The organism is Brasilonema octagenarum UFV-OR1 (assembly GCF_963888615.1).
GTDB lineage: Bacteria > Cyanobacteriota > Cyanobacteriia > Cyanobacteriales > Nostocaceae > Brasilonema > Brasilonema sennae.
Window position 1 is genome coordinate 1 of sequence record NZ_CAWPKW010000225.1, and the last position, 57,209, is coordinate 57,209.

The following is a 57,209-nucleotide window of genomic DNA, read 5'->3' on the forward strand; positions in this document are numbered from 1 at the left end:
AATCTTTCCCTCTCCTTACTAAGGAGAGGGATGCCCGACAGGGCAGGGTGAGGTTTACGATCGCTGTTCGACTTTAGCCACCTCCAACATGGTTTTTAAAACCGAATCCGGATTGAGACTCATAGAGTCAATCCCCTGTTCAACTAAGAACTGGGCAAACTCCGGGTAATCGCTGGGTGCTTGTCCACAAATGCCGATTTTACGATTGTGCTTTTTGGCAGCGGCGATCGCCAACTTCACCATCCGCTTAACACTCTCACTGCGTTCATCAAATAACCGCGCCACTAACCCGGAATCTCTATCTAACCCAAGTGTCAATTGAGTTAAGTCATTGGAACCAATTGAGAACCCGTCAAAAACTTCTGCAAACTCATCAGCCAGCATGACGTTGCTGGGTAACTCGCACATCACATAAACTTGCAAGTCATTCACACCCTGCTGCAAACCATTTTTTGCCATTTCTGCCAAAACCAGACGCCCTTCATCGGGAGTGCGACAAAACGGAATCATTACGATCACATTTGTCAACCCCATTTCATCCCTGACTCGCTTAAGCGCTTGACATTCTAAAGCAAAAGCTTCTTTGTAACCTTGATCATAGTAACGCGCTGCGCCTCGCCACCCCAGCATCGGATTTTCTTCTTCAGGTTCAAACTGTCTACCACCCAACAAGTTCGCGTACTCGTTACTCTTGAAATCGGACATCCTGACGACAACTGGTTTGGGATAAAACGCCGCAGCAATTCTACCAATACCTTGAGCTAATTTTTCAACAAAATACTGGGGTTTGTCGTCATAAAGTGCAGTGATTTCAGAAATTTTAGCTTTGACATATTGATCATTTATTTCGTCATGATGAATCAGCGCCATTGGATGAGTTTGGATATGATTGGCGATGATAAACTCAGTTCTCGCCAAACCAACCCCGTCATTGGGGATCGCAGACAAACTGAATGCTTCTGAAGGGTTACCCACATTCATCAGAATCTGGGTACGAGTGCGGGGTAAGTCTCCCAGTGGAACTTCTTCGACTTCAAACGGCAATAACCCTGCATAAACTCGTCCTTCTTCGCCTTCCGCGCAAGAAATCGTGATTTCTTGACCATTTTTCAGAATTTTCGTAGCGTTACCACATCCCACAATTGCAGGTACACCCAATTCTCGCGCAATAATCGCCGCATGACAGGTGCGTCCACCTTGGTTGGTGATAATCGCACTTGCTCTTTTCATTATCGGTTCCCAGTCGGGGTCAGTTCTATCTGTGACCAAGATTTCCCCTGCTTTGAACTGTTCGATTTTATGCACATCTGTAATCAGGTGCGCTTTACCTTGACTGATGGCTTCCCCAATCGCACGTCCGGTGAGTAGAATATCGGGTGATGAGGAGGATTTTGCTTTCTCATCTGCCTGATCTGTCTTTAAGAAGCGATAAGTCCGCAATACATTCTCCGTCTTCTGAGACTGCACAGTTTCTGGACGGGCTTGCACAACAAACAATTCGTCGGTAATACCATCTTTCGCCCATTCGATGTCCATTGGGGTGTAAGTGTCGTTGACTGTGGAATAATGCTCTTCAATCAAACACGCCCAACGAGCTAGTTGTAAAATCTCATCATCAGTCAGAGCGAATTTGCCTCTTTCACTTTCAGGAACTAGGACGTTTTTCGTAAATTTCGAGCCGTCATCATAAATCATTCTTAATTCTTTACTACCCAATTTTTTATCGACAATTGGGCGAAAATTTTCTTTAAGAGTTGGTTTAAAAACGTAGTATTCGTCTGGGTTGACAGATCCTTGGACAACGTTTTCTCCTAAACCGTATGCCGCGCTAATCAGTGCAGCATCCTTGAAACCTGTTTCTGTTTCAATGGAGAACATGACTCCAGAAGATGCTAAATCGGAACGTACCATTTTTTGCACGCCAACAGCGAGGGCTACACTGAAGTGGTCAAATCCCTTGGTGTGGCGGTAGGAAATTGCCCTGTCTGTAAATATGGAAGCAAAGCATTTGTGACAAGCGCCCAAAACACTTTCTATACCAGTCACGTTGAGGTAACTTTCTTGCTGTCCGGCAAAACTGGCGTCGGGGAGGTCTTCTGCGGTAGCACTTGAGCGCACTGCTACGTCTGTGTCTGGGTTGTATCGCTCACACAAAGTTTGGTATCCTTTAACAATCGCCTCCCTTAGCTCTTTTGGAAAGGGTGTGTGTAACAGGAGCGATCGCGCCTTTTTCGCACGTTCTCGTAAATTTTTTACATCTTCTACATCCAAGTCAGAAAACAGTTTGCGCAGTTTTTCTTCTAGCCCAGCACCTTCAATAAAATAGCGATAAGCGTAAGCTGTAGTCGCAAACCCAATCGGAACATTAATGCCTTTTGGTGTTAATTGTTGAATCATCTCACCTAAAGATGCATTCTTTCCACCAACTATCGGTATATCGGTAATGCCCACCTCATCAAACAACAGGACGAGCGATCGCTCTTTGGAGGATGAGTGCAATAAAGTCTCTTTTGCTACTGTATCCATCTGTATTGACCTCCTGATTTTGATGCCCTGATTGTTCGACGACGATTGCTTGCCTCTACGTAAGGTATATCACATTCAATCGTAGACGATTTTATAGTTTCTTTAGATTTTGCAAAACAGATTTGCGTTTATATCTATCAGCTAACGCAATTAAGATGTGGTAGAAGTTCACACAGGCGATAAAGTCCGCAGAGCAGTAACTTGATATAAGATAAGAATGCGTTTTACTCGCTTTAGTTCGTCAACTCAAAATTGACGGGTTGAGGCTGACACGGGGACACGGTGAGACAAGGACGCGGAGAATGTTAACTCAGCAGGCGTTACCTTGACAGACTACTACAAGAGTAAAAATATAAATTTTGCAAAGGTTAAATCTACATTGGCGGTTGAGATATAGTAGTTCTGATTTAGCGTTTGAGTACACCTCATAAAAACCCTTTTTTTGAAAATAGAACAACAGGAGACTCACTGATTGCTAAACTACCCATTGATACTAGATTTGTGTTATCACTAGCGAACCATTTTAGGAAGGAGCAGTCGTGGGCAAGTACGACAAGTTTTTTAACTCAAAAAAAACATTACAAGAATCAATCAGTCCAGAAGAAGCAGTTGCGGCGATCGCGGTTGTCACAGCTGCTGCTGATTCTTCATTAGAAGAACTAGATCCAGATCTTTTGGCGGATATCCTCTGGGGACTTGAGATTTTTGAGGAATACTCAGATGATGAATTATTAGAAACGCTGGATAAAGTCGTAGCCATTGCAGAAGAAAGTCAGATAGGAGCACTATTTAACAGTGCAAAAGGTTCTCTGACAGGCGAGTTAGTACTAGATGCTTATGCTGCGGGAGTCAGCGTACTTGTAGACGAAGAGGAAGTGCGTATACCCAAAGGAAAAACGACTTTGCTCAAAAAGCTCCAAGAAGCTTTAGGAATTAACGATAAAGATGCGAAAGAAGTGATAGATGAGGTGATCGCCGCCTTTGAAGAGATAGAAGATGAAGACTTGCTAGAAGACGAGGATGAGACAGGATTTGACGAAGACTTAAACCCAAACGTCTATGAATCACCCTCAGGTAATTTTATCGTTCTAATTCCTGTAAATTCTGAACAAGGTGGTAGAGTTGAAACTCAAGAAAGCTCAGTCAGCTTTTCTGATGATTCTGGCAGATTGTTAAGAATCGATTACTTTCCTATCTCCTCAAAACAGACTGAGGAAATGGATTCTGTGGGACACCAAGAATATCTGCGTTCATTTCTCCTGAGTAAGTATGTGCCTCAAACAATTGTTGCTAATTTACCAGATTCTCAGGTAAAGCATACTGAATATCTGGAAGACATCTTAGAAGGGGCTTACTTCGTATTAGTTGATATGCCCCAAGGTTCAACAGTTACGAAAACAGGAAACAACGGTACTGCAACTAAGTTGAATGCATACCGTGGTGTTTTAGCATTTAGCTATGGTGATCTTTTGTATATCGTCAGCAGTCAGCACAGCTTTTTTGACAAAGAAAAACCAAGTTCTCTTGAACAAGAAGCTGAGGATATCAAGCAGAATGTTTTAGGTTTCGTTGATACTATTGAGTTTCTTTAAGCTTAACGAGCTTTTACCAATTTTCACTACAGGGGTAGACGCGTGATGGTTTCTACCCCTGTTGTTTATTCAGCCAAGCAATTAAATCTTCTGCGGTGGAGAAATCCAACAACACCTCAGCTAAATCTTCTAATTGATTGAGCGATAGCTGACGAATACGTTCTTGTAACTCAGGCTCAACTGTACCAATTCGCCGGTTGAGTAGGCGCATAATGACTGCCAGTTCTCCTTCCTGTCTACCTTCCTGTCTACCTTCCTGTCTACCTTCCTGTCTACCTTCCTGCCTACCTTCCTGTCTACCTTCCTGTCTACCTTCCTGTCTACCTTCTTGCCTTCCTTCCTGTCTACCTTGTTGTCTTCCTCGTCGTATCCCTTCTTCCATCCAGCCAGTGACAATTTCCATAACAACCTCCTGTTGAACTGGTTCAAACTTCGCAATCTCTGTTTTAAAAATCTCTTCCTCTTGAGCATTTAGCTTTAGGTAAGTATCAATAAATCCAGAAATCATTTTTGTCCGTGCAGGATCAAGTCGCAAAGTAGCTAACAGCCGCAAACATTCCGACTTAACTCTAGGGCGTTCTTCTGGGGCTATGTTCATTTTAGCCATAAGCGCACTGGCTACGGGATTTTCTTGTCGCAAGAAATTTCGCCAATTTAAACGATTTAACTGTAATACTGCGTAATTAAGTTCTAAAACGACTTTGTCGGGAAATTCCACTCTATATACACTTGGTTGAGGCGTACGTGGAGAATCAAAGGAAAAAATGACAATTGGGTACACAGGAAGCGCAAATTTTTCAAACAATCGAGCAAAATAACGAAACATTCGTCGCCCAAAATCTGCTTGTGAATAAGCTTGGTTTTCTATACGGGGGTCTTACACGTAAAAAAATTGGGCAGCCTTATTACAACGAGTACGCGTCTTGCCCCACAGATCAACAGACAAAGGCTGCCCAATTTTTTAGGGGCGGCAGCTTTCGGGTAAGAAGCTTCTTACCCGAAACGTGCCTTGACAATGCGTCATGAATCAGAAAAAATGACTCTTGCTCTCTAAATCGAGCCTTAACGACTAAATCAGCTTCATACTGCTCACCTGCAGTGATATCAGTAAAAATTTCCTTGTCCAAAAATTCTAAACAATCAGATTCTAAATAAGCAATAACTTCGGGGAAAAATAGCTCTAAAAATTCCACAAAAAATGTGGTCAGCAGTTCCTTAAACAAGCGATCATGATCAATCATGTCAAAATCGCTCCACCCATTAACCGCTCATACCGATACTTCAACTCTTCCTTCATCAAATACCAACGTTCCAAAGTTGCATCTATCTCTATCACCTTCTCCGCTGCTTGTCGTGCCAAAATTAACACTTCTTCATCTTCCACCAAGCTCGCTAATGTAAAATCTGGTATACCTGATTGACGAGTCCCCAAAACTTGCCCAGGACCACGAAAGCGCATATCCATTTCCGAGATGAAAAAGCCATCCTGAGATTGTTCCAAAACCCTCAGCCGTTGCTGTGCATCTGAACTTTTGGAACTACTCAGTAAAAGACAATAGGACTTAGCCGCACCTCGACCAACACGTCCCCGGAGTTGGTGCAACTGAGATAAGCCAAACCGCTCTGCATTTTCAATGAGCATAACTGTTGCATTCGGCACATCGACTCCAACCTCTACAACAGTCGTAGAAACCAAAATTTGAGTTTCGTTATCGCGGAACTTCGTAATAGCTTCGTCCTTTTCCGCTGAACTCATCCGACCATGAAGCAGCCCCACCTGAAACTCTGGAAAGATGCTTTCCTGTAACTTTTTATGCTCTTCTACTGCCGATCGCAAATCCAACTTTTCTGATTCTTCCACCAACGGCAAAACCACATAAGTTTGTCGTCCTTGGGCAATTTCCCGGCGAATAAGCTCATAAGCATGGCTACGTTGCTGATTTATGAGCACAGTCGTCTGAATCGTTTGCCTTCCTGGTGGTAATTCATCAATCTGACTCACATCCAAATCCCCGTGTATTGTCAGCGCTAAAGTTCGAGGAATCGGAGTTGCCGTCATAGTTAATACATGAGGTTGCTCGCCTTTTTGTTGCAAACGCGCCCGTTGTTCCACCCCAAAACGGTGTTGCTCATCTATCACAACTAAACCCAATCGCATAAAGTTGACAGGGTCTTGAATTAAGGCATGAGTTCCCACTAAAAGCGGCAATTCACCCGTTTCTAACTGGGCGTGAATTTGTCGTCTTTTGGCAATCTTAGTAGAACCTGTCAGTAATTCCACTGGTAAATGCAGGAGGTTAAACCAACTCACTAACTTGCGATAATGCTGTTCTGCCAAAACCTCTGTGGGAGCCATCAGTGCTGCTTGATACCCAGATTGAAGAGCAGCAAGGATAGCAATTACAGCAACAACAGTTTTACCAGAACCCACATCCCCTTGCACCAAACGATTCATCGGTGCAGGTTTTTGCAAGTCGTTGAGAATTTCGTTAATGACTCGTTGCTGTGCGTTAGTCAGTTTAAACGGCAGTATTTCGGAGAATTTTTCCAGTAATTGACCTTTTGGGGCAAGAATCGCACTGGTTTGAGTTTCCTTGGCTTTCTGTTGACGTTGGAGTAACCCAAGTTGCAGGTAGAAAAATTCATCGAAAACGAGGCGGCGACGGGCAGCTTGCAAACTATCGCTGTCTGGAGGAAAGTGGATATTATGAATTGCTTCCTTCAATTCCATCAAATTATACTTATCTCGCAGACCGCTAGGCAGTGGATCTTTGAGATGGACAGTGGCAGGTAAAGCAGCAATAACTGCTTGTCGTACCAAATCCGCCCCCACTCCCTCTGTCAGTGGATAAATAGGGACTATCCTACCAATTATTAAAGACTCAATTGTATCTCCTGCATGTCCCAAAACCTCCAATTCTGGGTCTTCCAACGTGAGACCATATTTACTTTCTTTCACCAACCCGCATGCTGCTACAATACTGCCATTCGGGTAGCGACGCTTAAAACTTTCCTGCCAAGCACGACTGCTATAGCGTGTACCAGCAAAAAATCGGCTGATTTTGAGCTGACCCGTCTGATCACGCAGCAGCACTTCTAAAATCGTCAATTTGTTGTTTTTGGGAGTTGTAAAGCAGTTACAGCGCTTTACTGTTGCGACTATTGTCACCGTCTCCCCCGCCACCAACTCTTGAATATTCACCTGACGAGCATAGTCAATATGGTCACGAGGATAATAGTAAAGTAAGTCGCGTACAGTGTATAAACCAAGACGTGCTAAATTAGCAGATTTTCTAATGCCTATTTCTGGTAAGTCACTCAGCTTTTGGTCTAGATTGGGAGCAAGGTTCCGACTGACTTCACCAACAATTGGAGATTTTGAGAGTGGGGAATATCCAGAAGAATTTTCTTTTGCTCTCCAACTCCCCTGCTGTTCTGCTTCCCTGGCTTTCCCTGCTTCCCCTTCTCCTTCAACCACTTGCTGAACTTGGTACAGATATCTACGAGTTTCTGCGACTAAGTGTTGTCTATCTTCCAGTTCCAGATTGGGATAATTAGCAAATTCAGCTGCCAATTCTTGCCAGCGACGACGTTCAATACCAGGTAAGTCTATGGGGAATTTGCCAAAAGTCAGGGTAAGAAACTCACTGAAGCGGTATTGTTTACCCAGTAAATCAGCAAAGCCTTTTTCTGCTTCTATTGCCAAAGCTTTCTGTAATCGTATCCAATCTGGTTTGTCAGTAGTCATTACTCATTAGTCAGTAGTCATTAGTCATTTGTCATTTGACTTCGGACAAAGAACAGATCATTAATCCTCAGACCAAATAGCACGCCATGCTGCTTCAGCTTGGGCAACTGAACGTTCCCGCTGTTTTTTGTGATACTCCTGTCCTCGTCTACGAAGCTGAAGTAAGACACTGTGAATCTGCTTGCGATAAGACGAGAGTGTCGGATCAGCAAACTCAATTTCCCCAAGCCGCAGATTAAGAGCCATGATTTGTGTCAAATTAGAGTCTTCTGATTGCGGTTCATTGTCAATTTCAACAACCAAGTTTAGTAGATTGGGTGGCCCTGGCATCACTTCACCAGAAGCTTCTGATGCAGCTGCTGTAGCTGCTTCTAAAATCGGTTCTGGTAATTTTTTAGGTAAAATCCCTGCTTTTTGTAAGCGAAGATTAGCCTCACGAGAAACTCTTTTGAGCTTTTCTTGTGTGAGTCTCTCTATATTCTGTTGCCATTTTACTAGTTCTACAGGGTTAGAGGTGTTTGGAAAAGACGACACGCTTTGCAGCGAGGATAAAGAGAACAAAGTTGAGGGGGTTAGGGAAGTTGGGGGAGTTGAGGAGGTTAGGGAAGTTGGGGGAGTTAGGGAAGTTGGGGGAGTTGGGGAAGTTGGTGAAGTGGTTAGGGGAGTTAGGGAAGTGGGAGAAGTGGGTAGAGTTACGGGAGTATAAGACGAGGGTTGATCTGTTTGCTTATCCTCATCAATTTCCTCGTCTTCGTTGTGTTGTTCCTCTTGTTCCGTCTTGAGAAGGGCTTGCAACTGCTGGGCTGTTTGTTGACCCAACTTACGAATAGCTTGTTGCAATTGTTGTCGCTGATTCAATGACAAACTCAAAAAAGTTTCAGGATACCCTTGGGTACACAAATGATAAGTCGCCAGAATCAACTGCCTCTGTACAGTTTGACCCAAGGCAGCGAGATAATTTATGTAGGCGCTTCGGAGTTCTTTTGCGATCGCCTGTATTGCTTCCTCTAATGCTAATATCTCTCGTTCAATTTGCTCGATTGCTTTCGCCATATCTTCTTGCTATCATGCATCTGAACCTTATTATGGTACAAATGTATTTATAATTTTTCAAAAATCACCCAAAGAACTTTGGAATTTTGGGTTTTTGGATATGAATTTTGGATTGAGACTAAGATACACACTTTAATCTATAGTAACGTTGACTCAATGTGTTGAAAACCTGATATTTCGTTGAGTTTGAATGAAAAACAGGTCAGCTAAACTTGCTTGACCTGTTAAGTTAAATAGTCTTGTGTCACCTATCTTTTGCCGATAACTAATGATAAATGACTCAATTATTTGCTGCCCATTTGTGCTGCTACTTCTTCTGCAAAGTTACTTTCTTGCTTTTCAATGCCTTCCCCGAGGATATAGCGAATGAAGCGACGAACTTGAACACTATCGCCTAGTTTTGACGCGTTTTGCTTAATCAATTCTTCTACCGTGATACTCTGATCGCGAATATAAGGTTGATCTAGCAAACTCATTTCTTGTAGACGTTTTTCAATTCGTCCTTGAACAATCTTTTCTTTGATGTTCTGTGGCTTGTTTGCCAAGTCATCCCGCCCCATTTCAATATCCTTTTCTTTTTGGGCAACCTCAGCGGGAATTTCGTCTACGTTCACGTACTCAACGTTTGGGCAAGCCGCAACTTGCATGGCTACACTCCGCGTGAGAGTTTGAAACTCGCTACGATCGCTCACTGAATCGTTTTGATTGTTTAGTTCGACTAACACACCAACCCGACCACCAGTGTGGATGTAGCTGTCTACTATCCCTTTTGTGCCTGTGGAGAGTGCATATTTGGCGAAGCGACGCAGTTGGATATTTTCACCAAGTTGACCACTCATTTGCTTGATGAAATCTTCTACGTTAACACTTTCATCTTCAATGTAAGGTTGAGCAAGCATTGCCTCAACATTTTCAGCAGTCGTTGCTTGCTTCGCCAGATTTTGAACCAGGGCTTTGAAAGCTTCGTTACGGGCAACAAAATCAGTTTGGCAGTTGACTTCTATGAGTACACCAACCTCACCTCCGGGTTGAATGTATGTATCCACCAAACCTTCTGCCGCAATACGTCCTGCGCCCTTATCGGCTTTAGCGATGCCCTTTTGTCGCAGCCACTCAATGGCTTTTTGTATGTCACCGTCAGTTTCTTTTAGTGCCTTCTTGCAGTCCATCATACCAGCACCGGTTGTCTGACGTAGCTCTTGGACGAGTTTTGCAGATATTTCCGCCATGTTGCCTTAATTCCTACTTCATTGACAGTTTTAATTATTCTCAAATAAAATCTTGAGTTCTGAATTTTAACAAAGTCCTGAGCCATGAGTTGTGAGTACTCAATCAAAAGAACTCACCCTCCGGGTGTGCGCAGAGCGCACGCCTTACGGCGAACGGCAGTTTGCTTATGCCGGGGAACCCTAGTCGAGCAACTGCCTCACAATTTAGCACTAACTTAGGATTATACCTACAGCTAGAAACTCATAAATAGAAAGTACCACTAAGTACCGAGTACTATTATTTTACTCGGCACTCGGCACTCACACTCAAAACTCAGCAGGCAATTATTCTTCTTCTTCGTCGTTGGGAATTCCCAAGCCAGAGTAATCGCCTTCACCTTCCTCGTAGTCGTAGTCTTCCTCTGCGCCGTCGTAATCTTCGTAATCTTCTGAATCCAATTGACCGTGACGACCTTCATCAATGGCGTCCGCCAATTTGCCTACAATCAACTTAATTGACCGGATGGCGTCATCATTTGCTGGGATGGGAATATCAACCACATCTGGGTCACAATTAGTATCCAGCATGGACACAATCGGAATTGACAACTTTTGGCATTCTTGGACTGCGTTATACTCCCGCCGTTGGTCTACAATCACGACCACATCGGGTACTTTCCGCATAGCTTTAATTCCACCCAGGTATTTCTGAAGCTTCGTCATTTCCCGACGTAACATTGAGGCTTCTTTTTTTGGCAGCAAATCGAGAGCGCCATTTTCTTCCCGACGTTCCAAATCTTTGAGGCGATCTACGCGGGTTTTGATAGTTGCCCAGTTAGTGAGCATTCCACCCAACCAACGCTGGTTAATGTAGTGAGAACCACAACGGGCTGCTTCTTGGGCAACGATTCCTGCTGCTTGGCGCTTGGTACCAACAAACAAGAATTTCTTGCCAGCCTCAGCTTGTGACCTCATGTACGCATAAGCTTCTTCCATCAACTGGGCAGTCTGCACCAAGTCGATGATGTGTACTCCATTACGAGCAGTGTAAATGTATGGAGACATTTTCGGGTTCCATCTGCGGGTTTGATGCCCAAAGTGAACCCCAGACTCCATCATTTGAGCCAATGAAACAACAGCCATCTTTTTTACTCCTATTCGGGTTAAACCTCCATTCAGGCGTATTTCCAAAACCAGGAAACACCCGACGTACTCCTGAATGTGCGAGATTAATTAACCATACTAAGGTAACATAGTTGTGCCAGCTATTGGAAAATTAAAAAAGTTGAGAAAATACGACATTTAAAAGAGGAAATTACTACATCTGTACAAGCACAAAGCCGATGTCCCAGAGTTTCTTTTCAAGTTGCCTTTTGCATTTGGGAATAAGCTTGATAAACACCCTTGACGTTGTACCAGTTAAGAAAAATTCGAGCAGCTTCTAAAGCTAACTGTGGTTTTCCTAAATCAATTAGCCATTGCAAAAATGGTGCCATTGTACGTTCGTTGAGGATGCCATTCAATGATAAAATTCCCCAAAGTAAGCGATGTAACCAAGTCATTTGAATCATCATTCGCACTTCCCAAGTAGGATGCTTTTGATAAAACAACACTCCCATGCGTCCACGCTGAATTTCTTTGTCAATCAAGTTGGGCACTTGTTGTAAGTTAAAGGGTGGATGCCAGTGATAGCCAACAGCATCTGGACATTTGATAAGTTTTAACCCAAGACTTTTGAGTCTAACACCCAGCTCTAAATCTTCCCAACCATAAAGTTGAAAACCAGTGTCAAAAAGTCCAGCTTTCTCTAACCAATGCTTGGGGATGGCTACATTTCCTGTGGCAAAAAAAGCTGCGGAAAAATCTGTTATTTTGTACGGTTCAGAAGTGGGGTTGTCAAAATTACAAGTATTAATGACTGCACCATAGGTAAAGAAGCGATCGCTCCCCAATTTCTCCTTTCCTTCCACCAGTGCCGATTCATGGGCTTGCAGGAAATTCTTCGTAACAACTAAATCACTATCAACAAAAATAATAGTGTCCCCTAATGCCTTTTCTACTCCCAAATTTCGGGCGGCTGCTGGTCCTGCGTGGTTTTGATGAAACGTTTTCACATGGGGAAATTCGCCTTTGTGCGCTTTCAACCACTCTAACGTGCCATCATCAGATCCATCGTCCACCAAGACAATTTCGTAACCAGTCATTGAACTTGACGCACTCAGTTGCTGCGTCTCCAAAGCCCTAAGACACTTTTCCAAAATTGGCTTACGATTGTAAGTCGGAATAACAACACTAAAAAACACAGTCTCACCCACAACAGTAAATAATTCAAAATCACCGAAGTTCAGATCGCCGGAAGCCGGCGCTCTGACTTCTCTCAAAGTTCAAAGTTCAAAATAAGAAAACGAGCGTGCTCGTCTACCTCCAGGATAGGACAATAACGACTACAGCACTGTTCCCTAAAGCGAAACCACCTCAGTCCTTCTCGGTTTTGAGGTGGTTTCAATGAATTTTATGGTGCTACAACTTGGAGCTTTTTTAGTTGAAAGTCTTTTTACGATGGTGTTTGCGCAACAAAAAACCTGCTCCAAGTACACCCAAGCCGATTAGTGCTGGAGTGGCTGTTGGTTCTGGAACCGCCCGAGGAGTCCGCAAGGAGAATTTCAGGATAGCGTTACCAATAGAAGGAACCCCTGGGGGAGCAAGTGCGTCCTCCTCAGTAAAATCTATTTTGCCTGTAGCGTTTTGGAATATGCCCGTTCCATTGGTAATAGTTATAGTACCACTACCTTTAATTGTGCCTGCGATCGGGTTAATTTCAGCGCTGTCATTCGCTAGTCCAAATAACTTATTGGCACCATCACCGTAGTATATGTCGCCAAGTGTTTTGCCTTCTATGCCAAATACGGTTGGATCTGAATTGAATCTGGTAAATGTGTTGGCTCCACGAGACTCAGATTGTCCATAAGTATTGCTAATAAATTTAGTCAATCCGTAAGGAGCATCAGCATTTTCCCCTGTGATGGTTGCCCTGAGAATGTTCTGTTCTGGTAGGAACGGGTTAATCTCGACTGATGTCTTATAGTTAGTAGTAAATTCATAGGTATTATAGGTAGCCTGTGCGCTCGCCCTTTGCACATTTAACCCGAAACCACTGAAAGCTAAAGCTACTGGTATAAACCATTTGATGTGTGAACGGAGCATAATTTACCGTATATTCTATGTTAATAGGACACTGAGTATAAACAAATAATTTGTCTTAATTCATAGTACGTAATAATTAGGAAAGTCGTAATAAATTTGTTATAAAGCAGTCGTAAAGTCATTGTGAAATTGAGTTAAACAAAAAATGTGCTATTTAATACACCACAGGAAACGTACTGCAATACAAAACGTCAGTTGTTTAATCATGCCCACGGTAAGCTAATTTGTGGATATTATTAATGCTAAAAATCTCATTTACATGGAGTTATTTGGGTCATGCTTTTAGAGCAAGATTGCAACTGTAGGTGTTTAGATAATTCGGTCAAAACAAATCAAAACAGTCGAAAAACTCAGCTTTTATCAATCACTGTTTGTTTACTTGCTGGGTTTTTTGTTGCTGAGTGGAGTGTCGGTTTGTGGAGTGGAAGTTTATCTCTACGGGCAGATGCAGAACATATTCTTTGTGACATAGCGGCTTTGGGAATATCGCTGTTTGCCAGTTGGTTAGTACAGCAACCTGCAGCTGCGAGGGCAACATTTGGACATCGCCGTATTGAAATTATGGCGGCTTTGGTAAATGGGTTAAGTTTGCTTGTGATTGCTATTTTCATTTGTTGGGAAGCAATTCACCGCTTTCAAAGTCCACAAGAAATTTCAGGCTTGCCCATGTTAGCGGTAGCCATGTTAGGTTTAATCATCAATTTGCTCAATATAACTTTGCTGCATCCCCACTCTCACGATGATCTCAATCTACGGGGTGCTGTGCTTCATATTATCGCTGATACTGCGAGTTCTGTGGGTGTGATGGTTGCTGCTATTGTGATTCACTTCTGGAATTGGTTATGGGCAGATACAGCTATTAGCTTAGTAGTTGCAGGCTTTATGATCTTAAGTGCTTTGCCACTTGTCCAAGAAAGTCTCTCAATTCTTTTGGAGTATGCACCAAAATCTATTAACCCTGCGGATGTAGAAGTTTTTCTGAAATCTTTTCCTGATGTTTTGCAGGTGGAAAAACTCTATATTTGGAGAATAAGCAGAGAACAGATCATGCTTTGTGCTCATCTGAGTGTGGATTGTGCGACGGTTGAACAACGCGATCGCCTACTTGGGCAACTACAAACTCATCTAGAGCAAACTTTTGGCATCAATCAGATAACTTTACAACTCACTCACCCCAAGTCTTTAGCAGTAATGCCAATTCATCCTTTGTTCAAGCAAGATTTAATTTCAATGCTATCCGTAGAAAAGAAATAATGACAATAAATGATTTGGATCACATCACAGATTGATCTAAATTATTGAAAATATAGACACATTATGATAATGTCATTTAGTTGAAAAATAAACGTAAATAGGTTAGATAGTAATGACTCATTGTTGAGTTTTGCTATTGGAGAGACAAATGGGTCGCGCGAAAAAAGTTGTTTTGGCTTATTCTGGTGGTGTAGATACCTCTGTGTGCATTCCTTACCTCAAGCATGAATGGGGTGTGGAAGAAGTGATCACCTTAGCAGCAGATTTAGGACAGGGGGATGAATTAGAACCTGTCAGAGAAAAAGCCCTGAAATCGGGTGCCAGTGAATCGCTGGTGGTGGATGTTAAAGAAGACTTTGTGAAAGACTACGCTTTTCGCGCAATTCAAGCAAACGCTCTTTATGAAAATCGCTATCCTTTAAGTACTGCCCTTGCTCGTCCGTTGATTACCAAAGCATTAGTCGAAGCGGCAGAAAAATATGGTGCTGATGCGATCGCCCACGGATGCACTGGTAAGGGAAATGACCAAGTACGTTTTGATGTCTCAGCTGCCGCGCTTAACCCCAATCTCAAAATTCTTGCCCCAGCGCGAGAATGGGGAATGAGTCGCGAGGAAACTATCGCCTACGGGGAACGGTATGGCATTCCCTCGCCAGTGAAGAAAAAGTCTCCCTACAGCATTGATCGTAACTTGCTCGGTCGGAGTATTGAAGCAGGTCCTCTGGAAGACCCGAATGTGGAACCACCAGAAGAAATTTATTTGATGACGAAGGCGATCGCCGACACTCCCGACAAACCAGAGTATGTTGAAATTGGATTTTCCAGAGGAGTTCCTACCACTCTGAATGGCGAATTCATCAACCCAGTTGATTTGATTCAACAACTCAACCAGGTAGTTGGGAATCACGGTGTTGGACGCATCGACATGGTAGAAAACCGCTTGGTAGGTATCAAATCGCGGGAAATTTATGAAACTCCCGCTTTGCTCGTGTTAATTCAGGCACACCGTGATTTAGAAAGCCTGACTTTGACAGCAGATATTAGCCACTATAAGCGTGGAATTGAGGAGACTTACAGCCAATTAATTTACAACGGTCTGTGGTACAGTCCCTTAAAAGGTGCACTCGATGCCTTTATTCAAAAGACACAAGAGCAAGTGTCTGGAACTGTGCGGGTGAAACTATTCAAAGGCAACGCTACCATAGTTGGGCGTATTTCAGAAAATTCCCTCTACACCCCTGACTTGGCAACCTACGGTGCTGAAGATACATTTGACCATAAGGCAGCAGAAGGTTTTATTTACGTTTGGGGATTACCAACACGCATTTGGTCACAGCAGCAAAACGCTAAATAAATTAGGCTTTGTAGGGGCTGTATGCCCATTAAACCTGTAAAAATCTGGGCGAGAGTTGAACTCTCGCCCAGATTTTTCTAGATTTGACCGAACCCCCAAAGTGGAGTGCAAGTTGCGTGCAAGTCAGGAGTTGATTTATCTGTGTTAACCTGTGTTCATCTGTGGTTCCAAATATTGGAATATCACTTTTGCAAAAGGTTGACTATTGACTAAGAACTAGTGACCAATGAATAAAAAGTGGTTTCGGATTGGCATCGTGGGTGTATTCTTGCTGTCACTCGCCTTGCGATTTTGGGGATTGGGAAGATTTAACACCTTTGTCTTTGACGAAGTTTATTACGCTAAATTTGGTAATAATTACCTTACCCATACACCATTTTTTGATGGTCATCCACCACTAGGTAAGTATATGATTGCACTGGGGATTTGGATTGGTAGCCATATTCCCTTCTGGCAAGATGAGGTGAATGGGTTTACTGGTTCAGTCATGTCACCCGTGACTTACCGTTGGATGAATGCCTTTTCTGGTTCATTTATCCCTATAATAGTCGCTGCCATTGCCTATCAGATAAGTTATCGTCGTGGTTTTGCTTTAGTTGCTGGTTTGTTCACAGCTTGCGACGGCATATTTCTTGTAGAATCTCGCTATGCTCTGATCAACCAGTATATTGTGATCTTTGGATTGCTGGGACAGTGGTTTTTCTTATTGGCATTAGCAAAACAAAGACAACAACGCAGTTTTTGGTTAATACTTTCTGGCATAGCTTTTGGTGCATCAGCCGCTACCAAATGGAATGGTTTGTGGTTTTTGCTAGGGACTTACCTCATCTGGATATTAGCTTGGGGAATTCGTTGGTGGCAATCTTCTAGCTTTCTTGACAACGATACTAACCCTCAAATCCAAAAGGCATTTGTTTCTCATCCTCCCGACATAATCAGTGGAAGAAAACGTAATAAAAGATTTTCTTCTTTATCTTCCTTCGCTTCCTTAAGTGAGTATAAGTCTGGCTTATCTGGAAAAAAAAGATATAGAATTTTTCCTGGCAATATTAGCTTGCAATCTTCCAATAATAATGGGCAGGTCAATCTAACCCCATTGCAGAAATTAACTCAACTTAATTTAATTCACATTGTTATTTATTTCGGTTTACTCCCTTTAATAGTTTACAGTTTGATTTGGATACCTCATTTACTCTTAAATACAAAATTTGGATTTCTAGAACTACACCAGCAAATTTTGCTGTTTCATGAACGTCTTGGTGGTAATACTCCTAAGGTCCATCCTTACTGTGCTGCTTGGTATAAATGGCCCTTGATCACTCGACCAATGGCGTATTTTTACCAAACAGCACAAAACCTTAAGGAACCACCACCTGTTATGGGACCTCCTTTGCCTGCAGGTGCTGGGAAAATTATTTATGATGTCCATGCAATGGGCAATCCGTTTTTGTGGTGGTTTGGCGTTGCGGCGCTTTTATTTTTAGTTGGAATGTTGGTGTGGCGATTCCTCATTCCTTTGGTCAGGCAAAAACGCTTTTCTCCTCCAAGGAAACTGAGTGTTGATACTTGGATTGCCTTATACATAGTGACCAATTATATTGCTAATTTACTGCCTTGGGTGGGAGTAAATCGCTGCGTTTTTATCTACCATTACATGACGGCTGTAGTGTTCGCATTTTTAGCGATCGCTTGGCTTGTTGATCAGTGCTTACGTAGTTATCATATTCCACTCCGCGCTGTTGGTGTGACGATTACCTTTATTATTGTGAGTGCTTTTGTTTTTTGGATGCCTATTTATTTAGGTTTACCTCTTTCAAATTTTGAATATAGACCAATGCGGATGTGGTTTAATTCTTGGATTTAGAATTATAGGAATCCTATATGAGTTCTGAGAATTATCGTCTTGGCGGTTCGTTAAATTAGGTATTCTTCTGGCGGTAAGAGAGTAAGATCACTCCCCAAAAAGTGGACGCGATAGTGCGGAATTCAACCCGCGATCGCTAGTGTTGACCACATCTTCTTGATGCCTACTTGTATCAACATTAAAGTGAAAGGGTATAAGGAGGTAACAAATGGAAAATATATCTTACTCATCTGACTCTTCAGTAGCGTCACCTGTTTTTCCTAAGTGTGTACGTGTTTGCCAAAATCGCACTTGTCGCAAGCAAGGTGCAGCCAAGGTGTTAGCGGCTTTTGAAGCATCACCAACTCCTGAAGTGACTGTCACTGGTAGTACCTGTTTGGGACAATGCGGTAATGGACCAATGGTGTTAGTGCTACCTGAGATGGTTTGGTACAGTGGTGTTCACCCAAGTGAAGTACCTCTACTGGTAGAACAGCACTTACGCAGTGGTCAAAGAGTGACAAAGATGCTCTATCATCGGTTTCATCCGCAGGGATAATGTTGATTTTTAACAATTTATAGCGATTATAGAGATCTGTACTTTTTTTGACCGAACCAGGACATCTCATTATGAATATTCAGCAGCTACGCCAGTCTTTGAAACTTAAGTGGGTAAGTTACTACTACAAGAATCGTTCGTGGCTGGAAAAAATGCGAGTTTGGGGAACTTACGATGCTCAACGTCGCCCTTCCTCTGGTTTTATTTTGGCAGCTTTGTCTGCTTTAGAACCACAGCTTGAAGAAGTTTTACCCTTGATTTGCGAACTCAACAACGATCCTGATCAGATTGTTGTTGCTTTGGGTCTTAACTTTAATCCTGAGGAGGAATTACACCTTATAGAATCGGCTGATTCTGTAAGTGAAAGCGAGGTTAACTGTGAGTCTGTTCTCCAGAAGTTGCCTGAGTATGAGCTTGTGAGTCCCAGTGTAGTTGCCACAGCAAAAGAAGACAACAGCAAATTTGTACCATCTGTTGCAGTGAGTACCGCAGTTCCTTTTCAAACACTCAATGAGTGTAAATATTTGACTTTTGCTGGAATTGCTAATGAGGAGAAAAGTCAAAGTTATACCAACTTGCAATCTGAGGTAGCACCTGTGATTGCAAGCAGAACGAAGTCGCGGGAAGCAATCTCTCTCGACGAGGCACTACAACAGAGCGCAAAGTGGTATCAACCAGTACAATCTGTTGAAGTTGCTAGCACTCAGAAGGAAAGCAACTCTACGGCTTTGATGACAGTTGCTAGCACTCAGGTGGAAAGCAAAAGCCAGTTTATACCTTTGGTTGCATTTTCAAAAACCGAAATTGAAAGCAAAAGTCAATCCGTGCCATCTGTTAGCCGTGCTACACGCAAAAAAAGTAAAAGCAAACCCAAATCATTGCCTGCTGTTGCTTCTGATGGGCCAAGTAAAAGCAAACCTGTATCATCGACTGCTGTCATTCCAAGGAAAGTGGAAAGCAAAGCTGTTTCATCTCTTCCCCTCGCTAACAAGGTGGAAAGCAAAAGTAGGCTTGTGACAACTCCACACAAAAATCCTGGTCATCAAGTTAACCCACCACCTGCTAAGATTACTCGTTTGGCTAATTGGATAGATGACTCTTGCCAAGGTATCGGATGGGATAGAGAATAAACACGTTTTGTTCCATGAAATGACTCATCAAAACTGTGGGTAGTCGTGAGAAACGAACGGGATTTCTACGACTTCGCCCTCAACGTCTCCTACATGGACTTTCAAACCTGCACCACCAGCCTTGGTGCGGATGTAGCCAAGCCCAAAGTCACCATCAAGGGTTTTGGTGTAACTCGTCAGTTTGCCAACTTTTTCATCCCCAATGGTAATCACACTTCCTGGTTCAGCACAACCACTTAATTTAATACCATAAAGGTGCTGTTTAACACCTTTATAGGTGTTGAGTCGGGCGATGGTTTCTTGTCCGATATAACATCCCTTATTAAAGGAAATAGTCTGCCATAAACCCGCTTCCAAGGGATTATATTCCTCGGTGAGTTCCTGCTCTGGGGCGGGACGTCCTTGTAATATTCGTAACTTATCCCAAGTAGAATCGCTGATTGGAACTGCGCCAGCTTCCAGAATTTTGCTCCAAACTTCTTGTTTACTTGAAGCTGGCAAAATCAGAGTATAGCCAGGGGAAGCCAAACCACTACCAACGCCTATCAAACCTCCATTAACTGAAGGGATGGAAATGTGATTACCATAAGCTTGACCGATAATTGCTGCAGCCCCCAGCTTTTCTACAACAGCATCACTTTGTGGTCCAATAAGGCTAATGGTGGCAGTTTCGTCAGTGACATCCGTGAGTTGTACCTTGTCAGCAAAGAAGATGTAGCGATCTAGCCATTGCATGAGAAACTCGCGACGGTTTGGCGAAACCAGCAACAACACGGCATCTTCCAGGATGTATGCTGTTGCCAAGTCAAGAGTCCGGGCGGTAGAATTCACAAAAACCGTATCACAGCCTTGTCCTGGCTTGAGGGTTTGGATATCGTTTGTACTTTGGTTGTGCAAGAAGCGGAGGCGATCGCCATCAGAAACTTTGATCCGTCCCCAAAAAGAGCGATCAATACACAAAACTCCCTCTTGTGCTGCTTGGATTGCTGCTGCGTCGTTGGTGTCAATGGCAGATGTAGACATAGTTATATCTTCACAGTTTGCCGCAATGGTTGTGAGCATTGAAAATCTTAGCAAATAAGGGTTTGCAGGTTCAATGGCTATGCTCTTGAATTGCTTGCTGAATCTGTTGAATTAGAGGTTCTAGTTGCTGTCGCTGTTCCTTTTCTGGACGAGTGATAGGCACCAGGGCAAGTCCTTGTTGCAGGTACTCTCTAGCTGAATCAAATCTACCAGCTTTAACTTCTAATTCGGCTAAACTAACACAGGCAGGAAGATTAATTTTTTGTTGCACAGAGTTCTGAAAACACTTATGGGCTTCGTAGCTGTTTTCCATAGTATCCCGTTGGAAACAGCCAAATTCATACCATAAATGACCATTTTTCTCTCTGTCAAACTCAATTGCTTTTAGAAAGTGATTGATGGCTAGAGGGTAAAACTTTTGTCCTTTCACTTGATAGCACTGAGCCATGTACAAGTGAGCAAGGGGATGTTTAGGGTTTTCAGCCAGAATCGGCTTGAGATAGTTAATGGCTTTGTACCATTCTGATGGCTGACGCAGGACTAGGAGACGGGCATAGCTTAAAGATGCAAATTGAATAGCTTTCTGCATATGATTACCATGCTTTATCATGTGCCTCTTTGCTGAATCGATAACTCTTCGATAAATAGCTTCCGCTGTATCTAAGTCACCATAATCTCGAAAAAAGTTAGCAGCATAGACATAATTTTGCCACTTAGATACGTGCAGTCGAGACTGTCTAAAGAAATCAGCCAATTGATAGCAAGTTTCATAATCCAAATAATCTCGGAAGTAGCCAAAAATAAGAAAGATGATACTTATAGTGTCTGGATACTGCTGCAAGGCAAGATTGATAGCTTCTTGAATGAGACTTGGCTGGGCATGGTGATAAAGGACAGGCAGAAATGCAGACCATAGACTTTCCTCTACTATTTTTTGCTGACTTAACCACTGCCACTGTTGATTAATGATAGGTTCAACGTCTATGATTTCCTTTCCTGCCTTTCCAACAAAACTTAGGTATTGGGTGCGAACATCACCAGCTTGTGGATGTAGTTGCAGCCAAGTGGCAGTTTCAAGAATCGCCTGTTGCTGCTGTTCGGGTTTGCCACACTGCCCAATCAGCCCCAGGTATTGGGTGCGAACATTGGAATCCTCAGGATGCAGTTGCAGCCAAGTGGCGGTGTCAGCGATCGCCTGTTGCTTTTGTTCGGGTTTGCCACACTGCCCAATCAGCGCTAGGTATTTAGTGCGAACATTGGAATCCTCTGGATGTACTTGCAGCCAAGTGGCGGTGTCAGCGATCGCCTGTTGCTGTTGTTCGGGTTTGCCACACTGCCCAATCAGCCCCAGGTAGTGTCTGCGAACATAGGAATCCTCTGGATATTGTTGTAGCCAAGTGGCAGTGTCAGCGATCGCCTGTTGTTTGTCTTGTGCTGTTCCATATCTCTCAATCAACCCCAGATATTTGGTGCGAACATCCCAATCATCTGGATGCTGTTGTAGCCAAGTGGTAGTTTGAGCGATCGCCTGTTGTTTGTCTTGTGCTGTTCCATATCTCTCAATCAACTCCAGATATTTGGTGCGAACATGCCAATCATCTGGATGCTGTTGTAGCCAAGTGGTAGTTTGAGCGATCGCTTCTTGTTTGTGTTGTGCTGTTCCACATTTGTCAATCAGCGCTAGGTATTTGACGCGAACATCCCTATCATCTGGATGCAGTTGCAGCCAAGTGGCAGTGTTGGTGATCGCCTTTTGTTTGTCTTGTGCTGTTCCACATTTTTCAATCAACTTTAGATATTTGTTACGAACATCCCTATCATCTGGATGCTGTTTTAGCCAAGTAGCGGTGTCAGCGATCGCCTCTTTCTTCTGTTCTTCATTTCCAAACTTTTCTATCACTGACAGCCAATATACCCACTCACTGAAACTTTGTGGAGTAGTTGATATAGTCTGTTCTAGACAGCAATCGCGCTCAGCAAGTAAACCCACTGCTTCAAATATCTTTGCAAAAAGCGATAAATGAAAAACCCTACTCCCTTGCTGTAAAGATTGGATCTGGTCTGGGTAGTCCTTCAAAATCTGATGGACAAGACTTGCTTGATCATTAACAGCCAATAATCTTAGCCCATGACAAGCCCAGCGTTTGTGGGTTTTATTCGTTGTGTCTATAGCCTGAATTGCAGCTCTTAAATATTCTTTTAAGCAGGTGGAAGAATAAGGTTGATTTTCACCTTTGTTGCGTCGGTTTCTCTCAGTCATTGCTGTTTTAGCAATCAATTCGTGAATCGTTGCTAGTCCTTCAAATCCACCTTTAGATACCAGGTTGACCAATCCCTTTAATTCTGCGTCTATGGCAAATTCAACAACATTCTGAACTGCTTTTTTAGAATATTCTGGCAAACACAAGGGCAAGATTTCGGGGGGTGCGGTGATGCCGTATTGATAGAAGCTGCAAATGACTCCGAAAACTTCATATACTGGATAGCGTTCCTCGCTGGGCAAGCGTTTTATGACATCGGCAATGATTAAGTCAAAGGGTTTACCTTCAGATAGCTGCAACATTAATACCAGCATGGAAGCATCATTCATGAGTTCTTCCCGCTCTTTCTTTGTCTTGCTGTCTAATGTGCGTTTAACTGTTTCGTCTTCGCATACTTTAGCTATAATTCGCTTTTTTTCTTCTTGGTTTGGTAGTTTGACATCCCAAGTTTTAATTTCATATCCCAAACCATCTAAGTTTTCATGCTTATCTTCGTTGAAGCGAGTAGTTCCTATCAGCGTAAAGGGAAAATGTGATTTATCTTCGTCTAGTTCACACTGGCGAAATAAGTCATCGGCTATTACATAAAAGTGTTTCTTGCCAATCTTCTCTGAAAACTCCTCTAATTGTTCCCGCCAGTCTGGGTCTTCGGACTGAGTTTTCTCTAAAATCAGATGCCCTTGAAGAAATAATTGATAAACTAACCAGCGCATTATCGCCGTTTTGCCAGCACCTGGTTCACCCCGAATGAGCATTAGGGAAATGCCAGGAAATTGTGCCATTTTTTTAGCAAGATTTAGCGCCTCATCTTGCCCATCTCGTTCAATATAGTTTCCGTGGATTATTAATGACCAAGTTGCTACCCGTAGTTTGAGAATTTGTGCTTCTGGGGTTTTATTTTCATTGTCAAAGAATTTCTGATCCAACACCTTAAAACCGGAAGGAACATACTGTCGCGTCTCTCTCCACGGATCTTTGATGGCGTGTGGATTTTTAGCAATGATAATTTGTCCTTCTTTACCCAATTCCCATTGCTGTGGTGTCTGCTCTGGCTTTTCTTTTCCTATACGTTGATAGACATATTGATATAAATCAACACTGGAAATGAAACCATCTCCATCTATGTCAGCTTCTCCGGTTTTTAGTCCCTGTACCAAGGCGCGGGTGAAGTAAGAAAGCCGCAAGCCTTCTTCATCAGCTTCTTTTTCCTCATAAGATCGCTGCGCTGCTCTAGAAGAAGTCAATACCACTCTCCCGCGCCCTTGAAGAAATTTATCTTCTATAGCAGTACTTTGAGATCCCTTTACTCCTGGCTGTGCAAATGATCCACTGTGGCAGCAGTCTAGCAGTAATACTTGCCCTGATGCCTTTTTTTCTTTGATACTACGGCTCATGATCCCAATAATAAATTGAGATGAAACCGCAGTGGATGCCAAGCGGTTACGTTTGGTGTTGCGAGTTACTAAATAGAGGTTATCATCATCGTCCCTAAACCCATGACCAGAAAAATAGAGGAGCAGTAAATCGCTCTTTTGTTCGTCACCAAAGAAGTCGTCAATTTCTTGTTCTACTTCATGGCGAGATTTGTTTAGTAAAACTTCAACCTCGAAATTACCAATAGCTGGATCTGCTAAAACTTCTGCCAAAGCTTTAGCGTCTTGAGGTGGCGCATACAGTGCTTGCCAGTGAGTGTCTTCAAATTCGTTATTAGCAATGATTAGGGCACGGCGTTTCCCAGTCATTAGCAATTATGGTTTTGTGTGACTGCTAATCCAAGCATCGATTATGCGACGTTGTTCTTTAGAGGAAATGCCCGTCATTTGTAACTTGTCGCCATTTTTCTCCTCTATGGTTACACTTGTGTCACGGGTTAGCCAGGTTTCTATCGTCTTGATTAAAGTTGTAACTACACCGCCTGCTGCAAAAAGCGTCACAATGAGTGTCGTTGTTATGGGTTCACCCTTTGCACCTTTTGATACTTTTTCCTCACTGAGGAAATCGACGGATTCTACATCTAGTTCTAAAAGTCTTTTTCGTAATTGCCGAGTTAATTGCTCCAGTTCTTCGTTATCAGCTTCTGTCCCAGCATCAATATTGAGTTTTAGTTGTATTTTTTCTTCTGTCATGCCATTAATCCAGAAATGACTCGTTGAATATGTGTGTTTAATGCAAAGCCTGATAAGCTATCGCCAAGTTTGTGCAAAATGTCAACCAGTAAAATAACTATATATAAATTATACATAAACTTTTTTGGGATGACCATTTGAGTGCGATCGCGCGCAGCGCAGACGCCTAAAAGCGTATCGCTCTACTTCCCCTCATAATCCGTGCAAGGGGCTTTATTCGGGTAGCTCACATCTTGCACCAAGAATTTTTGATGTGTTTTTATGAGTCAATATTAAACGGAAAACCTTGATTTAGCGATAAAAACCAATAAAAATTAGGTAGCGAATTCGCACATCTTTTTACATTGCCTGGGTTTGTACTTAGAGGTGCAAGATATCAGGTAGCGCCAGAATTCCATTCTGAGCCGCTTTTTTTGTAAATTCAGATCTTGGAAACCTGAGGACATTTTTTACCGTCTTTTGTCTCAGATGGCAAAGAAAGTCCTCAGAACTGTTTTAGCAAAGTTACTCAGGTAAATTTGCAAACACCTGTTCAACTAATTCCTGCGCTTTAGTATCCAAGTTTTGCCAGTCTACATCATCGTTTTCGTCGATTAAATCAGTATCAATGTCAACTGTCTCATCCCCGGAAATGTAGTTGCGAAAACAGACTCGGTAACACAATTCCCATAAATCGATACTGATTTGTTGCTCTTGACGGTGTAGATACAAATGATATCCTGGATGGGGAATTGGCAAACGGGAGAGTGTTTCTCTGATTTCCAAAGCCTGCTCCGGTGTCGCGGCTTCTAGCTCTTGCAGGAGGTTGGTTACTATTGCTTTCGTCTCATCAGTAGTGCCAGTAGGCCAAATCAGGACATCTTGATAAGTTCCCGTCCAAGAAGATACATCAAGCAGCTTGCGAATATGATCGACAACGCGAATGAAAGCAGGTTGCATGAGCAGTTCCGCCTGATCCCATGCTGCTGAGTTGTTAATTTTAGGTGGCATTGGAATTGACTAGGGTTATTGAAACAAAAATTAACAATTGTGTATTTATTAAAAAACTGTGTTTTACATTTAAATCTTTTCTCAAGATAGCGGATTTCATTGAGAAATTATTGGAGATATTTATTACCCTCTCTAAAATTGGGTGTTATCGCTGGGGAGTGAATATGATAGGCAAGCTACTAGACCATCGTTACCGACTGAATAAAGTCCTGGCTACAGGAGGATTTGGTGAAACTTACATCGCCCAAGATACAAAACGACCAGGCAATCCGGTTTGCGTTGTCAAACACCTTAAGCCTGCCAATTCTGAAGCGAAAATGTTTGACACCGCCAAGCGTCTGTTCCAAGGTGAAGCTGAAACCTTAGAACACTTGGGCAATCATGACCAAATTCCTCGGCTTTTGGCTTATTTTGACGAACATCAAGAATTTTATTTAGTACAAGAATTTATTGAAGGGCATCCTCTGGGTGACGAATTAGTTCCCAATCAGCGGTGGAGTGAAAGCCAAGTTATTGAATTGCTGATGGAAGTTTTGGACATCCTGAAATTTGTCCACGGACAAGGCGTGATTCATCGCGATATCAAGCCAGATAATATCATCCGTCGCGCTTCCAATAAAAGACTCGTTCTCGTGGATTTTGGAGCTGTCAAACAATTACGAGGATCTGGTGGATATGGTGGGCGATCGCAAATGTTTACAGTTCATCACTCTGCGACTGTAGCCATTGGGACTCCTGGCTATATGCCCACGGAACAGGGTCAAGGCAAACCCCGTCCCAACAGTGATATGTACGCTCTAGGCATTATCGCTATTCAGGCGTTAACGGGAATAGCGCCAGTAGATTTTCAGGAAGATCCTAACACTGGGGAAATCCTCTGGCAGCATTTAGTTTCCATAAGCGATGGTTTGGAAGCCGTGTTAACCAAAATGGTGCATTATCATTTCAAAGATCGCTTCCAAAGTGCATCAGAAGCACTACAAGCATTACAGCCACTTTCCTTCACCAGCTACACACCCAGCGAATATACAAATACAACTTCTAACCATCAACCAAGTAAGTCCTCATCTGCCTTATCTCCACTGTCTCGACAAAAAACGATCGCCGTTGCCCCGGCAAATCCTGTTCTCCAACTAGCACCACCAACTCCCAAATCTCCCTCCAAAGGTTCTAGTGGACCAGATCTATTACAGTTTGTGATTATAGGAATTTTGGTTGCTGGTGCTGCTGCTGTCAGCCCTGGTGTATTTAAAAATGTTCAAAGTTTTGCTTCTACTTTTGCTATTAATAATGACACGCTCTCAGCCGAAAACTGTTTAGCTGTTGTTCAGGAAAATTCTAATATCCGTTCTGAGCCTACTTCTATTAATGATGATTCTATTATCAAAACTGTTAAGAAAGATGCCAAGTTTGAGGTAACAAGCAGACGAACAAAACGCGGTTGGGTAGAGATTAAACTTGACTCTACACAAACAGGTTGGGCAAACTCAGAAATTATCAAAAACAACGAACAATGGGTTTCTTGCCTACGAGACAAGGGAACTGCAATCAAAACAGTTGATGATAATGACCTAATTGTCGCTCACCCTGCACCCAAGCCAAAAGCAGAACCTCTAGTTAATGCACCAACGTCATCATCACCTGAGTCAGAACAATCACAAACATCAAAAAGTTTATCAGCAGATAAATCAACGCCTGCCACTGTACAAGGCGGTTCCACCAAGGTAGTGGAAGAAGCAAAACAGAAGTACGAATCAGGAGATTTACAAGGTGCGATCGCCCTGTTAAAAACAATGACTGCAAATCCTACTGCTGTCAAACAGACAACAGAAATGATATCCCAATGGCAGCAAGATTGGTCTAAAGCGGAATCTTTATTCAAAGACCTTGACACAGCCCTTGGTGATGGACAATGGGATAAGGTATTAGCTTATAAAGACCATCCAGAAAAACTACCCAATATTCAATACTGGCGAAACAAAGTAGAGCCATTAGTTCAACAAGCTGCTGCCAATTTAGCAAAACAACAGTTTCCTCAACTAGGCAATCCTACCAACCTATACAAAGCCAAACTAGAACCTCAAAATTCCAGTGAGGATTATGAACTTAACATGATGAATGATTTCGATAACATCGAAACTCCAGAACCACAGGAAACTCCCCAAAATCATCAGTAATCAAATTTATCAATAAACTTTTTTGTTATTGATAGTTTTTGGTTAGCAGTTAGTAGTTAGTTATTAGCAAAAAACTAATAACTAACTACTAACATTTATTTCACAATTAGCAATTAACACTCAATCTATTTGTAGATGCATTGCAGGTTTTGACACTCTCCGAACTAAGCAAACTTCGCGCTTAGCTTGTTCACTTAAAAAGTTCAGAGATTCTTGAAGGGTTCAAGTTTGAACTTTCAATGGTGCTGGCAAAAACACCCTACACACTCAAACTAACTGCCGCTAAGCGCTAGCATTGTGCTTACTTTCGTTTTCACTTTCAGAGTCCACAAAATAAAAAATATAACTACTCCCCAACCTGCCATTACTTGCCCTTTAAGTATTCGCGCGTTGGTCGATATCTCGGTTGCCGGGATTTCTCCGTACTAGGTTGCTTCGTCGTAGACGTGGTTATTCTTACTCGCATCAAAGAGCATTCTATCACGGCAGTTAAAACTGCCGTTCGCTTCTACTCAGGTCTTAAGACACTGAGCTTGTCAGCTTCTCGGAACCGGTTTTTCTGTCAAGCTATTTTTTCGTTGGTGTGGGAGCTATTGGTGCGGGAGGAATTGGCCGCTCTAGACCTGCGTTGAAGAAGTAAACTCGGTCACAGTATTGGCTTGGACTACTACAAACAGCTTCTATGGCAACGTTGCTGGCATTATTAACATCAAGCGTTAATGAAGCTTGCTGTGTAGGACCAACAGCACGTGTTTGTACTGGGTTCCCATCTAAATAAACCCTAACGTCAACACTTGGACTTCTGGTATCATTGTCACGCATTCCAAAACCCAAATTCAAAGTTTGAAACCCAGGTTTAGTGCTTTTTTCTGGCCTAATGTTACAAGTTATTGAGGCAGAGCGGTTGCCAGGTCCGAGGTAAAACCTGCTAGTATAAACTGCTCTCCCTATAGAAACATCAAGATCCTGCTTATTAACGCTGCCAAGTCCACCATTAACGCATTTAGTATTCAGCAGAGAGACAGGACGTGGGACTCGTTGTGCTTGAGCAATTTTTCCTCCAAAGGATAATAAAGAGGACAATAGTAAGGCACCAGTGAGCACCGAACTGATAAGCTGAGTTGTTTGCATTGGGATTTAAGAATCTAGTTTTCAGGCAAAAGACGAAAACAAAATAAAATAATAATAGCTAATTAAGCGTACAAAGACGGGATGAAATATGACGAGGCAGCGCCGCTTGGAAGTTCCTGGGCGTAAAGTGCACGCTTCGTGGTAAAATTCGTCGCTATGGTTTGCCTGCTATGACTGAGTTGGGTGAAGTGCCTGTTGTCCCAATGAATACAGCTACAGCGCGTTCAGATATGCCACATATAAAGATTTATAACCCATCTTCCGCCCCCTCAACTGTCTGTTAGAAGTTTTTACTGTTTTAAAGATGCAAAGATGCTATCTAAAATACTGAACGTACTGAAAAAGTGTATTTCAAACAACATTTTCCCCAGCATCAAGGCATAATTACAGCAGCAATTCAGGAGTCAGGAGGAGACAGTGGGGTGGTGAGGCAGTCCGGTCTTCGGGGTTTTCCCCATGAGAGACTGGTGTTCATAAGTAAAAAGGGCTGATAAGTCTGCCTTTTAGACCTCAGTATTGTCCTTCATCTACTTGCAATGTGCTGTAATTACTCTACAAACGTATTTCTAAGTAATTATGCTGTGTAATAGTTCAAGGTGCGGAATCTGGATTATACAACTGTATTTTGTATTAATACGACTGAACTATGCTCGATAGTAAAAATTAAGACGCCGTGTTCCTAGAATTCAGCGCCCTTATTGCCTTCTAGATCCATAGCATTCTCTCAGGCGCTTGTAACCTTGATAACTCCAAAACAAGAACGCTATGGTGAAAATAGTTTTTAGTCTGAGTAGCACAAATTGGTAGACTAATCTAACAGCCTATGATTAATCAGTATAGGGGTTTATGACTCAGCGTTAACTCTTAACCACTGAAACTTTTAATACATATCATCGTATTCTTGTGCTTCAACTCGTCTTTCGGTACGAGGAGGGAGGAACTCCGCGCGACGTACAGGAGCAAGCGGTGGAGTAGGACCGTTATAGGGATGAATAACTTGTACGGTACGACTGGGACGCTCTTTTGGTGAAAATAAAGCCAAGACACCAGCGACCACAATACCGCCACCTATCGTCAGAGTTATGCCTCCTACTGCCCAAACAGCAGGAGAAGACCACCAGCGATTTTCAGCAGACTGGTGCTGTTGTAACTGGGCTGCATTTTGTTGTTGGTTTTGCTGATTTAATTGGACTTGGTAGTTATAAACTTGTTGGATTTGGGACTGGAGTTGTTGAACTTGGGTTTTGAGACCATTGTTTTCATTCTTGAGTCCTTCATTTTCCATCTTCAGTCGTTCCGCCTGTACGCGCATTTCTTCGTTGTTTGGATTGACTGGCGCTGGATTAGGATATGGCTGCCCAGGATAATTTGCAGTTGGCGGTATCATTGCTGAAGGTGCTACCACAGCTGGTTGTAGTTGTGAGCCAACTGTGTAGTTAGGTAAAGAGCTTCCTCCTGCACCTTTTAGCAACACGAGAGCCGCTAGCCCAGCGACGGCGACTCCGCCGATAAATGCCATGCTCTCACTCATCGCCTTTTCCTCTAGACTGGCACGAAACTACAATGATTAATATCTGACACTCTCTCACACTCATAATAAAACTTTTACCCTACTGCTTACATCATACATACCCAAATTATCGGTCATGGAATAGAATCGTTTTTTACCATCTGACCACTCGATATCTGCTTTATATATTCAAGACGATATCGATGAAATTGTCTACCAAGGAAAGTAACAAAACCCCCTTGTTAAACTTTTTTAATCTACTTCACTTAACTTAACCAGGCTTAACTTATTAAGCATATATCAAGTTGTTGTGATCGCTGCTTTTAGACAAATTATTTTGTCCGCTTGGGGATTTGCTGATCAAGTCCGCTCATCTACTGACAGGATCATTTATGCCATAAATAACATGACTACAATAACAGTAGGTTTGATTGAATGCAAAAAACTTAGGAGCAACTTGAACCCACCCCAGCCAATGCTTAAGTCTGGCGACTTGAAAGGGGGCTGCGCTCAACATTGTCTATTTAAAACGATGATACACCAACGCTCGATAGTTATGACTAGGAGCTACTACGCCGGTAGTAGCTCCTAGTCAAGGACAAAGAACAAATTTACACCTGGGATTGTTCTTGTTCTATTTCGGCTTGAATTTTTGCGAGTTCTTCGGGAGTAAGTTCTTCCAAGCGCTTTTGCAAATAGGCTTCTTCGTATTGTTCCCGTTGTTTGTGGTAGGTCATTTTTTTTCCCACCGCACGGAAAGCATAGGTAAACAACCAGCCAATCAAACCAATAAATAATAAGACTTGGCTCCAAATACCAGCTTTCGAGCTATCTATGCCTACCAAGTTCAGTAAGACATACGCCAAGCCGCCTACAACAAAAATGCCAAAGCCAATTCCGATAGCGTCAATGCGTCGCATGAGAGTTATGACCTACCAATTTCGTTAAACTTCAATTTGTCGGCGTCGGGGTCGCAAGTTTACAAACGGCGACAGGAGCAACAAACCTGGAAAGAAGAAGAATACCAAAAAGTACATGAAGGCACGTTCCAGAGAGCTAGCCACATACCACCGTAAGTTTAAGTAAAACAGGACAGCGGCTGGTACGACCAAAAGATAAGCTCCAGCTAAAATCAGATACAGTAGCGCTACAACCATAATTTCTTGGTTTTCAGTAGAAAACGACCTGTTGGTGGATCTGTTTTCCATGATAGGCTGAATGCCTTGGCTGTTGGAAGTATTGTTGCCCTAGTAGAGGAATCAAGATTGAATAATTTAAAGATAAAAAAAATTGTTTCCATCTTTGCTTTTATTTTTTGATCTATTTTCAAAACATTATGCTATAGTAAACAACCAGTGCAGTACAACGCACACGAGAAATGCTTGAGGAAGGATCTGTAATGGTGAGCGCGCTGCTTTCACGGTAAGTCGAAGGTGAGCGACTAGCAAATCAAAAGGATGCGGCAACGAAAGTAAGAGGCAAGTTAGGAAAACCTAAAACCTCAATTTCGACTCAACAATCTCAAATTTTCCAGTGTAAAAGTGCAAAATTGGACAAATAACGCATTTAATGCTGGAATAGATGAGGAGGTTTTTTCTGACCTCCATAAAACAACTGACTCCCAAACATGTCAGGGGGTGTGGCGGAATGGTAGACGCTACGGACTTAGATAACTGAGCCTTGATGGAGAAATCCAGCAAGTGACTGCTCTCAAATTCAGGGAAACCTAAATCTGATCACAGATACGGCAATCCTGAGCCAAGCCAAATTTGTCTTTTGTCCTTCGTTTTTAGTTAATTGTTACTAGCAAATGACTAACGACAAATGATAAATGACTAATGCGGAAGGTGCAGAGACTCGACGGGAGCTACCCTAACGTAAAGTCGAGGGTAAAGGGAGAGTCCAATTCTCAAAGCCTTATCGGGTTATTTAACCTACTAGGCAGTAGTGAAAGCTGCGAGAGAATGAAAATCCGTTGACCCTAAACGGTCGTGTGGGTTCAAGTCCCTCCACCCCCATTTATAAATTCAAAGTTAAAAATTCAAAATTCAAAGTTCAGAATTCAGAATATTCCCTAGGGACAGGCTAGACATAGTTCGTAGCTTATCTCTCGGGAGGTCTTAAATTCAGAATTTAAAAAGAATTCAAGAATAAAATGGTGCTGGCTCCTCAAAACTGAGGACTATGAGAGGCGTTCGTCAAGCCAGGAGAAGCCAGCACCAGCAGTTTCCGCAAAAATGCTTACGAGACGATATAGAGCAGTTGCGCCCAGAACTACCGCAGTTGGAAAATGTTGCTGCAAGAGCGCGATCGCTGTGGCTTCAAACACGCCTAAGCCACCAGGTGCTCCTGGAACCACTAACCCTAGTAACCACGCAAAACTAAAACCACCAACTAATAAAGGAATTTGACTAAAGTTTAAAGGACTCAAGGCAAATAAAGTTAATATAAACCCTGCGCTGCGTAGTCCCAAAAAGCCCAATTCTCCTATCAAAGGTCGTAGGGGATATCGTTCTAGACTCCAGGGAACGGCTTGCTGAGTGTTGGAAGCAGACTTTTTTACCTTTATACGCTGTAAGAGGTGAGTCGCTCTGTTCAAAAATTTGGGATGTAAAACACAAAGTACTCCTAACAAACCCAGTAGTTGTAGGATAAGTTGAATGATAGTAATTTTTTCGGTTAGAAACTGGCTAGTGAGTAGAACAACAATTAAAGCAGCTGCTGCCATCAGTAGAGGTTCTAGCACTACACTAAGGGTTGCTGCACCAGGAGAAACATTTGCATTTTTTGCTGCTATAATTCTTCCGTAGTAATGCCATATATTACCTGGTATGTACTTAGCAAGATTTGTTTTGAGGTAAACTTGAATAAACTCAAAAGAGTGGACAGGTTGATTTAACTCTCGAAGAACCCAAGTCCATACCCAACCTGCCCAAGTGTGTGCTAGCAATGTCACACCTGTGGCGATCAAAAGAATTGCCCATCCTGCTGCATCAATATGGATGGTAGCTACTTCTCGCCAGTTATCTTTAAAGGCTTTTACTAGAAAAAATAAGGTTCCACCTAAAATTAGCCAGCGTAAAGTTTGCTTGATCATTTTGGTTATTTAATTTATATATTTGCTCACCTACTTAGCTACATCAAATCATATGGTATGTCAATCATATATACCAGTATTTTCGGCAAACTTTTTAAAAGCTTTCGTTGATACATGTAGCTCTTTTGACTATATTTTATATAACTTATAAAAGCACTTCTTTTTTTAATTTATAAGTTTCTCACTACTATTTTATTTATTAAATTATAAAATAAACTATACATTCTGATGATTTAGCAGGTATCTTCTATCCTAACAATTAGTTTCACTTCATTTAATAAACAATTATTTTGCAGCTAAAAGCATTCTAGTTTTTTAGATTACTTTGCATATTTTTTAACTAAGATATTAAGACATTAAATTATACAATATTAACGGCAGCAACTCAGAGGCTAATTATAATAACTTATATACCTCTAAAGTTATAAAAAATCTAACAAAAATGAAAATAAAAAATGTGACTTTTGCTAGAGGCATTGTTTGTTTTTCTCTTTGTAATCTTATGAAGAAAATATTGATCAAATATTAAGAAAATATTTTCTTGTTTGTAGTTGATGGGAGAAATTGGTGAATGGTTTAACTTATTTTATAAAAAAACTGCGACTGCGCCAGATTGTGATAGTGTTTTTAGCTGGGGTGTTGTTGATAGTAAGCACCGCTTGTGGTAATGCAGCAAATACTCAGGGTGCAAATCCAGAGAATCCTGCTGTGCAAGCAGGTGGTGCAAATAATCCTTATAAAGGAGAAGGGGATAAATACACCGAGCAGAAGATGTCTAATTCTGGACGAGACCAAGCAAGCTCACTGCTTAATTCACAATTGCTAATCGCTTCTGGTGTCAACACACAAGGGCAAGGCAGATTAAGCAGCTGATAGACCTGAATTGAAACCCAATTCAGTAGTCAACAAATAAAAATGGTTTTTTGGATTTAGATGTGAAGTAAATCCAAGATGCACAAGTACCGAGTTAATTCTTGGTTAATGTTAAACTTTGTCATACAAGCAAAAGGAGTCGCACTGTGAAAAAAATCGTTGCATTGTTCAAAAACATTCGCCCGATCAAACTTATAACAGTTTTTGTGGCCGGAATGATACTGTTTATTACACAAGCTTGTAGTTCTGTAGCTGCAACAAGTCCTCGTCAAACTGTAGGAGAACAATCTGCACCTCCTAATTCTGAAACATACGTTCCAAAGGGAGCCAATGTAAATTCTGGCTATGAAGGCGGGATGAATAACTTTAGCGATCTTGATCCCAGAACCAGTGACGGTAAATTCAAAGCTGAGGCTGAGGCTCTCAAAGAAAACGCGGAACAAAACATCCAGAACAGCTCGAGTAACGCAGCAGAAAATATTCGCCGCGTAGGTGAAGATACAGGAAAAGTAGGCAGAAATATTCAGAAAGAAACTGGAAAGATCACAGAAAAACTTCAGAGTGAGGCTGAGAACTTTGCTGAAGGAACCAAGCGAGGTATTGAAAATATCAAAGAAAACACCAGCGATGCTGCTCAGGGTACAGCGAAAACTGTTCAACGTTCTGCTGAAAACACAAAGATAAGTGCTCAACGTGCGGCAGAAGATGCTGGCAATGCAGTGGACAAAAAGTTAACAGATGCCAAGACCACTGCTGATGAGAAAACTCAAGAGGCGGCCCAAAACACTGGTAACATCTTGGAAAAGGCTGGTAATGCGATCAAAGACGCTGTTAATTAACAATCAATAGCCTGTTGTTATCTGCTCACACGCTTCCAGTCTATCAGCAGATAAACCAAGCCCGCCTATGCGGGCTTTTTTGCTGTAGTGTTAAATACACTAAAGAAATTGATCCCCAATAGCTATTTCTGTTTGCGCGTACCAATTCTGTAGCCCTAGCCGCTGAATTTCTCGCCAAGGAATATTGTGTTTTCGCGCAAGTTCTGCACAGTCTTCATATTCTGGTTGGACGTTAGTTATCGCTTTTTCGTTTGCTTGTCCTGTCCATGCTACCTTGACGCGCACAACACCGTATTCAGTTTCCACTTGTTGAATTTCTCGTTGGAGAGTGGTGCGTTGCTGAGTTGAGCGACGAATTCCTAAAGTGGTGGTTTCGCGAAACAAAACAGCTTCACAGCTGTGTAGATTTTCGGGATGACAAATCACACTCAGCAAAATTCCTGGGCGAGATTTTTTCATGCCTACAGACTGGGTAAAGACATCTAAAGCACCTGCGGCAAATAATGCCTCAAACACATAACCTATAGCCTGTGGACTTAAGTCATCAATTTGGGTTTCTAAAACACAGACAGTTTCCAAAGCTGGACTGGTATCACTAGCAATGGATTTTGTAGCGGATGAATTATCTGTCAAACTCACAGTTGATTTATCTGTGATATTCGTTGCCTGATTTATTGGCAAATTTGTTGCTTCACCTAGCCACAGACGTAGAATATTGGGAATAGGTAAATGAATCGAACCAGCACCCAGTCCTACTTGTTTGATGGTCATTGGGGGTGGAGAACCAAAGTCTACGGCAAGAGTTGTTGCGATCGCAGCTCCTGTTGGTGTGACCATTTCCCGTTCGATACCGTTACTATAGACTGGACAGCCGCGCATTTCCCATAACTTCAAAACTGCTGGTACTGGTACAGCCATTTGCCCGTGAGCCGCCCGCACTATTCCCCCGCCAGTAGGTAGCGGCGAGCAGAATAATAAAGGTAATCCTTGATCATTGCTCTCGATACCCAACCAATCTAAACCCAAACAAGTGCCAACAATATCGACAATGGCATCAACAGCACCCACTTCATGAAAATGAACTTTTTCTGGCGCAATGCCATGTACTGCCCCTTCTGCGATTGCTAGCTGCCTGAATACTGCCAAACTCCAGGCTTCTGCTCGTGATGGTAACTCAGCTTTTTGAATCATCCGCTCAATTTCTGGCAAGTGGCGTCCGTGGTGGTGATTGTGTTCATGGTGGTGGTGATGATGGTGGTCTACTAAATCCACATGAACTTTGGTAGCCTGTTGAGTGTTACGGTGAACAAGTTCTGCTCTCAGTTGATACTCATGCTCAATCCCTAACCCGTTGAGTTTTTGAGTTAAATACTCTAAAGGAACACCCAAACTAACCACAGATCCCAGGCACATATCACCGGAAATTCCTGTCGGACATTGAAGATACGCAATTTTAGTCATAATGAGTCAAACAATTTTGGATTTTAGATTTTGGATTTTGGATTAGGAATTTTGGATTTTGGATTAACATCTCGGCTCCGCTCAACGTTCACAATGGATTTCACGGACGATTTCGGGGGATTGTACCCAAGATTTCATTCTAAGTTTTGCGTTCTAAGTGCTTTTTTGCGTCATTAATTATTAATTGTTTGTTAGTTGCGAGTTGTTAAGTGCTAAAAATACCACTAACGATTAACTACTGGCCTTTTTTTTATTTCTATGGCAAAAATTTTCCAAGTTCATCCTGATAATCCCCAAGTCCGGCGTATAGAGGAAATACAAGCACAACTGCAACGTGGCGCAGTGATGCTTTATCCTACGGATACAGTTTATGCTATTGGTTGTGATTTAAATGCTAAATCAGCAGTGGAGCGAGTAAGACAAATAAAACAGTTGGCAAATGATAAACCACTGACATTTTTATGTCCCTCGCTTTCTAATGTAGCCACTTATGCTTATGTGAGCGATAATGCTTATCGGATGATGAAAAGCTTAATCCCAGGACCGTATACGTTTTTGTTACCTGCTACAAAGTTAGTGCCACGACTGGTACAAAATCCGAAGCGGAAGACCACTGGAATTAGAGTGCCAAATCATACTATGTGTATAGCTTTATTGTCAGCGCTGGCAAACCCAATTATTTCGACTTCAGCACATTTACCACCTAATGATGATATAGATGATGAGTATAATGACAAAGAAGCACAAACTTACCTATCCCGAATAGAATTATTTGACCGTTTGGACAAATTGGTAGATGTGATTGTGGACACTGGCGAGGAACCCAAGTATGAAGTTTCTACTATATTAGATATGACAGGAGAAATACCAACGATAGTGCGGCAGGGTTTAGGCTGGGAAAAAGTCGCTGCATGGGTATAAAAGTATAAATATTTAACTTCACGCCCCCAGTTGTCAATTCCATAAAACAGAGTAGAAATGACTCCAGTTTTTAGATTGTCATACCTACAACATTGGAACTAGGTATGATTTGAAGTGTTAAAAATCTTGGTGCAGTAAGGGTTTGGGGTACTTGGGGAGCATGGCGGATATCCATGTATCTGTCGCTTTTTAGTGGTTTGTAAAAAAACCGACACACCGCTAATACTGTAACTTTTTCAGTTGTTTTACAGTCATATTGTGTGAACAATGCTGACGGCAACTCTTGATGGGTAAAAACCATGAAAGAGATTTGCTTACTGGGGCGTGCCTTGGTAGTGCTGTCTGAGTATTGTTGTACGGTGCAATACCAATTCGAGAATTGTCATGAAACCAAATCTTCCCAACCTACCCATATCCACACCTTCTTTAAATCACCACGTTTCGACGGAACAATTGCAAGTTTGTAATAGTGATGCTTTGGTGCAACTGCTGTGCAACGAAATGCAACCTCAGGTGAAAACAACATCTACGTCGGTGCAAGCTATAGCAAAGCGCATAGCAAAAGAAGTGGAACGCATCTGCAGCAAAAGTTCGCGCATCCAAACATCAGGACAAATTAAGTCTTGGCTGTTAAACTTGGCAAGACATCGTTCGCAAAAATGCCTGCGTTACTACCAATTGGGTTCAAAAAAAGGTCGTGTAGAATTACATAGCCAATTGGGGGCGATGGTTTACCGCCACATTATCATATCAAGTTCTGATTTAGGGTTTGAAGCTCGTTACAACTTGATTGAAGATTTCCTACAAGCATTTTATCTAGAAGCTATAAAAGCTTTCCGGCGTGAAAACGAACTTCCGGAAGATTATACCCCACGTACTCAACTGGAACTGGCAGAATATATGGCGTTTACAGAACAATATGCCAAACGTCGCATTAATCTGCCTAGCGGTAATCAACAGTTGGTTATATTACGTGCTCAAAGTTTTGCTCGTCGTTTACCTCAAGAAACAACAGTAGATATTGAACAGGCTGTTGAATCTGCTAAAACCGAAGAAGCAGAATCTTATCAGCGTCACTCAGCAGTTCAACAAGTTCGCTCTGTGATGACAGCACAATCTCAGTTTGATCCTGCTGAAGATTCTGAGCGCGATCGCGTCATCTCAGAATTAGTAAAATATTTAGAAGCTCACGGCCAAGCTGACTGCATAGATTATCTATCCTTAAAACTGCAGGATCTCTCAGCACCAGAAATTGACCAAATTCTCGGTTTAACCACCCGCCAGCGCGATTATCTACAACAGCGTTTTAAGTATCATGTAGAAAAGTTTGCCAAGCAACACCAGTGGCAGTTGGTACATCAATGGTTAGGCGCAGGGCTAGAACAGAAATTGGGTTTATCCTCCCAACAGTGGGAAGTCTTTGTGAGCCAACTTTCGGAACAGCAGCAGGAAATTTTGCAGCTCAAAACTGCAAAACAAAGTGATCAAGCAATCGCCAGAACAATCAAATGTACTCCCAAACAGCTACAAAAACGCTGGACTCAAATGTTAGAAATTGCATGGACTATCCGCAACGGTAGCACAGGAATGCAGGCAGGCTAAAGTTATAGTGAATTGTATCAACCAAGAAGCTAGTCTTATTCAATTTTCTAGAGTTTATCCTATTTGTTTAATGTTAAACATAGATAGTTTCTTCCTTCTTTTAACTCAAAATCTGCTGTTCTCCTTCCCTTCTCTTTTCTCTATCTGTTTCAGAAGAGAAGGGTAATGTGGAACAAAGGAAGAGTCGCAGATTAGAAAAATTATCAAGTGTTGCAGCAAAAAGTGAATTAATCTTAAAATAGAAGCTATAATCTACAGTCAATTCTTCATTCTCCAGAGCTAGAGAGCAATGACTCAAGGTGGCAGAGCAAATCAGTCTGGCAACGTCTTGGAAAAAACTGTAGAAGGAACTTTGTTAGGGCATGGGTATGAGCTAGTCGGTTCTAATCTCGTAAAGAAGAAGCGTTTAGGACATCTTATAAACTGCACGAGTTTTCCAAAACGATACGCAAGACAAGTTTACATAGGATCAGGGATTTATGGTACTGATATTTATGTAGACTTTTACATCATTGGTTCAGTAACAATTCCTTCTGGTTTTATTATTGAATGTAAATGGCAGCAAATTAGTGGCTCTGTTGATGAAAAACTTCCTTATGTTAATTTGAATATCCAAAATTGCTATCCTGCACCCGCGATTGTTTTGATTGACGGAGGAGGAATGAAACCAGGCTCAATTATCTGGTTAAAAAACCAGGTAGCTGATAACCCCAATTTATTAGCTGTACATAATTTAAGTACTTTTATTGCTTGGACTAACAATCATCTCTAATACGAAGTAATTAACAGTTCGTTAATGACGCCACGTTTTTTGGCATTAGAGTTGATTGATCTCCCAGCTAGCACAGTATGTATATGAAATTCTTTATAAAGATCGCGAATAAATGAAGTGTCTGAATTAGATAACATCACCTTGACGCCACGTTTGGCGAGTTCTCCAAAGACTTCTCTTAGTTGATTTTGCTCTTTTTCATGAAAACTATAACGACTATATGATGTAAAATTACTGGTACTACTGACTGGATAATAAGGTGGATCAAAGTAGACAAAATCATCTTCATTTATAGCATCATCTAGCACATGTTCAAAGCTTCTTACTTTTATTTCTGCTGACTGCAAAGCAAGTGATGCTAAACGTAAGCTAGATGAATCACAAATATTAGGTTTTTTGTATCTGCCCATTGGTACATTAAATTTGCCTTTGGAGTTTTCTCTGTAAAGACCGTTAAAACAAGTTTTGTTCAAATATATTAAACGAGCTGCTTTTTTTACTTCACTATCCTCAACAGTAGTTCGCATTTGATAGTAATAATCTTTATTGTGTTGCTTTTCATGATATTGGAGAATATTAATTAATTCATATAAATGATTTTTGACGCAATTATAAGTATTAATGAGTTCTGAATTAATATCAGTTAAAAATGCTTCCTTCGGTCTGTTGTACAGATAGAAAAAAACTGCTCCCCCTCCTATAAATGGCTCATAATAATTTTGGAAATCATTAGGAAAAAAGGTATAATATGTTGGTATTAGTCTGCTTTTGCCACCAGCCCATTTTAAAAACGGACGTGGTAAATCTTCTTTAGAAACTTGACTTAACATTTCACAAATTAGAATCAATATAATTGTAATCTTTTTGCTCTTTATCTATAATTATATCCTAGTTAAGTAGAACCACCAAATTAAACATAAAATAAGTGGTATCAGAAAGCCGGTTTATTCAATAAACCGGCTTTCTAAATTTTACGTTTTTTTATCCGGATCTACTTCTTTTAAGTATCAAAAATAAATGTTAAATGAACCGCGAAGACGCAAAGTTCGCTAAGAAAAGAAAGAAAAGAAAAGAGAAGAGTGGTAATTATTCAAATTGGTGTTTTTTTGATGAAATTAAGTAGATAAAGTTTTAAAAACGTAGAAGAAAGTCTTTGCGATGACTTCGCTTAACAGAGTTCCGATGGCAGCGGACATTTTATCTTTCCTTAAGTTGAGCAACTGAGTAATTCTCTCATGTCAGATTACAATGAGAACAAATAAACCAATCAAAAAAAACGTGTCGTCTATAATAAGGTAGTCTAAATCTAGATGTTTGACGGATTCTGGAATAATATTTCTCGCTACGCTCGCTACTTCATTACAATACTTTTGGGTGTGCTTTTGAATGCTTATGCGCCTTTGATACCTCTTTTTAAACGCCCACTCACTTTAATACCTATTTTGGGCTTCTTTTTAGGCGCTCTGGTTTTTATTAGTCTCACGCTGCGTGCGATGCTTGGTTTTAGTACAATTTAGACTATGACTTTGGTGGGAAGTTCACTCCCCTAATAAAGTCGTATTTATGTAATGTGTAGTAGATCCTCTGTGAGGAGACGAATTTTATGGCTACAGATCGCCGCGTTTCCCGCGTTGCTGAGCTAATTAAACGGGAAGTTAGCCAAATGTTACTCAACGGTATCAAGGATGATCGTGTGGGGACAGGAATGGTGAGTGTTACTGACGTTGATGTATCGGGAGATTTGCAACATGCGAAAATCTACGTCAGTATTTATGGCACAGAGGAGGCCAAAGCAGAAACAATGGCTGGGTTAAAGTCAGCGACAGGTTACGTCCGCAGTGAACTGGGTGCACGAGTCCGTCTGCGTCGTACACCAGAGGTAGTGTTTCTAGAAGATCGATCTATAGAACGCGGTACAAAGGTGCTGTCGCTGTTAAACAAGCTTGAGCTAGAACGTCAGCTAGAAAATCCGGCAGAAGAAAACAAAAATAACTTCATTAAAGAATGAAGATTTATGTCTGGAGGATTAAGTAACGTAAACAACAATTAATTAACGTACATCAGCTAAACATTTAACAGACACGACAAGTCGTGTCTGTTTTAATTTGCTTAATGCAAAGCTCACTGAGAGGGCAGTTACAACAATTTACAGGTTAGAGACTACGTTTGAGTCAGGAAATCAAGAGGTTAAGGAGTGAAATAAATTGAAAACGCTGTAAATATATACTCTTTGTATTTGGTTGTCTATTTGGAATCAAAATCTTGCATTCTTGTGATTTAAGTCTGACTGAAAGATTCTGCTTTTTGCTAAAAATGGTGCAATATCTCAGTTTATACCTATTCCAAAAGGCTGAGTACTTTACAAAACTAAATATTGGTAAGTCCTGAGAGTGTCAGCTGTGGGGTTTCGGGTGTAGTGCAAATTTTTTTCCCTACATCTAACATAGGGACAATATCTCTCGGCTGGTGCAACTTGACCCTTGAAGTCGATTTTTGCGTAGCAAACTCCCTTAGTGGCATTTTCACTTGACATGCCATGTACTTTGGAAACAAAGCCATTGGTTTTTGCTTAGCAAACTAAGATAGCTGTCGGTACTCTTGCTTGTTGTGTTGGGTTTTCTGTTTTTAAATTTTGTATTGTAACTGCCTATGCTGCCCGATATAGACAAACTCTCCCTGCCTGAACAGGTGGCTCAGATGATCGTTGTTCGTGCCTCCGGCTTTTTATTTGATCATCAAATTCAGTATCCTGTCTGGGAACCACCAGCAGCGACACTCCAACACTGGGTGCAAGACTTGGGGGTTGGTGGAGTGATTTTACTGGGGGGAAGTGCTGGGGAATTAGCTATCAGGACACAACAATTGCAAAAATGGGCGAAAACTCCTCTACTGATCGCTGCTGATATTGAAGAAGGTGTTGGACAGCGGTTTAGTGGCTCAACTTGGTTTCCGCCACCAATGGCGTTAGCCTCTATCTTCCGCAAGGACCAAAAGTTGGGTTTGGATTATGCCCAAAAAATGGGAGCTATCACTGCACAAGAAGCTTTAGCCATTGGGATTAACTGGGTACTCGCTCCTGTGGTGGATGTGAACAATAATCCTGATAACCCTGTGATTAATGTTCGCGCTTTTGGCGAAACGCCTGATGAGGTTAGTCAGTTGGCTTGCGCTTTTATTCGTGGTGCAAAGACTCATCCTGTGCTGACAACGGCGAAGCATTTCCCAGGACATGGGGACACGGCTGTTGATTCTCATCTGGATTTGCCTGTGATCCCGCACTCGCTACAGCGACTGGCAGAAGTGGAATTACCACCTTTTGCGGCGGCGATCGCCTCCGGTGTGGATACAGTCATGAGCGCTCACTTATTAATACCTAGTTTAGATCCACAATTACCAGCAACCTTGTCACACAAGATATTAACAGGGTTGTTGCGGCAAAAATTAGGCTTTTCAGGCTTGATAACTACAGATGCTTTGGTTATGGGTGCTATTGCCAACCGCTATGGGGCAACTGAAGCTGTTGTGATGGCATTGCTTGCTGGTGCTGATATTTTACTCATGCCTGTTGATCCTGAAGAGGCTATCAGTGCTGTATGTACCGCTGTTGAAAGTGGTCGGATTTCGCGATCACGCATTCGCGAGTCTGTTGAGCGCATTTGGCAAGCAAAGAGCAAAGTCTCTTGTGAACCAGTCACGACTACAGGTTTTATCGAGCGCACCGCCCAAAAGGATTCTCTTGAGATTGTTGGTGAGATTTTGCAGCAAAGCCAAATCATTCACGGCTCTGCGTTAGCATTAGAGCAACTCATAGATGTCATAAAACTTAATAATAAGCAAAAAGTGAATTTATACAATATAATCATTGTTGATGAAATCATAAATTGTGCTTTTTTAGACAAAAGTGCACCAGTGATTACACTTACTAACCAGGTGGGATATAAAATCCAAATTGTTGATTCTCAAACTCAAAACACTAGTAACTTGGAGGAAAATCATCCGACTTTACTACAAGTCTTTATCAGAGGAAATCCATTTCGTGGTAGTGCAGGACTCACTAAGGCAGCAGAAGACTTATTTAAGAAATTGTTAACAACCAAGGGCTTACAAGCTTTTGTCTTATACGGTAGCCCATATGTATGGCAACAGTTTATACATATATTACCGATTGAGATTCCTGGTGTATTTTCTTATGGGCAAATGCCAGCAGCACAAGACCGCGCTCTACGCACCCTCTTTGGTATGTAGACAATCTGTCTTGTTAAAACATCTTGCCTTGCCAAACCGTGCTTTTTGGTAGGCAACAACTATCTCAACAACGTCAGCAAGATGAATCAACTCTCCTAATGTGTTAATATGCAATACAATTTAAGCAAATGTCATGACTCGTTGATTTTCGTAACATTTCTTCATATAATTTTAGGATGTATAGCGTCAAAATGAAAATAGTTCCGTATATAAAACTACAAAACCCCAACGACTAGTTTTTCATATCTATCAGCCTTTGTTCCTAAGGGATTTTGGGAAATCAATTAAGTGTTAAATTGTGAGCAAAAACCATGAGTGTGAATACGGTGCCTTCTATCAGTTACTATTCTCTAGATGTGATACAAGATGAAGCACGCCGACTGGTGCAAAAGGGCTTGGTAAGCAGACAGCAGCCGATTTATACCTTGTGCCAATACATCCCGGCTAGAGAGTGGGTATGTATTGAATGTGAATTAGAAAAGTGTGATTTCTTGCTGCGCGATCGCATTGCCGATCTGATTGGTCGGGAACAGTGGGAAAACGACTAATCAGTTTTTCATTTTTGATTCTGGAATGGGATATAGAAATTGATAAAAAGGGATTTAACCCTCAATTTGAAATGTAATCTCTGCTTTTTATGAACCTTTTCCAGTCCAAAATCTCAAATATCCCATCTTCCATCGATACAAAAGTGTTTTCTGGAGATTTTTAATCTACATCGGCTTTGCAACCACTTGTCAAAGTAGCCCTAGAAGTGTCGTTGCACTTTGGGTGTAGATATTTTAGGGTGTTAATGCCTTTAGACGTGTGAATTCCGGAGCAGTTCAATTTTATAAACTGCTCCGGAAATTTTGTATCTCTCTTAAGAAAGGGGTGTAAGGGTGTAGGGGAGCCACTGCCCTTCGGGTATCTCCTGCACCAAACGCTACTTTGTAAGTCCCAAAGGGACACGCTTACGCGTATCTCCTACGGAGACGCTGCGCGAACGCTCGATTCGTGCGCTTGCGCTTACGCAGTCGCCTAGGTATCTGGCGTGAAAAGAGTGTTTTTTCCATTAGTAGCCGGGGGTGCGCCGCCAGTTTAACTCTGAAGAAACACGCTTAACAGGGAACTCTTAACAGGGAGAGGAAGAATCAATCGACGTTAACTCTTATTTTTCCCGAATATCATTCGCACCTACCATTATCCGACTTGTTCGAGATACTGGTTGATATCTTCTATGACGCGCGTCAGTTCGGCTTCTGTTGTCAAGCGAATAGTTGCATCGCGGACGGTTAGCAGGACTTTGGCTGCAAAAGGAGTAGACCAGATATTGGGATTACAAAAAATTTCTAAAAATACCTCTCCCGTGTAACGATATTCCATTGGACGCTGGGGACTAGGTTTACCACCAGGAGTGGTTTTAGCAGCAACAGCTTTAAGGCTTTGCATCAATTGATCCAGCGCTGCTTTGAATTCTCGTGCTGCTTGAGGTGAAAAACTAAAAGAGACGGAACCTTCTACTAAGTTCAGTGTCAGACGATTTTCGGACATGAGTTACTGATAAAAACTTCTATAGCAATCGTAAATGATTCCTGAACACTCATTTGGGGAGATCAGGGAAGGAGAGTTCGTGCTTGAACAAACAGAGTGAACCTGATACGGATAGTATGCAATTTGATTTTCTATGCGTCTACTGTTTCTTGATAATATGCTTGATGAAAAATAGTAAAGTGCTTTTTTTTGCTTTCATGACAGTAAAAATACAAGGTTTAAAATCAAGAAAACAACAAACGAAAAATTACTAAGAGAACTTTCCAACGAAGAGTTACTCGAAGTATAGATAGATGAGCAACTCATTCGCCATAACTTAGCTTGAAATGACCGCAATACACTCTATCTCTACCAACACGTCCTTGGGTAAACGCGATACCTGTACACACGCACGCGCAGGCGCTGTCGCCTCATCAAAATACTTTGCATATACCGCATTTACCGCGGCAAAATCATTCATATCCGCCAAGAACACAGTTGTTTTCACCACATTCTCAAAACTCGCCCCAGCAGATGTGAGAATTGCTTCTAAATTTGCCATCACCTGTTGAGTCTGCCCAGTCACATCCCCTTCACCAACAATCTTTCCCGTACTGGGATCAAGAGAAATTTGCCCAGCGACAAAAATCATTTCACCAGACGCGACAATCGCTTGATTATACGGTCCCACAGGTGCAGGTGCCTTATCAGTACGAATAACCCTTCTACTCATTTCTCTTCTTCGCGCCCTTCGCGTCTTCGTGGTTTAACAGTTAATCCAACCTGGGACGTATCCCATAATGCCGATATCGCCAATAATCCCGCAAAATTCTATCATGGTCAAAGCATAAATTCACTGGCACACGCCAAGACTCAAAAATTCCCATAGCCTTAGCATCATCCCCTGCTTTGGGTTCACCTGTTGCAGTTGCCAAAAACACAACGCTGAGTGTGTGCTTGCGGGGATCGCGGCTGGGATCAGAATACACATGAAATTGTTCAACCAACTCCACCTGCAAGCTAGTTTCTTCCAAAGCCTCGCGCTGTGCAGCTATCTCAACAGATTCTCCGTAATCTACAAAACCACCGGGGATAGCCCAACCTAAAGGGGGATTATGTCGCTCAATTAACACTATTGGTCGATGAGGACGGTCAATCAATTCGATGATGATATCAACTGTTGGAGCAGGATTTCGGTAAGTCATGAGTTATTAGTCATTAATTGTTAGTCAAGAACTAGGAGTGTAGGGGATAAGGGTGTAAGGGATACAATTATTGAGGGCTTGTATCCGAGAGTTTTGGGGGCACTAGCTCCCCCATACCCTTAGTTTCGGTCATTTAACCAAAGGCAAAGGACAATCAATGTCAGGTTACTGGATGCATCCCCAGTTACTAGTTCTGTGATAGATTCAATGCGATGCTCCCAGAAGGAGCTGCCCAGAGGTAGCATCGTGCATTTGTTCGCTCATTAATAATAGGTTCAGTATGCCTTTTCCTAGATCCAGCGGTATTTTGCTACATCCCACTTCCTTTCCCAGCCGATTTGGCATTGGGGATTTAGGAATCCAAGCTTATGAGTTCATTGATTTTCTCAGAGAAAGCGGCCAACAATTTTGGCAAGTGCTACCTCTAGGACCAACTGGGTATGGTAACTCTCCTTACGCTTCTTATTCAGCAATGGCTGGAAATCCGCTGCTGATTAGTCCAGAAAAATTGGTAGAACTGGGTATGCTATCTGAGGAGGACTTTGCTAATTTACCAGTTTTTCAAGAATCTAAGGTAGATTACGACAAGGTCATACCCATTAAAATCGAACTGTTAAAAAAAGCCTGCGAGAATTTTAAAGATAGGGCAACACCCTTGCAGCAGAAGGAATTTGCTGGTTTTTGTGATAGCAAAGCCTATTGGCTAGAGGATTATGCCTTGTTTATGGCGCTCAAAGATTCCCATAATGGAACAAGTTGGCATACTTGGGACCGAGAACTTGCCAAGCGTCAACCGGAAGCAATAGAACAGGCACAACGGCAGTTGAGTACGGAAATTTTTTATTACAAGTTTACCCAATACGAATTTTTCCGCGAGTGGTCCCAACTCAAAACCTATGCCAATATGAGCGGTATTCAAATTATTGGCGATATTCCTATCTACGTAGCCCATGACAGTGCTGACGTGTGGTCCCATCCCCATATTTTTTGCTTGGACGAACAGACGGGAGAAGCAGCACTGATGGCGGGAGTTCCACCAGATTACTTCAGCGCCACTGGTCAATTATGGGGTAACCCCATTTATAACTGGGAGGGATTGAAAAACCAGGACTTTAGCTGGTGGATAGGACGCTTTGAGGCGATGCTGGATTATCTAGATGTAATCCGTATTGACCACTTCCGAGGATTTGAAGCTTACTGGGCTGTTAAAAAAGGGGAACAAACAGCCATGAATGGAGAATGGATCAAAGCCCCTGGAGAAGAATTGTTTGAGACAATTAAACAGCGATTAGGTAAGCTACCTGTGATGGCGGAGGACTTGGGAGTCATTACGCCAGAAGTAGAAGCGCTGCGAGATAAGTATGAATTTCCTGGAATGAAAATTTTGCAGTTTGGCTTTGGTTCTGACGCTGCTAACCCATTTTTACCTTTCAACTATTCACCCAATTGTATCGTTTACACCGGAACTCACGACAACGACACAACCGTAAACTGGTTCAATACAGCCTCAGAAGAGGAAAGGCAAAACTTGTTGCTTTTCTTGGGTTGTCAAAGTCCTGAAGGGATTCATTGGGATTTGATTCGACTTGCGATGACTTGTGTGGCGAATCAAGCAATTATTCCGTTACAGGATCTTTTGGGCTTAGGAGGTGAAGCGCGGATGAACTTCCCTAGTAAAGCCGAAGGTAACTGGGAGTGGTGCTATCAAGCGAATGCTTTGACTAAGGAATTAAGCGATCGCCTACAAAATCTCACTAAGTTATGTGGACGTGCGCCGCAACCTAAGTGAGGAGATAGCAAACCCAAGAGGGAGTGAAGGATATTTTCCCCCACTCTCTCCCTTTCCTTAAGATCTAGTATTAGCTGCGATCGTCACTTCTTTGACTGTACCCGGTTCTCCGAATTGCTTAGCTTGTTGCTTGTTAACACTCATCAACACGCTACCCGCATTACCTGCTTTAACAGTCAGTTGTCCCTGAGCCATCCAAGTACGTTGAGTCCCCTGTGGGAGTTCACCTTCGTACTGGAGTTTGCCATCGGCTACCACTTTTATCCAAGATGTCTGTTTCAATGTAACACCAATTTGCACCTGCTGCGGTTCTATGGCGTTGTCAGGTAATTTACTGACAGCTTGAACAAGTTGTACTTTTTGATTTTGGGTGGTTTGTTGTTGTGCTAGGGGCTGTGTTTGTTCTTTCTGGTTATTTTGGCTATAAGTTGCTTGTAATGTTGTTGCGTTGAGTAACTTAGACAAACCAGTGACGGAGCAAAAAATTAAAAATACGTATAGCACATAAAGATGGACAGGGCGTAATTGACTCCCTGATGTCCTTTTCCAACCTAAGTTTTGGCTGAACTGGTCTATATCTGTAGGAAAGGTAGTGGAAAACTCTGCGCCATTCAACCCTAGTGCATCAGCAAATTGCCGTATCAAACCCTGAGTGTAAATTGGCTCTGGGAGTTTAGTCAAATCACCTTGTTCTATCGCCTCTAATAGTCGTTGGGGAATTTTGGTCAAAAGCACCATTTCCTCTAGGGATAAACCCTGTCCCAAGCGTAACGCCAACAGTTGAGCACCCATTTGGGCGAGAATTTCGGCTCTTTGTTGCTCGAATGAAGGTATAGATTCATCCTTGTCTTTCTTTGTTTGCCACGTCATATACTGTTAAACTCCTTAACCACACTGAATCTTTAATAGGAAACTGCTGCAATTGCTTTTTTTAAAAAAAGAATTTCAAACTCCTCTAGATGGCGATACTCACCTTCACCTAAGTGACCTTTTCCAGGCGTTTGCAATTGAATAGAACCAATAGCAGTGCGATGTAGTTCAATAACTGGGTATCCCAATTGTTGAGCAACACGGCGAATCTGACGATTTCTCCCCTCCTTCAAAATAATTTCTAAGCAGCAAGAAGAAGCAAACTTTTCTATGATTCGTACTTGTGCTGGTCGCGTTCTTGTCTCATCCAAGACCACACCCTGACGCCACATCTGTAGAACTTCTTGTGGAGGATGTCCTTTGACCAAAACACGGTATGTCTTAGAAATACTATGACTAGGATGAGTTAGACCAAAAGTGAGGTCTCCATCGTTTGTAAGTATTAATGCTCCTGTAGAATCTATATCTAACCGACCTACTGGGTGAATACCTTGACCGGAACTTATTTGTTTAGGAAGTAAGTCTAATACAGTAGGTCTTCCATTTGGATCATCACAAGTAGTCAGCACCCCAAGTGGTTTGTGCAGTAACAGGTAAATGAAAGCTGGGCGCTGTAGGACAGACAGTTGCTTTCCATCAACCGTGATAGTATCTGTTTGAGGATCAGCCTTTTGACCCAAATGTGCCAATTCACCATTGATGAGCACGCGTGAGTGCCTGATCATCTCTTCAGCTTCACGACGTGAGGCTATACCCCATTGAGAAAGAATTTTTTGTAACCGTGCCTGCATGTGTAAATTACTGATGATCAATCAAAATGTTAATCAGCAAATAATATCTCTACATTTTGTCATGAGTTTCCCAAAACGCTACACTAACATACCGTAAAAATTCCTGGTATCTCTCTATTTGGATAATCATAAGCAAAATAGTTCAATGCAAGAGTCTCATTTACACTCGAAAAAATCACACAAGACACGTATTGTCACAAATGTGTTGACAGCAGCACTCAAGCTGTGGTTGAAAACTCAAGTGAGCCAAGTCTCTCAACTGGAAGTCGAAATCAAAGCCAGCGATCGCCAACTTCTGTCTGGTTGCATTCCTTGGGTATCTGTTTTTGCCAGTCATGCTGTATATCGAGGTCTCCATCTTACACAAATTCAACTAGTTGCAGAAAATATTCGTATCAATATTGGCTCAGTACTCAAAGGACAACCACTACGACTATTAGAAACAGTACCAGTAGTTGGCGAGCTGATCCAATCACAGGAGGATCTCAATGCGTCTGTGTCATCTACCTTGTTATCGACTGGTTTATATGAGGTTATGGTTGAACTTTTTCCAGAACACCAATTTTTTTCCAAGTCCATAACTTGGAAAAAAATTGACCTTGAGCAGAGTAAAGCAACACTCTTCGCTATTTTGGCAGACGAAGGCGAGCCTACTCATTTAGATATTAGTATGAGTCCGCAGCTAATTAGCACACAGGAATTGCTACTCTCATCAATCCAAGTCAAAAGCGATATAGGAGCCCTGCTTGAGCCTAGTCACAAAGAACTTTCTTTCAATCTGGGATCGGATGTTGATATCCAAGAGTTAACTCTTATCCCAGGAAAGTTAATATGTCGCGGAAGGATTAACGTCAACCCCTGATGATTAAAAATAAAAAATTAAATCAGTTAATCTTTATGTGTAATTATAGATTTAGCCACAACAATTAGCTAGAAAATTTTTGGTTAATCTGAGTACAGTTTTTTTCATTCCGTAGCAGCGTGGTTTCGGTTGGGATTAGCGGACCTTAACCAACAATCGCTACGAACTTGTGCCATTCTGTACTCAGTGATCAGCGCCCTGGAAATTTTTGAGAGTAGTTTCTTTAGTTATGAGAAGCTACTCGATGATCCTCATCAAAGTATGAGTTCATCAGCTGTTCATCCAAAAACCACAAATGCTTGTCAATGACGCTAGAGATTTCGGCGTAGACGTACGCTGTCTCAGCATCCCCCAAAATAGCGGTGCGGTCAATATTCTCCCACAGCAAAGAGGCATAGATGGATAGACGCTCTGCTAGGGATGCTATGTGTTCTTGACTTTGTGTAAGATGAAAGGGGTATTCAGGTAAAACTGAATGTTTGACAGCAGATCGAGCTGTTCCTCTGGCTAAACCACCAAGAACTGTTATTCTCTGGGCAAGCATATCAATATACAACTCTAGTTCAATTGCAATTTCGTGAAATAATTCGTGTGAAGGATGAAAGTTCATGCTTTTCACATTCCAACGGGCTTGCCTGAACTGAGTCTTGAGATCAATAGTAGTTGCCAGCGTTTGGTTGAGGATGTCAATCAGTTGCGCTTGAACTTCTAAAGTTGTACTATGGCGAATAGTATCAGGGCGAGTACAGCGAAGCTTACAATTGTCGCTCATACGCTCTCCTTTATTTCTCCAGATAAGAAAAGGACGTAGTGGTAAAACGTCCAGTAAGCAGTTTTTTGCAAACGTCTCTTTGGAGATGCACCGCAACACTCATCACTCTGATTCGATTTCTCCCAATCCCTTGAATTTGGCAGGACTATCTGTGGGCACCACAACAAGAAATGCGGGGGATAAGGGAGGATTTTATCCCCCAGCCTCCAACTTTTATCGCAAGAGTTGTTAAATGAACAAACTTGCCGAATTTGAGTGGCAATAAATGAGTCCTGTGTTTCCAACGGGAGCTATTAGGAGAATCTTTTGGATCGAATACCACTAGTCGAGATTAATAGGGACATTGATGTTTATTTAAAGGTATATAAAATCCTGATTCCTGCTGTCTAGAAGATTCTTGCTATTTTGTGATATTCTTGCTAACTTTTTGCACGAATTTCTTTGGGTGTTACTCCCAGTACGCGCTTGAAGTGACGGGTGAATTGACTTTGGTCAGCAAAACCTACTTGTGACGCGACTTCAGAAATTTTTTGTTTATTCTGTAGCAGCAGCATCCTAGCACGCTCAATGCGGCAGTGCATCACATATTGGTAGGGAGAAAGCCCAGTAGACTGCTTGAACAAGCGGCAGAAGTGGTACTGACTTATACCTGCTTCTTTTGCCATGATGTCAAGGAGTAAATTATCTGCTAAATTGTCGATAATAAATTCAATGACTCGCTGTAGTTTATATTTCGGCAATCCTCCTTGATATTCTGGAAATTTGTGCTTAGCCGCAGAGTAATGCTGCAAGAGATGAGCTGATAGCGCAGTCGCCATTGATTCAGCATAAAGACGGCTAGGCGACCTATCTGATTCCAGTGCTGTCTTAAGGGCAAGCCCAATTTGATAAATTAAGGGATCAGGCTTGGAAAAGTGTGGTATAATCTCCACAACATCTTGATTCACTAAGTCACCAGCAATATTTGAGACAAACTCAGAATTTAAACATAAAGCAATAAATTCCGACTCTTGAGAAGAAGATACCTTGTGGATGGTTTGGGGAGGAATAATCGCCACATCGCCAGGGATAGGACTTTCAGTTTTGTGGCAATCACCAAGCGATCGCTCCAAATGTGATTGACTACGCACACGAATAGCAAGTGTATAATGGGATGCATAATGTTCAGGGCTTTCATACTCTGGTTGAAGGTGATACTCCAGATATAAGTTTTCCCATCTAGCATGGTGGCTAGATAACACAGGTCGTCTAGGAAGTATACGCCTGCGACCTTCTACTCTAGTTGCATCAATGGCTAAAGCTTTCTGTGTTGGCATTAATTTCACCTGATCTGTTGGGCTTTTGCTATTAATCGTGCTAAAAATGTGTTGGCTATAGCTTGTAAGCTGTGCCGCATTTGATTTGTATACGGCTATTGGCTAGACTTTTTGCAACGACTGGTTTTTTTCCTTGCACATTCTGAATTGATTAGTAACTTGGTGTTGCTAAATCTAACTTTTTGGGCAAGTCTTGAGTTAGCGTTACTCTCTACAAGAAATACGCTTAACAGGTGAGAGAAGCCCCTCCTGCATTGTGCTGCTCTGACTAATGACTCATAACAAGAAAATTAGCAGTTTAAATGTATGAGATCTGACAAACAAAATTGCAACCGTTTTCTTCTTAAACGCAAGATAACGGAAATATCTCCTTTGCTAATAAATTTGGCTCAAGGCTAGATACCGACAATATCTTGTTGCTTTTAGTAATGGTCATGATTACTATTGGCACAACATACGACTGCTGCTTTGGAATTCACGCATTCGCTGATCACTGTTCACGCAGGTTACCCGTTAGGTGCAGCCGTGCTGTAGGGATAGGGCATAGATTGGAGTCTCCTCCAAAGATGCTGCTTTGTATGCCTACGGCACGCCTTACGCAAGAGCGCATGATTGCGTGCGCTTTGCGCTTACGGAGATTTCCTCCGCAAGGGCAAACCTCTCTCAAAATTCAAAAAGCTTGTATTACAAGCTTTTCGTGGATTTTGAATAGTAGTTTTTTTTTGGCGATCTCTAGTAGGAAGAAATTAAAGTAATTGTTGCAAATACTAATTTAGCTATAAATTCCACATTCAGCACCTTGAACAAGAACACAGCATAATTACTTACTTTTAGCTATTTACATAGTAATAAATAATAATGCTATACTTAATTAAATGTTCTTTAAAATACACTTCATTAGTGAGTTGAGTATTTTAAGTAGTATCCTTGCATCTTTAAAAACAGTAAAAACCGATGGTGGCAGTTGAGGGTGCATTTATAGGGGATAAATATATTTACAAAATTTACAAATAGTAAAGATGAAAATTATGAGAGGCAGTATCTGCTGAGGGGACATACGAACGAGTGTTATGCAAGCTTGGGTTTTTTAGTGACTCTCAGGTAAAAAAACTGTTCATTTTGAACAATTATAAGGAAATATATCAACGTAGTTGTGTTGATTGTCGAGAAAGCTATGCTAAGAGCTTAGCTGCCAAAAGCTCAAATCGCTTTGATCCAAAGCACAGGACAAGCAAAGTTTTCTTGTTAGGTTTTTCAATTGTGAGGAATAAACTGTGAAACAGCTTCACGCTAGTGCTAGTAGTTTTGTATTAGGTGCAGCTGCAATGATTGTTTTGGCAGCTCAACCAGTATGGGCACAGACTACTCAAATTACTGGAGTGCAGCTAAGTCCAGTTGATGCTGGAATTAACGTCATATTGAAAACTGCTTTGGCTTCGCGCCCACAAATTGTTACAACAAAAATTACGACAAAAAAAGGTAACGCTTTAGTCGTAGGTCTTATTAACACTCAATTACGTTTACCAAAAGGAAATACTTTCCGTCAAGATAATCCAGCTTCCGGAATTGCTTCAGTGACAATTCATCAGCTTGATGCCAATAGCATTCAGGTGATAGTTACCGGAACCAGCAGCGCCCCCAACAGTGAACCCGTGGTGCGACAGCAGAATAACATTATTCTGGGCTTTACCTCAACACAGCCAAGACAGGCGAGGACGACTACGCCACAAACAGTACCAATACAAACTGCGTCCCCTGTTTCTCCCTCACCTCAACCTACGCAACCAGCAGCACCAGGTTTAGATACGAATCAAACTTCGCCTATCTTGCCAAAAGCGATCGCACCACCTGTAGGTGATATTGCTATCTCCAATCTCGATGCTTCTTTTAGCAACATTGACTTAGGAACTCAAGAACGGGTGTCTCGCTTGGTATTGCGAGAAGCCCCGGTACGTGAGGTTTTGTCACTGCTGACTCGTGCTGCTGGTCTTAACCTGGCTTTCACGGGAACACAGACATCAGAACAAGCTTCTTCTGGACAGCAAAGTACTACTAGGAGTGATGGACCAACAATCTCGCTGGATATAGAAAACGAGTCAGTTCAAGATGTTTTTAACTATGTCTTGCGCCTGAGTGGTCTTGAAGCAAACCGCAGAGGACGGACAATTTTTGTTGGAACGAAACTGCCTAATGCCGTTCGTGATGTAATTGTACGTAGTGTGCGACTCAATCAGGCAAAGGTGGACACAGCATTAAACTTTTTGGTTGGTTTAGGGGCAGAAAGTGCAGTCAGCCGCGAACGTCAAGTGACTAGTGTTAGTGCTGTACCTGTGGGTGGTACTGTCAACCCCCTCACCCAAAGTCAGACGACAACAGAAACCAAAATTGAACGTTTAAGTCTTGATGACTCCAAATATTCAACACCCTTACTCCGAGGTTTACAAGCACTAGGAGACGAACGCACTAATTCCATTACTTTAATTGGTTCTCCCAAGCAAGTTGAAATGGCGACATCTCAACTGACTCAGCTTGATATCCGCCGTCGGCAAGTTGTCGTTAACGTCAAAATTGTCGATGTTAATTTACTGAACACAAAAGACTTTAACACTAGCTTTTCGTTTGGCATTGGTAACAACTTCTTTACTAATGATGGCGGTGCAGCAGTTCTCAATTTTGGCGGTTCTAGACCAGCTACGAGTTCTGAAGTGAGTGGAAGTGTATCTAGTTCTCCAACAATCAAAAACCCATTGCCAGAAAATCCGCTTAAGTTTCCTAGACGTTTGCTTGTTAACTTACAAGCTCAAGTACAAAATGGTAACGCCAAGATTTTGACTGACCCCACCTTAATTGTTCAAGAAGGTCAAAGCGCAAGTATTAACCTGACTCAGGAAGTAGTAGGTAATATAAAAAGGCAAATCGTTCGCGATCAGAATTTTGCCACAGAAACAATTGCAGCGGATAAAGAACAAGTAGGTTTAACCCTGGCTGTTAAAATTGAACGGATTGATGACAATGGTTTTGTATCTCTCTCAGTAGCTCCCACTATTGCAGCTCCTCAGGCTCCAGCTGAAATTAACTTAGGTTCGAGTGGTAGCCAAAGAATATTTTTAGTTTCTAAGCGTGCTCTTAATTCTGGCTTAATTCGTCTGCGTGATGGTCAGACATTAATTCTCAGTGGTATTATTCAAGATTCAGAGCGAGTAAGTGTCTCTAAGGTTCCTATATTGGGTGATATTCCGCTTCTTGGTTCACTCTTTAGAAGAACAAACAAAACTAACGAACGTAATGAGGTGATTGTATTGCTAACGCCTCAGATTGTAGATGATTCAGAGCGCTCCTCTTTTGGCTATAATTACAGCCCTAGCCCTGAAGTGCGGCAAATGCTAGAACGTAGTGGTTTACAGCTGCCCAAGCGTTAAGGCTTTGAAAAAGTGGGAGTAGAACTTGTGAGCGACGGTGTACACACAAGTCATATAATCATCCAAAAATCTGGGAAAACCTCACCCTGCCCTATCGGGCATCCCTCACGCCAGGTGCTACAACGGTCAAAGCTCGCCGGGGGAAGCTTCCCCCGGCAGACTTTGGGGGAACCC

The 57,209-nt window shown here is 42.0% G+C and carries 43 protein-coding genes and 2 pseudogenes; 19 read left to right on the forward strand and 26 right to left on the reverse strand.

Features of this window, described 5'->3' with window-relative positions:
• Positions 1-54: 54 nt before the first annotated feature.
• A complete protein-coding gene (gene ppsA / locus AC5590_RS17975; RefSeq protein WP_169264881.1) occupies positions 55-2,526 on the reverse strand; it encodes a phosphoenolpyruvate synthase in 2,472 nt (823 codons plus the stop codon).
• Between the two features lie 539 nt (positions 2,527-3,065).
• Here ppsA and AC5590_RS17980 point away from each other — a divergent pair.
• Positions 3,066-4,118, forward strand: coding sequence for a tellurite resistance TerB family protein (locus tag AC5590_RS17980; RefSeq protein ID WP_169264882.1), 1,053 nt, complete (start codon positions 3,066-3,068; stop codon positions 4,116-4,118).
• Between the two features lie 52 nt (positions 4,119-4,170).
• Here the strand turns inward: AC5590_RS17980 and AC5590_RS17985 are convergent.
• The 7 genes and pseudogenes from AC5590_RS17985 to AC5590_RS18015 form a co-directional block, all read right to left on the reverse strand.
• A pseudogene (locus AC5590_RS17985) lies at positions 4,171-5,359 on the reverse strand (Rpn family recombination-promoting nuclease/putative transposase).
• On the reverse strand, positions 5,356-7,866 hold the full coding sequence (recG, locus tag AC5590_RS17990; RefSeq protein WP_169264883.1) for an ATP-dependent DNA helicase RecG: 2,511 nt from the start codon (positions 7,864-7,866) through the stop codon (positions 5,356-5,358). Before recG ends, AC5590_RS17985 begins: the two are co-directional and overlap by 4 nt.
• Positions 7,867-7,926: 60 nt before the next feature.
• Positions 7,927-8,919, reverse strand: a complete 993-nt coding sequence (locus AC5590_RS17995; RefSeq protein WP_169264884.1) for a primosomal protein — start codon at positions 8,917-8,919, stop codon at positions 7,927-7,929.
• A 284-nt stretch (positions 8,920-9,203) separates the two neighbouring features.
• Positions 9,204-10,148, reverse strand: a complete 945-nt coding sequence (gene tsf / locus AC5590_RS18000) for a translation elongation factor Ts (protein WP_169264885.1) — start codon at positions 10,146-10,148, stop codon at positions 9,204-9,206.
• 324 nt (positions 10,149-10,472) lie between these two features.
• Positions 10,473-11,270, reverse strand: coding sequence for a 30S ribosomal protein S2 (gene rpsB, locus AC5590_RS18005; protein WP_169264886.1), 798 nt, complete (start codon positions 11,268-11,270; stop codon positions 10,473-10,475).
• Between the two features lie 218 nt (positions 11,271-11,488).
• Positions 11,489-12,442 carry a glycosyltransferase family 2 protein gene (locus tag AC5590_RS18010; protein ID WP_171978112.1) on the reverse strand — a complete coding sequence of 318 codons (954 nt, stop codon included), beginning with the start codon at positions 12,440-12,442 and terminating at the stop codon, positions 11,489-11,491.
• Positions 12,443-12,665: 223 nt separating this feature from the next.
• Positions 12,666-13,331 carry a PEP-CTERM sorting domain-containing protein gene (locus AC5590_RS18015; protein WP_211178419.1) on the reverse strand — a complete coding sequence of 222 codons (666 nt, stop codon included), beginning with the start codon at positions 13,329-13,331 and terminating at the stop codon, positions 12,666-12,668.
• Between the two features lie 276 nt (positions 13,332-13,607).
• On the opposite strand from AC5590_RS18015, the gene AC5590_RS18020 reads away from it, so the two are divergent.
• The 5 genes from AC5590_RS18020 to AC5590_RS18040 all read left to right on the forward strand — a co-directional run bounded on the left by AC5590_RS18020 (position 13,608) and on the right by AC5590_RS18040 (position 19,471).
• Complete coding sequence (locus AC5590_RS18020; protein ID WP_169264887.1) at positions 13,608-14,585, forward strand: cation diffusion facilitator family transporter; 978 nt, start codon at positions 13,608-13,610, stop codon at positions 14,583-14,585.
• 148 nt (positions 14,586-14,733) lie between these two features.
• Positions 14,734-15,939 (forward strand): argininosuccinate synthase, encoded by a 1,206-nt coding sequence (locus AC5590_RS18025; protein WP_169264888.1) that lies wholly within the window; start codon positions 14,734-14,736, stop codon positions 15,937-15,939.
• 226 nt (positions 15,940-16,165) lie between these two features.
• Positions 16,166-17,803, forward strand: a complete 1,638-nt coding sequence (locus AC5590_RS18030) for a dolichyl-phosphate-mannose--protein mannosyltransferase (RefSeq protein ID WP_169264889.1) — start codon at positions 16,166-16,168, stop codon at positions 17,801-17,803.
• A gap of 208 nt (positions 17,804-18,011) precedes the next feature.
• Positions 18,012-18,341 carry a (2Fe-2S) ferredoxin domain-containing protein gene (locus tag AC5590_RS18035; protein WP_169264890.1) on the forward strand — a complete coding sequence of 110 codons (330 nt, stop codon included), beginning with the start codon at positions 18,012-18,014 and terminating at the stop codon, positions 18,339-18,341.
• A gap of 71 nt (positions 18,342-18,412) precedes the next feature.
• Positions 18,413-19,471, forward strand: coding sequence for a DUF5331 domain-containing protein (locus AC5590_RS18040; protein WP_169264891.1), 1,059 nt, complete (start codon positions 18,413-18,415; stop codon positions 19,469-19,471).
• 27 nt (positions 19,472-19,498) lie between these two features.
• Here the strand turns inward: AC5590_RS18040 and ygfZ are convergent, their stop codons facing one another.
• The 4 genes from ygfZ to AC5590_RS18060 all read right to left on the reverse strand — a co-directional run bounded on the left by ygfZ (position 19,499) and on the right by AC5590_RS18060 (position 25,871).
• Complete coding sequence (gene ygfZ / locus AC5590_RS18045) at positions 19,499-20,494, reverse strand: CAF17-like 4Fe-4S cluster assembly/insertion protein YgfZ (protein ID WP_169264892.1); 996 nt, start codon at positions 20,492-20,494, stop codon at positions 19,499-19,501.
• Between the two features lie 70 nt (positions 20,495-20,564).
• A complete protein-coding gene (locus tag AC5590_RS18050; protein WP_169264893.1) occupies positions 20,565-24,497 on the reverse strand; it encodes a caspase, EACC1-associated type in 3,933 nt (1,310 codons plus the stop codon).
• 6 nt (positions 24,498-24,503) lie between these two features.
• Entirely contained in the window at positions 24,504-24,881 is a 378-nt protein-coding gene (locus AC5590_RS18055; RefSeq protein ID WP_169264894.1) for a hypothetical protein, read from the reverse strand.
• A 504-nt stretch (positions 24,882-25,385) separates the two neighbouring features.
• Complete coding sequence (locus AC5590_RS18060; protein ID WP_169264895.1) at positions 25,386-25,871, reverse strand: hypothetical protein; 486 nt, start codon at positions 25,869-25,871, stop codon at positions 25,386-25,388.
• A 164-nt stretch (positions 25,872-26,035) separates the two neighbouring features.
• Here AC5590_RS18060 and AC5590_RS18065 point away from each other — a divergent pair, with 164 nt between their 5' ends.
• Positions 26,036-28,048 (forward strand): serine/threonine protein kinase, encoded by a 2,013-nt coding sequence (locus AC5590_RS18065; protein ID WP_169264896.1) that lies wholly within the window; start codon positions 26,036-26,038, stop codon positions 28,046-28,048.
• A 567-nt stretch (positions 28,049-28,615) separates the two neighbouring features.
• Here AC5590_RS18065 and AC5590_RS18070 read toward each other — a convergent pair.
• From AC5590_RS18070 to AC5590_RS18090, 5 genes are all read right to left on the reverse strand, one after another.
• Positions 28,616-29,179, reverse strand: a complete 564-nt coding sequence (locus tag AC5590_RS18070; protein ID WP_169264897.1) for a hypothetical protein — start codon at positions 29,177-29,179, stop codon at positions 28,616-28,618.
• A gap of 880 nt (positions 29,180-30,059) precedes the next feature.
• Complete coding sequence (locus AC5590_RS18075) at positions 30,060-30,710, reverse strand: heterocyst differentiation related protein (protein ID WP_169264898.1); 651 nt, start codon at positions 30,708-30,710, stop codon at positions 30,060-30,062.
• Positions 30,711-31,300: 590 nt separating this feature from the next.
• Positions 31,301-31,609: a DUF3007 family protein gene (locus AC5590_RS18080; RefSeq protein WP_169264899.1), complete on the reverse strand. Its 309-nt coding sequence runs from the start codon at positions 31,607-31,609 to the stop codon at positions 31,301-31,303.
• Between the two features lie 24 nt (positions 31,610-31,633).
• Entirely contained in the window at positions 31,634-31,897 is a 264-nt protein-coding gene (gene ndhL, locus AC5590_RS18085; protein WP_169264900.1) for an NAD(P)H-quinone oxidoreductase subunit L, read from the reverse strand.
• A gap of 974 nt (positions 31,898-32,871) precedes the next feature.
• Entirely contained in the window at positions 32,872-33,786 is a 915-nt protein-coding gene (locus AC5590_RS18090; protein WP_169264901.1) for a lysylphosphatidylglycerol synthase domain-containing protein, read from the reverse strand.
• Positions 33,787-34,353: 567 nt separating this feature from the next.
• On the opposite strand from AC5590_RS18090, the pseudogene AC5590_RS18095 reads away from it, so the two are divergent.
• Positions 34,354-34,620 (forward strand): annotated as a pseudogene (locus AC5590_RS18095) (DUF6658 family protein); the annotation flags it as partial.
• Positions 34,621-34,805: 185 nt separating this feature from the next.
• Positions 34,806-35,498: a hypothetical protein gene (locus tag AC5590_RS18100; RefSeq protein WP_211178420.1), complete on the forward strand. Its 693-nt coding sequence runs from the start codon at positions 34,806-34,808 to the stop codon at positions 35,496-35,498.
• A gap of 99 nt (positions 35,499-35,597) precedes the next feature.
• Here AC5590_RS18100 and larC read toward each other — a convergent pair whose 3' ends face one another.
• Positions 35,598-36,959, reverse strand: coding sequence for a nickel pincer cofactor biosynthesis protein LarC (gene larC / locus AC5590_RS18105; RefSeq protein ID WP_169264902.1), 1,362 nt, complete (start codon positions 36,957-36,959; stop codon positions 35,598-35,600).
• A 258-nt stretch (positions 36,960-37,217) separates the two neighbouring features.
• On the opposite strand from larC, the gene AC5590_RS18110 reads away from it, so the two are divergent.
• The 3 genes from AC5590_RS18110 (at position 37,218) to AC5590_RS18120 (ending at position 40,254) form a co-directional block, all read left to right on the forward strand.
• Positions 37,218-37,880, forward strand: coding sequence for an L-threonylcarbamoyladenylate synthase (locus AC5590_RS18110; protein ID WP_169264903.1), 663 nt, complete (start codon positions 37,218-37,220; stop codon positions 37,878-37,880).
• Between the two features lie 384 nt (positions 37,881-38,264).
• Positions 38,265-39,482 (forward strand): HetZ-related protein, encoded by a 1,218-nt coding sequence (locus AC5590_RS18115; RefSeq protein WP_169264904.1) that lies wholly within the window; start codon positions 38,265-38,267, stop codon positions 39,480-39,482.
• Positions 39,483-39,771: 289 nt separating this feature from the next.
• The gene (locus AC5590_RS18120) at positions 39,772-40,254 is read left to right on the forward strand and encodes a PD-(D/E)XK nuclease superfamily protein (protein WP_169264905.1); all 483 of its coding nucleotides are present in this window, start codon (positions 39,772-39,774) and stop codon (positions 40,252-40,254) included.
• On the opposite strand, the gene AC5590_RS18125 is transcribed toward AC5590_RS18120, so the two are convergent.
• Positions 40,251-41,084, reverse strand: coding sequence for a DNA adenine methylase (locus AC5590_RS18125; RefSeq protein ID WP_169264906.1), 834 nt, complete (start codon positions 41,082-41,084; stop codon positions 40,251-40,253). The genes AC5590_RS18120 and AC5590_RS18125 overlap by 4 nt on opposite strands.
• A gap of 480 nt (positions 41,085-41,564) precedes the next feature.
• On the opposite strand from AC5590_RS18125, the gene AC5590_RS18130 reads away from it, so the two are divergent.
• From AC5590_RS18130 to AC5590_RS18145, 4 genes are all read left to right on the forward strand, one after another.
• Complete coding sequence (locus tag AC5590_RS18130; protein WP_169264907.1) at positions 41,565-41,771, forward strand: DUF751 family protein; 207 nt, start codon at positions 41,565-41,567, stop codon at positions 41,769-41,771.
• Between the two features lie 86 nt (positions 41,772-41,857).
• Positions 41,858-42,262, forward strand: coding sequence for a 30S ribosome-binding factor RbfA (gene rbfA, locus AC5590_RS18135; protein WP_169264908.1), 405 nt, complete (start codon positions 41,858-41,860; stop codon positions 42,260-42,262).
• 641 nt (positions 42,263-42,903) lie between these two features.
• Positions 42,904-44,499 (forward strand): glycoside hydrolase family 3 N-terminal domain-containing protein, encoded by a 1,596-nt coding sequence (locus tag AC5590_RS18140; RefSeq protein WP_169264909.1) that lies wholly within the window; start codon positions 42,904-42,906, stop codon positions 44,497-44,499.
• Positions 44,500-44,810: 311 nt separating this feature from the next.
• Positions 44,811-45,047: a DUF4327 family protein gene (locus AC5590_RS18145; RefSeq protein WP_041040790.1), complete on the forward strand. Its 237-nt coding sequence runs from the start codon at positions 44,811-44,813 to the stop codon at positions 45,045-45,047.
• Positions 45,048-45,681: 634 nt separating this feature from the next.
• On the opposite strand, the gene AC5590_RS18150 is transcribed toward AC5590_RS18145, so the two are convergent.
• The 3 genes from AC5590_RS18150 to AC5590_RS18160 all read right to left on the reverse strand — a co-directional run bounded on the left by AC5590_RS18150 (position 45,682) and on the right by AC5590_RS18160 (position 47,216).
• Complete coding sequence (locus AC5590_RS18150; protein ID WP_169264910.1) at positions 45,682-46,032, reverse strand: hypothetical protein; 351 nt, start codon at positions 46,030-46,032, stop codon at positions 45,682-45,684.
• A gap of 316 nt (positions 46,033-46,348) precedes the next feature.
• Complete coding sequence (locus tag AC5590_RS18155) at positions 46,349-46,744, reverse strand: RidA family protein (protein ID WP_169264911.1); 396 nt, start codon at positions 46,742-46,744, stop codon at positions 46,349-46,351.
• 40 nt (positions 46,745-46,784) lie between these two features.
• Complete coding sequence (locus tag AC5590_RS18160) at positions 46,785-47,216, reverse strand: NUDIX domain-containing protein (RefSeq protein ID WP_169264912.1); 432 nt, start codon at positions 47,214-47,216, stop codon at positions 46,785-46,787.
• A gap of 280 nt (positions 47,217-47,496) precedes the next feature.
• Here AC5590_RS18160 and malQ point away from each other — a divergent pair, with 280 nt between their 5' ends.
• Positions 47,497-49,005 carry a 4-alpha-glucanotransferase gene (malQ, locus tag AC5590_RS18165; protein WP_169264913.1) on the forward strand — a complete coding sequence of 503 codons (1,509 nt, stop codon included), beginning with the start codon at positions 47,497-47,499 and terminating at the stop codon, positions 49,003-49,005.
• A 57-nt stretch (positions 49,006-49,062) separates the two neighbouring features.
• On the opposite strand, the gene AC5590_RS18170 is transcribed toward malQ, so the two are convergent.
• A complete protein-coding gene (locus AC5590_RS18170) occupies positions 49,063-49,875 on the reverse strand; it encodes a helix-turn-helix domain-containing protein (protein WP_169264914.1) in 813 nt (270 codons plus the stop codon).
• Between the two features lie 32 nt (positions 49,876-49,907).
• Positions 49,908-50,666: a pseudouridine synthase gene (locus AC5590_RS18175; RefSeq protein ID WP_169264915.1), complete on the reverse strand. Its 759-nt coding sequence runs from the start codon at positions 50,664-50,666 to the stop codon at positions 49,908-49,910.
• A 145-nt stretch (positions 50,667-50,811) separates the two neighbouring features.
• Here AC5590_RS18175 and AC5590_RS18180 point away from each other — a divergent pair, with 145 nt between their 5' ends.
• Positions 50,812-51,528, forward strand: coding sequence for an LmeA family phospholipid-binding protein (locus tag AC5590_RS18180; RefSeq protein WP_169264916.1), 717 nt, complete (start codon positions 50,812-50,814; stop codon positions 51,526-51,528).
• 223 nt (positions 51,529-51,751) lie between these two features.
• Here AC5590_RS18180 and dps read toward each other — a convergent pair whose 3' ends face one another.
• On the reverse strand, positions 51,752-52,300 hold the full coding sequence (gene dps, locus AC5590_RS18185; protein WP_169264917.1) for a DNA starvation/stationary phase protection protein Dps: 549 nt from the start codon (positions 52,298-52,300) through the stop codon (positions 51,752-51,754).
• Positions 52,301-52,719: 419 nt separating this feature from the next.
• Positions 52,720-53,616, reverse strand: coding sequence for a helix-turn-helix domain-containing protein (locus tag AC5590_RS18190; RefSeq protein ID WP_169264918.1), 897 nt, complete (start codon positions 53,614-53,616; stop codon positions 52,720-52,722).
• Positions 53,617-54,890: 1,274 nt separating this feature from the next.
• Here AC5590_RS18190 and AC5590_RS18195 point away from each other — a divergent pair.
• Positions 54,891-57,035 (forward strand): secretin GspD/PilQ domain-containing protein, encoded by a 2,145-nt coding sequence (locus AC5590_RS18195; RefSeq protein ID WP_169264919.1) that lies wholly within the window; start codon positions 54,891-54,893, stop codon positions 57,033-57,035.
• Positions 57,036-57,209: the final 174 nt, after the last annotated feature.

Excerpts from the sequence above, each read along its gene's own strand:
- ygfZ (WP_169264892.1), bottom strand. The coding sequence starts at position 20,494 with ATGTCTACATCTGCCATTGACACCAACGACGCAGCAGCAATCCAAGCA.
- AC5590_RS18090 (WP_169264901.1), bottom strand. The coding sequence starts at position 33,786 with ATGATCAAGCAAACTTTACGCTGGCTAATTTTAGGTGGAACCTTATTT.
- ndhL (WP_169264900.1), bottom strand. The coding sequence starts at position 31,897 with ATGGAAAACAGATCCACCAACAGGTCGTTTTCTACTGAAAACCAAGAA.
- AC5590_RS18020 (WP_169264887.1), top strand. The coding sequence starts at position 13,608 with ATGCTTTTAGAGCAAGATTGCAACTGTAGGTGTTTAGATAATTCGGTC.
- AC5590_RS18070 (WP_169264897.1), bottom strand. The coding sequence starts at position 29,179 with ATGCAAACAACTCAGCTTATCAGTTCGGTGCTCACTGGTGCCTTACTA.
- AC5590_RS18015 (WP_211178419.1), bottom strand. The coding sequence starts at position 13,331 with ATGCTCCGTTCACACATCAAATGGTTTATACCAGTAGCTTTAGCTTTC.
- AC5590_RS18155 (WP_169264911.1), bottom strand. The coding sequence starts at position 46,744 with ATGAGTAGAAGGGTTATTCGTACTGATAAGGCACCTGCACCTGTGGGA.
- AC5590_RS18075 (WP_169264898.1), bottom strand. The coding sequence starts at position 30,710 with ATGAGTGAGAGCATGGCATTTATCGGCGGAGTCGCCGTCGCTGGGCTA.
- malQ (WP_169264913.1), top strand. The coding sequence starts at position 47,497 with ATGCCTTTTCCTAGATCCAGCGGTATTTTGCTACATCCCACTTCCTTT.
- AC5590_RS18170 (WP_169264914.1), bottom strand. The coding sequence starts at position 49,875 with ATGACGTGGCAAACAAAGAAAGACAAGGATGAATCTATACCTTCATTC.
- rpsB (WP_169264886.1), bottom strand. The coding sequence starts at position 11,270 with ATGGCTGTTGTTTCATTGGCTCAAATGATGGAGTCTGGGGTTCACTTT.
- AC5590_RS18035 (WP_169264890.1), top strand. The coding sequence starts at position 18,012 with ATGGAAAATATATCTTACTCATCTGACTCTTCAGTAGCGTCACCTGTT.
- AC5590_RS18120 (WP_169264905.1), top strand. The coding sequence starts at position 39,772 with ATGACTCAAGGTGGCAGAGCAAATCAGTCTGGCAACGTCTTGGAAAAA.
- AC5590_RS18180 (WP_169264916.1), top strand. The coding sequence starts at position 50,812 with ATGCAAGAGTCTCATTTACACTCGAAAAAATCACACAAGACACGTATT.
- AC5590_RS18060 (WP_169264895.1), bottom strand. The coding sequence starts at position 25,871 with ATGCCACCTAAAATTAACAACTCAGCAGCATGGGATCAGGCGGAACTG.
- AC5590_RS18150 (WP_169264910.1), bottom strand. The coding sequence starts at position 46,032 with ATGTCCGAAAATCGTCTGACACTGAACTTAGTAGAAGGTTCCGTCTCT.
- AC5590_RS18080 (WP_169264899.1), bottom strand. The coding sequence starts at position 31,609 with ATGCGACGCATTGACGCTATCGGAATTGGCTTTGGCATTTTTGTTGTA.
- larC (WP_169264902.1), bottom strand. The coding sequence starts at position 36,959 with ATGACTAAAATTGCGTATCTTCAATGTCCGACAGGAATTTCCGGTGAT.
- AC5590_RS18145 (WP_041040790.1), top strand. The coding sequence starts at position 44,811 with ATGAGTGTGAATACGGTGCCTTCTATCAGTTACTATTCTCTAGATGTG.
- AC5590_RS18190 (WP_169264918.1), bottom strand. The coding sequence starts at position 53,616 with ATGCCAACACAGAAAGCTTTAGCCATTGATGCAACTAGAGTAGAAGGT.
- dps (WP_169264917.1), bottom strand. The coding sequence starts at position 52,300 with ATGAGCGACAATTGTAAGCTTCGCTGTACTCGCCCTGATACTATTCGC.
- AC5590_RS18130 (WP_169264907.1), top strand. The coding sequence starts at position 41,565 with ATGTTTGACGGATTCTGGAATAATATTTCTCGCTACGCTCGCTACTTC.
- tsf (WP_169264885.1), bottom strand. The coding sequence starts at position 10,148 with ATGGCGGAAATATCTGCAAAACTCGTCCAAGAGCTACGTCAGACAACC.
- AC5590_RS18025 (WP_169264888.1), top strand. The coding sequence starts at position 14,734 with ATGGGTCGCGCGAAAAAAGTTGTTTTGGCTTATTCTGGTGGTGTAGAT.
- AC5590_RS18175 (WP_169264915.1), bottom strand. The coding sequence starts at position 50,666 with ATGCAGGCACGGTTACAAAAAATTCTTTCTCAATGGGGTATAGCCTCA.
- AC5590_RS18065 (WP_169264896.1), top strand. The coding sequence starts at position 26,036 with ATGATAGGCAAGCTACTAGACCATCGTTACCGACTGAATAAAGTCCTG.
- ppsA (WP_169264881.1), bottom strand. The coding sequence starts at position 2,526 with ATGGATACAGTAGCAAAAGAGACTTTATTGCACTCATCCTCCAAAGAG.
- AC5590_RS18125 (WP_169264906.1), bottom strand. The coding sequence starts at position 41,084 with ATGTTAAGTCAAGTTTCTAAAGAAGATTTACCACGTCCGTTTTTAAAA.
- AC5590_RS18140 (WP_169264909.1), top strand. The coding sequence starts at position 42,904 with ATGCTGCCCGATATAGACAAACTCTCCCTGCCTGAACAGGTGGCTCAG.
- AC5590_RS18115 (WP_169264904.1), top strand. The coding sequence starts at position 38,265 with ATGAAACCAAATCTTCCCAACCTACCCATATCCACACCTTCTTTAAAT.
- AC5590_RS18050 (WP_169264893.1), bottom strand. The coding sequence starts at position 24,497 with ATGACTGGGAAACGCCGTGCCCTAATCATTGCTAATAACGAATTTGAA.
- rbfA (WP_169264908.1), top strand. The coding sequence starts at position 41,858 with ATGGCTACAGATCGCCGCGTTTCCCGCGTTGCTGAGCTAATTAAACGG.
- AC5590_RS18040 (WP_169264891.1), top strand. The coding sequence starts at position 18,413 with ATGAATATTCAGCAGCTACGCCAGTCTTTGAAACTTAAGTGGGTAAGT.
- AC5590_RS18030 (WP_169264889.1), top strand. The coding sequence starts at position 16,166 with ATGAATAAAAAGTGGTTTCGGATTGGCATCGTGGGTGTATTCTTGCTG.
- recG (WP_169264883.1), bottom strand. The coding sequence starts at position 7,866 with ATGACTACTGACAAACCAGATTGGATACGATTACAGAAAGCTTTGGCA.
- AC5590_RS18160 (WP_169264912.1), bottom strand. The coding sequence starts at position 47,216 with ATGACTTACCGAAATCCTGCTCCAACAGTTGATATCATCATCGAATTG.
- AC5590_RS18110 (WP_169264903.1), top strand. The coding sequence starts at position 37,218 with ATGGCAAAAATTTTCCAAGTTCATCCTGATAATCCCCAAGTCCGGCGT.
- AC5590_RS17995 (WP_169264884.1), bottom strand. The coding sequence starts at position 8,919 with ATGGCGAAAGCAATCGAGCAAATTGAACGAGAGATATTAGCATTAGAG.
- AC5590_RS18055 (WP_169264894.1), bottom strand. The coding sequence starts at position 24,881 with ATGACAGAAGAAAAAATACAACTAAAACTCAATATTGATGCTGGGACA.